This is a genomic window from Sporolactobacillus inulinus, from assembly GCF_006539285.1.
GTDB classification, from domain to species: Bacteria; Bacillota; Bacilli; order Bacillales; family Sporolactobacillaceae; genus Sporolactobacillus; species Sporolactobacillus inulinus.
Window position 1 is genome coordinate 1 of sequence record NZ_BJMS01000021.1, and the last position, 57671, is coordinate 57671.

At 43.7% G+C, this 57671-nt stretch carries 59 protein-coding genes and 1 riboswitch (1 of these 60 running past the window's edge); of the genes, 44 read left to right on the forward strand and 15 right to left on the reverse strand.

From position 1 onward, the window contains the following. Window positions 1–53 precede the first annotated feature (53 nt). Both SIN01_RS04010 and SIN01_RS15515 read left to right on the forward strand, forming a co-directional pair. Complete coding sequence (locus SIN01_RS04010; protein WP_039746306.1) at window positions 54–1064, forward strand: ketoacyl-ACP synthase III; 1011 nt, start codon at window positions 54–56, stop codon at window positions 1062–1064. Window positions 1065–1161: 97 nt separating this feature from the next. After that, window positions 1162–1290: a hypothetical protein gene (locus tag SIN01_RS15515; RefSeq protein WP_272947198.1), complete on the forward strand. Its 129-nt coding sequence runs from the start codon at window positions 1162–1164 to the stop codon at window positions 1288–1290. Here the strand turns inward: SIN01_RS15515 and SIN01_RS04015 are convergent. Then, window positions 1287–2186 (reverse strand): helix-turn-helix domain-containing protein, encoded by a 900-nt coding sequence (locus SIN01_RS04015; protein ID WP_010026599.1) that lies wholly within the window; start codon window positions 2184–2186, stop codon window positions 1287–1289. The two genes, SIN01_RS15515 and SIN01_RS04015, sit on opposite strands and share 4 nt — an antisense overlap. A gap of 988 nt (window positions 2187–3174) precedes the next feature. Here SIN01_RS04015 and SIN01_RS04020 point away from each other — a divergent pair. After that, window positions 3175–3582, forward strand: coding sequence for a DUF4064 domain-containing protein (locus SIN01_RS04020; RefSeq protein ID WP_010026597.1), 408 nt, complete (start codon window positions 3175–3177; stop codon window positions 3580–3582). Window positions 3583–3640: 58 nt separating this feature from the next. Here the strand turns inward: SIN01_RS04020 and SIN01_RS04025 are convergent, their stop codons facing one another. Beyond that, window positions 3641–4000, reverse strand: a complete 360-nt coding sequence (locus tag SIN01_RS04025) for a winged helix-turn-helix transcriptional regulator (protein ID WP_047034769.1) — start codon at window positions 3998–4000, stop codon at window positions 3641–3643. Window positions 4001–4132: 132 nt separating this feature from the next. On the opposite strand from SIN01_RS04025, the gene SIN01_RS04030 reads away from it, so the two are divergent. Next, window positions 4133–5335 (forward strand): MFS transporter, encoded by a 1203-nt coding sequence (locus SIN01_RS04030; protein WP_010027324.1) that lies wholly within the window; start codon window positions 4133–4135, stop codon window positions 5333–5335. 108 nt (window positions 5336–5443) lie between these two features. Here the strand turns inward: SIN01_RS04030 and yidA are convergent, their stop codons facing one another. Next, window positions 5444–6256: a sugar-phosphatase gene (gene yidA / locus SIN01_RS04035; protein ID WP_010027325.1), complete on the reverse strand. Its 813-nt coding sequence runs from the start codon at window positions 6254–6256 to the stop codon at window positions 5444–5446. Window positions 6257–6384: 128 nt separating this feature from the next. Beyond that, window positions 6385–6915: a phosphatase PAP2 family protein gene (locus SIN01_RS04040; RefSeq protein ID WP_029548343.1), complete on the reverse strand. Its 531-nt coding sequence runs from the start codon at window positions 6913–6915 to the stop codon at window positions 6385–6387. A 319-nt stretch (window positions 6916–7234) separates the two neighbouring features. On the opposite strand from SIN01_RS04040, the gene SIN01_RS04045 reads away from it, so the two are divergent. After that, complete coding sequence (locus tag SIN01_RS04045; protein ID WP_047034770.1) at window positions 7235–8707, forward strand: nicotinate phosphoribosyltransferase; 1473 nt, start codon at window positions 7235–7237, stop codon at window positions 8705–8707. Between the two features lie 52 nt (window positions 8708–8759). On the opposite strand, the gene SIN01_RS04050 is transcribed toward SIN01_RS04045, so the two are convergent. Continuing rightward, the gene (locus SIN01_RS04050) at window positions 8760–9320 is read right to left on the reverse strand and encodes a P-loop nucleotide/nucleoside kinase family protein (RefSeq protein ID WP_010026096.1); all 561 of its coding nucleotides are present in this window, start codon (window positions 9318–9320) and stop codon (window positions 8760–8762) included. Between the two features lies 1 nt (window position 9321). Beyond that, window positions 9322–10581 (reverse strand): MDR family MFS transporter, encoded by a 1260-nt coding sequence (locus SIN01_RS04055; protein WP_010026095.1) that lies wholly within the window; start codon window positions 10579–10581, stop codon window positions 9322–9324. Window positions 10582–10727: 146 nt separating this feature from the next. Between SIN01_RS04055 and SIN01_RS04060 the strand changes: the two genes are divergently transcribed. Then, a complete protein-coding gene (locus tag SIN01_RS04060) occupies window positions 10728–12509 on the forward strand; it encodes an ABC transporter substrate-binding protein (protein WP_010026093.1) in 1782 nt (593 codons plus the stop codon). Between the two features lie 9 nt (window positions 12510–12518). Beyond that, window positions 12519–13280, forward strand: a complete 762-nt coding sequence (locus SIN01_RS04065; RefSeq protein WP_010026092.1) for an exodeoxyribonuclease III — start codon at window positions 12519–12521, stop codon at window positions 13278–13280. A 165-nt stretch (window positions 13281–13445) separates the two neighbouring features. On the opposite strand, the gene SIN01_RS04070 is transcribed toward SIN01_RS04065, so the two are convergent. Continuing rightward, the gene (locus SIN01_RS04070) at window positions 13446–14558 is read right to left on the reverse strand and encodes an iron-containing alcohol dehydrogenase family protein (protein WP_010026090.1); all 1113 of its coding nucleotides are present in this window, start codon (window positions 14556–14558) and stop codon (window positions 13446–13448) included. A 268-nt stretch (window positions 14559–14826) separates the two neighbouring features. On the opposite strand from SIN01_RS04070, the gene SIN01_RS04075 reads away from it, so the two are divergent. The 5 genes from SIN01_RS04075 to comGB all read left to right on the forward strand — a co-directional run bounded on the left by SIN01_RS04075 (window position 14827) and on the right by comGB (window position 21184). Further along, a complete protein-coding gene (locus SIN01_RS04075; protein WP_237760108.1) occupies window positions 14827–15795 on the forward strand; it encodes a D-2-hydroxyacid dehydrogenase in 969 nt (322 codons plus the stop codon). Window positions 15796–16200: 405 nt separating this feature from the next. Then, a complete protein-coding gene (locus SIN01_RS04080; protein ID WP_010023211.1) occupies window positions 16201–17613 on the forward strand; it encodes a murein hydrolase activator EnvC family protein in 1413 nt (470 codons plus the stop codon). A gap of 150 nt (window positions 17614–17763) precedes the next feature. After that, window positions 17764–18876, forward strand: a complete 1113-nt coding sequence (glgD, locus tag SIN01_RS04085) for a glucose-1-phosphate adenylyltransferase subunit GlgD (protein WP_272947199.1) — start codon at window positions 17764–17766, stop codon at window positions 18874–18876. 216 nt (window positions 18877–19092) lie between these two features. Then, window positions 19093–20184, forward strand: coding sequence for a competence type IV pilus ATPase ComGA (gene comGA / locus SIN01_RS04090; RefSeq protein WP_010023213.1), 1092 nt, complete (start codon window positions 19093–19095; stop codon window positions 20182–20184). Further along, window positions 20159–21184: a competence type IV pilus assembly protein ComGB gene (gene comGB, locus SIN01_RS04095; protein WP_010023214.1), complete on the forward strand. Its 1026-nt coding sequence runs from the start codon at window positions 20159–20161 to the stop codon at window positions 21182–21184. Before comGA ends, comGB begins: the two co-directional genes overlap by 26 nt. Here the strand turns inward: comGB and SIN01_RS04100 are convergent. Further along, window positions 21171–21977 carry a YqhG family protein gene (locus tag SIN01_RS04100; protein ID WP_010023216.1) on the reverse strand — a complete coding sequence of 269 codons (807 nt, stop codon included), beginning with the start codon at window positions 21975–21977 and terminating at the stop codon, window positions 21171–21173. The two genes, comGB and SIN01_RS04100, sit on opposite strands and share 14 nt — an antisense overlap. Beyond that, complete coding sequence (locus SIN01_RS04105; RefSeq protein ID WP_010023217.1) at window positions 21955–23631, reverse strand: DEAD/DEAH box helicase; 1677 nt, start codon at window positions 23629–23631, stop codon at window positions 21955–21957. The genes SIN01_RS04100 and SIN01_RS04105 overlap by 23 nt, the downstream gene beginning before the upstream one ends. A gap of 132 nt (window positions 23632–23763) precedes the next feature. Next, a riboswitch (glycine riboswitch) is annotated at window positions 23764–23853 on the forward strand. A gap of 204 nt (window positions 23854–24057) precedes the next feature. Between SIN01_RS04105 and gcvT the strand changes: the two genes are divergently transcribed. Genes gcvT through gcvPB form a run of 3 tightly spaced genes read left to right on the forward strand, consistent with a single transcriptional unit; the run spans window position 24058 to window position 27979 of the window. Continuing rightward, complete coding sequence (gene gcvT, locus SIN01_RS04110; protein WP_010023219.1) at window positions 24058–25155, forward strand: glycine cleavage system aminomethyltransferase GcvT; 1098 nt, start codon at window positions 24058–24060, stop codon at window positions 25153–25155. Window positions 25156–25167: 12 nt separating this feature from the next. Further along, a complete protein-coding gene (gene gcvPA, locus SIN01_RS04115) occupies window positions 25168–26523 on the forward strand; it encodes an aminomethyl-transferring glycine dehydrogenase subunit GcvPA (protein ID WP_010023220.1) in 1356 nt (451 codons plus the stop codon). After that, window positions 26516–27979, forward strand: coding sequence for an aminomethyl-transferring glycine dehydrogenase subunit GcvPB (gene gcvPB / locus SIN01_RS04120; protein ID WP_010023222.1), 1464 nt, complete (start codon window positions 26516–26518; stop codon window positions 27977–27979). Before gcvPA ends, gcvPB begins: the two co-directional genes overlap by 8 nt. A gap of 316 nt (window positions 27980–28295) precedes the next feature. Here the strand turns inward: gcvPB and SIN01_RS04125 are convergent, their stop codons facing one another. Continuing rightward, window positions 28296–28673 (reverse strand): rhodanese-like domain-containing protein, encoded by a 378-nt coding sequence (locus tag SIN01_RS04125; protein WP_010027739.1) that lies wholly within the window; start codon window positions 28671–28673, stop codon window positions 28296–28298. A 182-nt stretch (window positions 28674–28855) separates the two neighbouring features. Here SIN01_RS04125 and mntR point away from each other — a divergent pair, with 182 nt between their 5' ends. Together mntR and SIN01_RS04135 are read left to right on the forward strand one after the other, a co-directional pair. Next, complete coding sequence (gene mntR / locus SIN01_RS04130) at window positions 28856–29284, forward strand: transcriptional regulator MntR (RefSeq protein WP_010027738.1); 429 nt, start codon at window positions 28856–28858, stop codon at window positions 29282–29284. Between the two features lie 82 nt (window positions 29285–29366). Then, window positions 29367–30254: a patatin-like phospholipase family protein gene (locus SIN01_RS04135; RefSeq protein WP_010027737.1), complete on the forward strand. Its 888-nt coding sequence runs from the start codon at window positions 29367–29369 to the stop codon at window positions 30252–30254. A gap of 119 nt (window positions 30255–30373) precedes the next feature. On the opposite strand, the gene SIN01_RS04140 is transcribed toward SIN01_RS04135, so the two are convergent. Both SIN01_RS04140 and SIN01_RS04145 read right to left on the reverse strand, forming a co-directional pair. Beyond that, the gene (locus SIN01_RS04140; RefSeq protein WP_047034771.1) at window positions 30374–30784 is read right to left on the reverse strand and encodes a hypothetical protein; all 411 of its coding nucleotides are present in this window, start codon (window positions 30782–30784) and stop codon (window positions 30374–30376) included. 21 nt (window positions 30785–30805) lie between these two features. Continuing rightward, window positions 30806–31750: a DUF1385 domain-containing protein gene (locus SIN01_RS04145; protein ID WP_010023442.1), complete on the reverse strand. Its 945-nt coding sequence runs from the start codon at window positions 31748–31750 to the stop codon at window positions 30806–30808. A 225-nt stretch (window positions 31751–31975) separates the two neighbouring features. Here SIN01_RS04145 and SIN01_RS04150 point away from each other — a divergent pair, with 225 nt between their 5' ends. From SIN01_RS04150 to SIN01_RS04280, 27 genes are all read left to right on the forward strand, one after another. Further along, complete coding sequence (locus SIN01_RS04150; RefSeq protein ID WP_084688879.1) at window positions 31976–32485, forward strand: YqhR family membrane protein; 510 nt, start codon at window positions 31976–31978, stop codon at window positions 32483–32485. 225 nt (window positions 32486–32710) lie between these two features. Further along, window positions 32711–33268, forward strand: a complete 558-nt coding sequence (gene efp, locus SIN01_RS04155; RefSeq protein WP_010023440.1) for an elongation factor P — start codon at window positions 32711–32713, stop codon at window positions 33266–33268. Window positions 33269–33487: 219 nt separating this feature from the next. Further along, a complete protein-coding gene (spoIIIAA, locus tag SIN01_RS04160) occupies window positions 33488–34441 on the forward strand; it encodes a stage III sporulation protein AA (RefSeq protein ID WP_010023439.1) in 954 nt (317 codons plus the stop codon). Next, on the forward strand, window positions 34438–34953 hold the full coding sequence (gene spoIIIAB, locus SIN01_RS04165; protein WP_010023438.1) for a stage III sporulation protein SpoIIIAB: 516 nt from the start codon (window positions 34438–34440) through the stop codon (window positions 34951–34953). The genes spoIIIAA and spoIIIAB overlap by 4 nt, the downstream gene beginning before the upstream one ends. A 49-nt stretch (window positions 34954–35002) precedes the next feature. Further along, entirely contained in the window at window positions 35003–35206 is a 204-nt protein-coding gene (gene spoIIIAC, locus SIN01_RS04170; RefSeq protein ID WP_010023437.1) for a stage III sporulation protein AC, read from the forward strand. Window positions 35207–35221: 15 nt separating this feature from the next. After that, window positions 35222–35623 carry a stage III sporulation protein AD gene (gene spoIIIAD / locus SIN01_RS04175; protein WP_010023435.1) on the forward strand — a complete coding sequence of 134 codons (402 nt, stop codon included), beginning with the start codon at window positions 35222–35224 and terminating at the stop codon, window positions 35621–35623. A 1-nt stretch (window position 35624) separates the two neighbouring features. Next, window positions 35625–36821 (forward strand): stage III sporulation protein AE, encoded by a 1197-nt coding sequence (gene spoIIIAE, locus SIN01_RS04180; RefSeq protein WP_010023434.1) that lies wholly within the window; start codon window positions 35625–35627, stop codon window positions 36819–36821. Window positions 36822–36832: 11 nt separating this feature from the next. Then, window positions 36833–37465, forward strand: a complete 633-nt coding sequence (spoIIIAF, locus tag SIN01_RS04185) for a stage III sporulation protein AF (protein WP_010023432.1) — start codon at window positions 36833–36835, stop codon at window positions 37463–37465. A 4-nt stretch (window positions 37466–37469) separates the two neighbouring features. Continuing rightward, on the forward strand, window positions 37470–38129 hold the full coding sequence (spoIIIAG, locus tag SIN01_RS04190; protein ID WP_010023430.1) for a stage III sporulation protein AG: 660 nt from the start codon (window positions 37470–37472) through the stop codon (window positions 38127–38129). A 14-nt stretch (window positions 38130–38143) separates the two neighbouring features. After that, window positions 38144–38671, forward strand: coding sequence for a SpoIIIAH-like family protein (locus tag SIN01_RS04195; protein ID WP_010023428.1), 528 nt, complete (start codon window positions 38144–38146; stop codon window positions 38669–38671). Between the two features lie 375 nt (window positions 38672–39046). Beyond that, window positions 39047–39541 (forward strand): acetyl-CoA carboxylase biotin carboxyl carrier protein, encoded by a 495-nt coding sequence (accB, locus tag SIN01_RS04200; protein ID WP_010023427.1) that lies wholly within the window; start codon window positions 39047–39049, stop codon window positions 39539–39541. A gap of 14 nt (window positions 39542–39555) precedes the next feature. Continuing rightward, window positions 39556–40908 carry an acetyl-CoA carboxylase biotin carboxylase subunit gene (gene accC / locus SIN01_RS04205; RefSeq protein ID WP_010023426.1) on the forward strand — a complete coding sequence of 451 codons (1353 nt, stop codon included), beginning with the start codon at window positions 39556–39558 and terminating at the stop codon, window positions 40906–40908. A 19-nt stretch (window positions 40909–40927) separates the two neighbouring features. After that, window positions 40928–41335, forward strand: coding sequence for an Asp23/Gls24 family envelope stress response protein (locus SIN01_RS04210; protein ID WP_010023424.1), 408 nt, complete (start codon window positions 40928–40930; stop codon window positions 41333–41335). Between the two features lie 136 nt (window positions 41336–41471). Next, the gene (gene nusB, locus SIN01_RS04215) at window positions 41472–41873 is read left to right on the forward strand and encodes a transcription antitermination factor NusB (RefSeq protein ID WP_010023423.1); all 402 of its coding nucleotides are present in this window, start codon (window positions 41472–41474) and stop codon (window positions 41871–41873) included. 18 nt (window positions 41874–41891) lie between these two features. Beyond that, on the forward strand, window positions 41892–42752 hold the full coding sequence (locus SIN01_RS04220; protein ID WP_010023420.1) for a bifunctional 5,10-methylenetetrahydrofolate dehydrogenase/5,10-methenyltetrahydrofolate cyclohydrolase: 861 nt from the start codon (window positions 41892–41894) through the stop codon (window positions 42750–42752). A 6-nt stretch (window positions 42753–42758) separates the two neighbouring features. Next, on the forward strand, window positions 42759–44114 hold the full coding sequence (gene xseA / locus SIN01_RS04225; protein WP_029548076.1) for an exodeoxyribonuclease VII large subunit: 1356 nt from the start codon (window positions 42759–42761) through the stop codon (window positions 44112–44114). Next, on the forward strand, window positions 44107–44361 hold the full coding sequence (gene xseB / locus SIN01_RS04230; protein ID WP_010023417.1) for an exodeoxyribonuclease VII small subunit: 255 nt from the start codon (window positions 44107–44109) through the stop codon (window positions 44359–44361). Before xseA ends, xseB begins: the two co-directional genes overlap by 8 nt. After that, on the forward strand, window positions 44361–45245 hold the full coding sequence (locus SIN01_RS04235; protein WP_010023416.1) for a polyprenyl synthetase family protein: 885 nt from the start codon (window positions 44361–44363) through the stop codon (window positions 45243–45245). The genes xseB and SIN01_RS04235 overlap by 1 nt, the downstream gene beginning before the upstream one ends. 355 nt (window positions 45246–45600) lie before the next feature. Further along, on the forward strand, window positions 45601–45867 hold the full coding sequence (locus tag SIN01_RS04240; RefSeq protein WP_010023415.1) for a hypothetical protein: 267 nt from the start codon (window positions 45601–45603) through the stop codon (window positions 45865–45867). 117 nt (window positions 45868–45984) lie between these two features. Next, a complete protein-coding gene (locus SIN01_RS04245) occupies window positions 45985–46614 on the forward strand; it encodes a membrane protein (RefSeq protein WP_047034776.1) in 630 nt (209 codons plus the stop codon). A gap of 6 nt (window positions 46615–46620) precedes the next feature. Continuing rightward, window positions 46621–48537, forward strand: coding sequence for a 1-deoxy-D-xylulose-5-phosphate synthase (dxs, locus tag SIN01_RS04250; protein WP_010027504.1), 1917 nt, complete (start codon window positions 46621–46623; stop codon window positions 48535–48537). Further along, window positions 48534–49364: a TlyA family RNA methyltransferase gene (locus SIN01_RS04255; protein ID WP_010027503.1), complete on the forward strand. Its 831-nt coding sequence runs from the start codon at window positions 48534–48536 to the stop codon at window positions 49362–49364. Before dxs ends, SIN01_RS04255 begins: the two co-directional genes overlap by 4 nt. A gap of 100 nt (window positions 49365–49464) precedes the next feature. Then, window positions 49465–51165, forward strand: coding sequence for a DNA repair protein RecN (recN, locus tag SIN01_RS04260; RefSeq protein WP_010027167.1), 1701 nt, complete (start codon window positions 49465–49467; stop codon window positions 51163–51165). Between the two features lie 132 nt (window positions 51166–51297). Further along, window positions 51298–52581, forward strand: a complete 1284-nt coding sequence (gene spoIVB / locus SIN01_RS04265) for a SpoIVB peptidase (protein ID WP_010027168.1) — start codon at window positions 51298–51300, stop codon at window positions 52579–52581. Between the two features lie 210 nt (window positions 52582–52791). After that, window positions 52792–53580 carry a sporulation transcription factor Spo0A gene (gene spo0A, locus SIN01_RS04270; RefSeq protein WP_174842574.1) on the forward strand — a complete coding sequence of 263 codons (789 nt, stop codon included), beginning with the start codon at window positions 52792–52794 and terminating at the stop codon, window positions 53578–53580. Between the two features lie 386 nt (window positions 53581–53966). Next, complete coding sequence (locus SIN01_RS04275) at window positions 53967–54827, forward strand: GRP family sugar transporter (RefSeq protein WP_029548333.1); 861 nt, start codon at window positions 53967–53969, stop codon at window positions 54825–54827. 202 nt (window positions 54828–55029) lie between these two features. Continuing rightward, the gene (locus SIN01_RS04280; RefSeq protein WP_010027174.1) at window positions 55030–55299 is read left to right on the forward strand and encodes a phosphocarrier protein HPr; all 270 of its coding nucleotides are present in this window, start codon (window positions 55030–55032) and stop codon (window positions 55297–55299) included. An 88-nt stretch (window positions 55300–55387) separates the two neighbouring features. Here the strand turns inward: SIN01_RS04280 and yidC are convergent, their stop codons facing one another. The 3 genes from yidC to SIN01_RS04295 all read right to left on the reverse strand — a co-directional run. Further along, complete coding sequence (gene yidC, locus SIN01_RS04285; protein WP_010027175.1) at window positions 55388–56086, reverse strand: membrane protein insertase YidC; 699 nt, start codon at window positions 56084–56086, stop codon at window positions 55388–55390. Between the two features lie 783 nt (window positions 56087–56869). Beyond that, window positions 56870–57550: an LrgB family protein gene (locus SIN01_RS04290; protein WP_141306004.1), complete on the reverse strand. Its 681-nt coding sequence runs from the start codon at window positions 57548–57550 to the stop codon at window positions 56870–56872. Next, window positions 57547–57671 carry the end of a CidA/LrgA family protein gene (locus SIN01_RS04295; protein WP_010023097.1) on the reverse strand. The gene runs 259 nt beyond the window's last position, so the window shows 125 of its 384 coding nt (coding positions 260–384); the start codon falls outside the window, past its right edge; its stop codon occupies window positions 57547–57549. Before SIN01_RS04295 ends, SIN01_RS04290 begins: the two co-directional genes overlap by 4 nt.

A 57671-nucleotide genomic window follows, 5' to 3' on the forward strand; every position in this document is an offset into this window, starting at 1 on the left:
GTTATAAAATAAGGATATAGGATGTGGTATTAATATCTGGTATAATAGGAACAATGACATCAGTGAAGGGACGGTTCTATCCATTGAAATCCACAGCGAAATTGTCGGCGATTGGTGCCTATGTGCCGGAGCGTCGTCTGACGAACCAAGATTTAGAAAAGCTCGTTGACACTTCAGATGAATGGATTGTTCGCAGAACGGGAATGAAGGAACGGCGCATCGCCGGTCCGGAACAGTTTTCCAGCGACTTGGCTTGTGCGGCAGTGCGGGATCTTGTCGTACGCTATCAGAGTGATCTAAACGATACGGATCTCGTGATCGTCTCAACCACAACTCCTGATTATGGTTTCCCAAGTGTTTCTGCACGTGTCCAAGCAGCTTTTCAGTTGAAACAAGCCGGTGCCATTGATCTGAGCGCCGCTTGCTCCGGATTTGAATATGCGCTTCATGTAGCTAATGGTTTGGTAACGAGCGGATTGCATAAAAAAATTCTTGTGATTGCAGCTGAAACGATGTCGAAAGTAACGGATTACAGCGACCGCACAACTTGCATTTTGCTCGGTGACGGAGCCAGCGCAGCTCTCGTCGAACGAAGCGAAGAAAATGGGGCGTTTCTTGGCGCTTATATGGGTGCTGACGGCAGCCTGGGAAAAGCACTGTACCGTACCGGTTTGTCAACCATCATGGATGGTGAAAAATTGGTGGATAGCGGAAAGATGATTCAAAATGGACGTGAAGTCTACAAGTGGGCGGTAAAAACCGTCACAACGGGCATTCCCGAGCTGCTCAAAAACAGCGGCCTGTCCATCGAGGACATTGATTGGTTCATTCCACACAGTGCAAATTTACGTTTGATTGAAGCTGTGTTTGATCGATTGAACGTACCGATGGACAAAGTATTGTACAGCTTGGAGTATTATGGAAACACGTCATCAGCCTCAATTGGTCTTGCATTGTCTGATGCCGTTAAAGAAGGAAAGATTAAGAAAAACGATCGCCTTTTATTGTACGGATTTGGCGGCGGACTCTGCCACTGTGGACAGGTCATTGAGTGGAATGCTTGATCAGTATTTCCGTTTTGCGGAACGAAGAAAACGGTATTTATTCCGTACATGATGCTTGGATAATGAAACCAAAGGGAACAAGGCGGGTGTTCGAGTCGTGGGTATGTGGCAAACGAAAGAGGCATTGATTGATCTTCTTTGCGAGATGATGCGAGTTGATGCCGACTTTGCATTTTGCCCTCAAGAACTATTAATCGACGGCATTCATGAACTTTTTAAGGATTAATCAGTGTCGCCAGCTATAAAATGATCGATATCCAATGATGTAAGTTCATGGAGTTCTTGAATGACGGCTTCGTACATTGAGTCGAGATCAAGCACTTTACATATAGACAAGCCCTTTTTAATGAGTATGCGTCCTTGTTCTGACTTTTCCATTTTATCTAGGATCACGCCTTTTCTTATGTAGGCAACAGCCAAGCCTTCGAATCTTTTGACGCGTGTACATTCCTCAATGGATTTATTCGCGTAAATATAAGCTTTGTTATATTTATGGTTTTTAAAGAGAAGTATTGTTAGATTCAGCAGGTAAGAGGATTTTAAATCATCATTTCTTATAATGTATGAAAAACGATCAATTTCGCCTAGCGCACGTTCAGCTATTGCGATTCCGGTTTCAAGCGGAAAACAAAAAAAGATATTATTTATAAGTTTCAATTCAATAGAATACCAATTGTCTAATTTTGAAAGACGTTCCCAAACTTTATTTGCGTATGGGAATGCCTTTTCAAATGACCTTTCAATATGAATTGCATACATTGCCTTGCATACATAGAGGATATCCTGAACAACGTTGTCGAAATTATTTTTTAAATATTCTGTGCACATTTCGTAAACGGCATTCACTTTTTGAAATTCAGCGCTCGTTCTTAATTTAATAAAATCATGTACAATTTTATCTTTGCCATTTAAGCTATAGGAATTTTGAATATACATCAATTCTTCATATGAAATATCTAACTTCTCTAATATATGCATGAATTTACCTACAGTCGGTTGCATATTACATGCTTCAATCTTTGCGTAGGTAGCGCGAGACATCTGATCCCCAGCAATATACTTTTGTGTGTAACGTTTTGATTGACGAACCCTTTTTAATACTTCACCTAATTGATACCTCATAGCAAGGCCTCCTAAAAAAGAGTGTGAGTATATTATACATTTTAATATAGCTATGTCGAATCATGCTAGGATAAATATATCAAAGGAGGTGTAGGCCATGTTTAGTCCTGATATTATATGGTTTATGTCCGTTGAACCGTGAACTGTTAGGGATGAAACAACAGCTATTGTTAACGCTCCCCTTAACAATAGTTTGCTTTTCTAGACTGCTATTCAGTCAACCATTGGTTTTGCTTCTTTGTCCTTGGATGGTAGGCAAACCATGGAAGCAGTTGAGAATCAGAAGTCAGGCGACATGCGCCGTTTCGATTCTCAACTTATTTTTTTGCAATGTAAATCCATAAAATGGAAAATATATAATTATATGTAATTTTTAGGATAGATGAGTCTTACACCGTTTTTTTTATTGACAATTTTTCCCATGATCAATGATGAAAAATAGTGTATAGTTTTTATAAGATACATTTTCCATGGAGTTTCACAATCAGCTGACTAAAGTAGAGTGTAGGCGTTTAATCTGAATGCCTTTGAACATTAAACCACTTATTCACTCTTGCATGCGTTCCTGCTCATCGTTTTTCCACTGCTTTTTCATATCGTTTTCCATTTATCAAGAAGTTGTTTTTTCATCCGGTTACATACCGTATTTCGTTGCGTCATGGTTTTTTTCACGAAGCGTGCAGCGTAATCATTCAAAGATGATTGATGAAAATGGAACGCAACTTCCCTTGAATCAACAGTTGAGATTTACGAATACGGATTGATTAATCGCGGCAGGGTGCTAACAGTGAGTGTAGGTGTGTGTTACGCTCCGTTACAAGTCTGTCGGTTACGAATGCTTCTTACTATATTCTATTAATCCGATGTCGGCAATCATTTTGCTAATGAAGAGCGTTGAAGAACGGAACATGAGTCAGCAGCTGAAAAAGATAATTTCTGGATCTGTACAACGTGTTGAGGAATTCAACAGATTGAAGGAGGAATTTCGTTGAAAAGAACTGGAGAAATTGCATTAACGATTATTGGTGGCTGTATTAATCTGCTCGTATTGCTCATCGGTATTCGATTGGTCACTGCGGATTACTCTGCAATACGCAGCCAATTGCAAGCTGCAGGAGAGCAGCAGGACCTAACTCCGCAGCAAATTAATGATTTTATTCATATTGCACAGGCTGCAGGCAATTTTATTTTAGTGTACAGCATTATTATCTTTTTGCTTACAGCAATTAGCCTGTTCCTTCTTTTGAAATTAAAGATGACGAAAACGTCTGGGATATTATTGCTGATTGCAGGGATCTTGAGTCTACCGGAGCTGCTGGTTCCCGGCATTCTGTTGGTGATCGCTGGAATTATGGCTTTGGTAAGAAAACCGCAGCAGCCCAGAGATGCTTATTAATCGAATCGTCCAAAGTAAAACGACCGTCGGCCACCTATAGGCCAACGGTCGTTTTGCGCTATTGATTAAGAATGCTGTCCTCAAGATAATCCTTCGTATCACCATAGGTACGTTCGATATGATGCTCGCCCCAGATGCAGAGCGAATGGAGAATTTCTCGTAAAGAATTTCCGTACGCACTCAACTCGTATTCGACTTTCGGCGGTACCTGATTGTATACAATGCGATTGATAATACCGTCGTGTTCAAGCTCACGCAGCTGCTGGGTGAGCATTTTTTGTGTGATCTTCGGGATCAATCGTTTGAGCTCGCCGGTTCTTTTCTTGCCGTTCATTAAATGACAGAGAATGACGGGTTTCCATTTGCCGCCGATAACCTCGAGTGTCGCCTCAACTGAAATGTTATATTTCTTAGTCAATGTTGTAACCCCCGTAATTGTTACGTAAAAGTGCCTACCCTACAAAAAAGTACGTACTTGTCTGAAAGTTATGCACCTACCATAATAGCATGTGCAAGTTGTTTTGAACACCATTCTGGAAGGGGTCGTTTCATGTCGTCTAAACGTAGTGTTTTTTCATTAATCGCTCTAGCAACGAGTGCATTCGCTATTGGTACAACTGAATTCATCAGTGTTGGTTTGCTCCCGTTAATGATGCAGGAATTTCATGTTTCTTATTCAATGGCGGGGCTAACTGTCACGCTCTATGCATTGGGTGTCACCATCGGCGCTCCAGTATTAACCTCGTTAACGGTAAAAATACCAAAGAAACGGCTGCTGATTTTAATTATGATTGTTTTTCTCGTCGCCAATACACTGGCTGCTGGTGCGCCAACGATCGAACTGTTGCTGGCAGCACGAATACTGTCTTCTTTTTCTCACGGTGTGTTCATGTCGATCGGCGCGACAATCGCCGCTGATCTTGTTGCACCGCATAAACGTGCGAGTGCGATAGCGATCATGTTTACCGGAGTTACGCTCGCAACAGTGACGGGTGTGCCAATCGGTACGTTTATTGGTCAAATAATGGGATGGAGAGCCGCCTTTGTCGTTATTGTAATCATTGGATTCATTGCATTAGTTGCCAACGGTTTTTTAATTCCTTCTCAGTTGAAAAAAGCACCAAAAATGAGGTTTGCTGATCAGTTTAAACTCATCAAGACTGGACCGCTGCTTCTTGTTTTCGTAATCACTGCACTCGGCTATGGTGGGACGTTTGTTGTCTTCACCTATCTGTCTCCATTATTGGAAAAAATCACTGGATTCTCGCCAAATGCTGTTGCTCTGATCTTGTTTGTGTATGGCGTTGCTATTGCTGTCGGAAATACATTCGGCGGGAAGGTTGCGAATAATAATCCGATGCACGCATTGATCTATATGTTTGTTTTCCAGGCTGCTGCACTCTTTCTCTTGTCCTTCACCGCATCGAACAAATTACTCGGTGTAACCACTGTTGTTTTCATGGGTTTATTTGCGTTTATGAATGTTCCTGGTTTGCAGCTTTACGCTGTGATGCTCGCGGAACGCTTTGTCCCGGAAGCTGTGGCTGTTGCCTCTGCTGTAAATATCGCAGCATTTAATGGGGGAGTAGCTTTAGGATCATTTATCGGCGGTCAAGTTGTTCTTCATCTCAACTTAATTGATACAACATGGATCGGCGCGCTTATGGTTCTTGCTGCGGCCGTTTTAAGCATCTGGAGCGATGCTCTGGAACGGCGGTCACTGAGCAGAAGGGTTTCCTGTTGCAGACAGTGACTGAGAGTTCATTGAAAGAACGGACCGCGGTGATGCCGCGATCCGTTTTTCTTTTGGGTTATTCTATTTCTTCAGTCTGTGCCCAGGAAGAACATCCTGCAGGTTCAATCATCGCTTCAAAACACATTTTTCAATGGCGTAGGCGACGCCTTCCTGCTCATTTGTCTTGGTGACGAATTGAGCCTCGGCTTTTAATGCATCAATGGCATTGCCCATTGCAATGCCTAAGCCGGCAAACCGAATCATTGCTAAGTCGTTTTCTTCGTCACCGATTGCCATCACCTCAGATGAAGCCAATCCAAGAAAATGAGTGAGCGTTTGCAATGCCTTGCCTTTATCTGCATCTTTATTTAAGATTTCGAGCAGGTAAGGATGAGATTTGACCATGGTATAGTTTTTCCTGTACGATTGCGGGATTTCGGCAATTGCCGGTGTTAGAATTTTCTCACTGATGCAGAAGACGGCTTTATTGATTCGGATGTCGGCAGGAAGGTGTTCCATATCTGCTTTTACAAAGGGCATTGTTTTCATGACTGTTCCGTATAAAGAAGGTTTTTGCTTAGGATAAGGGGGGCAGTAGACTTTTTCGCGATCAATAAAATTCATTGGAAGGTCACGTTCTTGACTCAATGCGTAAAGGGAAAGCAGCTGATCGCGAGTTAAGATCTTTTCAGAGATGACTTCACCGGAATCGCTTTTTTGCACAAGTCCTCCGTTGTACGTGACTGCAAAATCACCAGGATTGGTGAGGCCAAGTACACGCAGATACCTGTCGATTCCACGAAGCGGACGTCCGGAACAGAGAACGATTCGAACGCCGCTTGCTCTTGCTGCTTTGAGCACGGCTTGTGTCTGTTTTGTGATCTGTTTCCGATCATTCAGTAAAGTGCCGTCAAGATCGATCGCAATTAATTGAATCACTTTGATTCCTCCAAACTCCTTTAACTCTCTTAAGTATACAGCGATGTGCATGAACAAGGAATGAAAACGCTTATAAAAATGTACAAAATCAAGGCAGTCGATCACGAACCAACTGCCTAGGAGGCCCTTTAAAAGGGAACAACAATTTTTATAAAACAAAGATATCCGGTCACGGAGCCTAACAAGATGCCGGAGAGTACGTCAGATGGGTAATGCAAGCCAAGAAAAATCCGAGATACAGCGACGCTCAATCCAATAGGAAGCAGTATAAGGCTTAACGACGGGTGTAATAATATTAATGGAGTAATAACAGAAAAAATAGCAGTACTATGACCCGAAGGGAATGAGTTGTCTTGTATGGGATTTACTGGATGATTTGTTCCGTCAAGGATGAGATAAGGACGTTTTCTCGGAAAGCATCTTTTGAAAATCTGAACAATAATATGACTCGTTATTAGTGATACAGCACAAGCAATAGCGGTTAAATGCAATGGACCGTGTGCAAAAATCAACAGAAAGAGAACGAGTGCAATTTCAAGTACGGCTCCGCCAATATTAGTGATCATGCGAAAATAAGCATTTAACATTCTGCGTTCAAAATGCTGATTGATTCGTCGGAATAAGCGGCATTCCATTTCATACAGTGCATGAATGGACAGCAATCGTCTAACCTCCCTATAAACAGATTCGAAGCATCGAAAGGTGATAAATGATTCGCAGTGAAACGGTCTTTTTGATCTGTACGATGCTTTTATTATAGTGTACGTGATCATTGTTAAGCAAAACATTGATTTATTGTGCATGTATGTTTATTATTTATCGGCGTCTAATGGCTCATTCATAAATTTAATTCCATTTTAACAAAAAAGCGCATCACAATGGAATTGAGGCATAGTTTACAAGATTGAGCGTCAATAGTATACTCGACTCAAACTCATTTAGAAATACATATAGGAAAACATTGGAGGAAACTAGATCATGAAATCCAGGTTTGACGTGAGAAACGATCGAGATCTCACGATGCTGGTTGACTTTTACGAGCTGACCATGGGCAACAGCTATCTCTCGGAAGGAGTAGGCGATCAAATCGTCTATTTTGATATGTATTTCCGCAGAGTTCCTGACGGGGGCGGCTACTGCATTATGGCCGGAGTGGACCAGCTGATTGAATACCTTGAGAATCTCCGCTTTACAGAGGAAGATATTAATTATCTTCGCTCCACGAAGTCCTTTTCAGAAAAATTCCTCGATTATCTTTCCACATTTAGCTTTTCTTGTGACGTTTGGGCAATTCCTGAAGGCTACCCTGTCTTTCCGAACGAGCCGCTCGTCACTGTGCGTGGTCCTGCGATTCAGGCACAACTGCTTGAAACAATGATTCTCGTAACGATTAATCACCAAACGTTGATTGCAACAAAAGCAAACCGCATTTGCCGCGTTGCCGGGAATCGGCCGGTGATGGAATTCGGATCGCGGCGGGCGCAAGGGTATGATGGCGCCATCTACGGCGCGCGCGCTGCTGTCATCGGCGGCTGTTCTGCAACGGCCAATACCTTAGCGGGCATGATGTTCGATATTCCTGTTTCAGGTACGATGGCCCACAGTTGGGTCCAATTGTTTGACAGTGAACTTGAAGCGTTTCGCGCATGGGCAAGAGCGTATCCGGATCAATGTCTGGTCTTGATTGATACGTATAATGTCTTGAAATCAGGGCTTCCCAATGCGATTCAAGTGTTTAAAGAACTTCGCGAACAAGGTCATGAGCCGATGGGTATTCGGATTGATTCAGGGGATATCACCTATTTGACACGCAAGGTAAGGAAAGCGTTGGATGAGGCGGGTTTCCCGAATGCCATAATTGTCATCTCCAACTCGCTGGACGAACATATCATTAAAGATGTCTTGGTTGAAGGCGCAAAAATCAATTCGTTTGGTGTCGGTGAGCGATTGATCACCGCACGTTCCGAACCGGTTTTTGGTGGCGTGTACAAACTCGTTGCTGTAGAGAAAGACGGAAAGATTGTTCCACGAATCAAGATTAGTGAAAATGAAGAGAAAATCACTAATCCAGGATTCAAAAAGATTTACCGAATCTACGACAAGGATGCGGATAAGGCGATTGCCGATCTGATTTGTGATGAATCGGAAACGATTGATGAAAGCAAGACGCTCACTTTATTTGATCCTGTATTTACTTGGAAAAAGAAAAAATTAAAGCGGTATAAAGCGGAACTTTTACGAAAACAGATTTTCAAAGATGGCAAGTTATGCTATAAGAGCCCCTCCGTCATGGCCATTCGCCAATTTGCCCAGGAGCAGGTGCAGCGCCAGTGGGCAGAAGTGCTCCGCTTTGAAAATCCGCATAACTACTTCGTTGACTTGTCTTGGAAGGTTTGGAATGAGAAACATAACCTTTTGAACCGCTACTCAGACGAGTTCAGTGGAAAATAATGATCCAACAGAAAAACCCGAAGCATACAATCCACGCAGCTTCGGGTTTTTCTTATGCCAGATGAAAGGTGGTTTTGATGAGCTCGGCTGCTTGATCCGCACTAAGATCCGTTGTATTGATGCGCAAATAATTGGCTTCTGTAATTTCCCCTGGAAACGAATTCAAACGATCGTGCTGCATCGACTCAATCAAATTTTGTTCCGATTGTTTGATGTCGCGTTTTGTTGGTTTTTCAGCGAGCCGGTCCGGCATTAAGTTGCGTTTCAGGCGGACGTTGAGGTCAGCTTCCAGTTCAATAAAGAACATATCAGCTCCTGCAGAACGAAAACAGCGGCATACCTCGTCAATACGCTGCCACTCTTCAGCTTGATTAAATGCCCATACCGTTGTGAAAATCAATCCATCGAGATTACTTTTTGCTGCGGCGGCGAAAATTTCATTTCGAATCGTGTGGCAAAGCGTCCACATTTGTTCGGTAAAGCCGAAAAGAGGAACGAGCAGATCGATCGTCATATGATTGTGAAATAATTTTAAATGTGTTTTTGTCGCGAGCGCTTTTCCAATGGTCATTTTTCCAACTGCCTGCGGACCAAATAAGAGAACGAATTGCATCTTATTCCTCCCTCGAAATAGGTGTGCCTTGAACGGTTTGGTTCCTGTGTAGTGACTGATAAAAGCAGCCCATGCCTGTAACTGCCACGATCGAATAGAGTACCGCCATTCCATAAGAAGGCAGGAACGCTCCAATCATCACTCCAAGTGACCCCATCACTTTTGCACCTTGAAAAACAAGACCATAGACAGCCATATAAGAACCGCGTACTTTTTCTTGAGTCATTGAGGCGAGCAGGGTTTGACAGACCGGAACATACATGAGCTCGCCAAGTGATAGGATACCGATCATTAAGAAGAGCAGGTGCCACTGATTGCTGAAGGCGAGGGTGATATAGCCTGAGCTGTACAGGCAAAGGCCAATAAATAAGACATGATTTGATGGATAACGTTTCATCCATAGATTGACCGCCAAAGTAAATACAACAATGAGAATCGTATTTTCAACCCTCAGCCAGCTGAGCAAGGTTAAACCATCAACAGAAAAAGGCCCGATAAATTGATGGAACTCATGGGACAACCGGATTGCAATATAGTTGTTCATTTGGAATTCTAGTGAAAGAATCAGCAGCTGAGCAAGACAGAAAATGAGAAATCGCCGGTCCTTCATGACGCTTTGATAATTTTTTCCCATATCGAAAATTAGTCGACCCATTGTCGCCGAATTGTTTTGTTTGTTGTTTTGGCGATGGCTTTCCTTCATGAAGAAAGCAAGCAGCGCAAACACAAACATGGATGTCAGCGTCAGTACGAGAAACAACAGGAATCGATGCCGGTTAAATGCCAGTCCACCGATTACGCTACCGGCTGCGATGGAAAGATTAACTGACCAGTAGTTGACGCTATACATGAATTGACGATTTTCTTTTGTGCTGACGTCAATCAGCATTGCTTCGGCAGCTGGGTTCATGAAACCGTTGCTGACGCTTTGAACCAGCATCATCAAGAAGGTAAGAACGGGTGATTGAAGCCAGGGTGAATTTGCCGCAGTCATTAATGAAAAAGCAATAATTTGGATTAATTGTGCCAGAACCATGACACGCTTTCTCCCAAGCCGATCTGAAAAAAAACCGCCCCAAAAACTTGTCACAATCGATGCAAACACATTGATGAGCAGAAGCAGACCTGTCCGCGCGGTACCGAATTCTGATGCGAAATAAATAGCCATGAATGGAAAGACCATATTTCCGACAAAACGCGACAGAAAAGAGGTCAGTAAACGGATTTTAATATTTGGATGCAGAGTCTTGAATGGATTCATGAACGTCGCTCCTAACGATAAAACATTCTGTACAGCTATTTTTCTATAAACGAAACGGTGAAAAAAGTGTAAAATAAAATAAATGCTTTCCCCTTTTATGTAATTCTATTTGTTCAGCATTTTTGAGTACGAAGGGAGGCGATCTTATGAATGCCTATGATTATTACACAGAATTGTATCTTGCTAAGGTTGGAGGCGAGGAACGGCAGTTCGCAATCAGCATCGCCGAATGTGCAGAAATCTTTTATTGTTCGGCTCGGAATGCCAAGTTGATCATTCACAAACTTGAGAATTTATCGTGGATTCAGTGGAGAAGCGGCAGAGGACGCGGAAATAAGTCGCAAATTCATTTTTTGAAGGAATTAGACACCTTCGTTAAAGAACGAATTAACGCGCTCGTGAGCAGGCAGCAATTAGATCAAGCACTTGCCTTTCTGCAAGCGCATACGCTACCTCAAATGCTTGCGAACCAGTGCTGGGCACGAGTGAAGAAAGAATTTGGCTATCAAACAAATCAAAACAAACAGAAGGAACAGGATATTCTGCGCATCCCGATAAACCGTCAATTAACCACTTTAGATCCGGCGCGTGCAGCGATAACGACGGAGTCGCATCTCTCTCGTCAAATTTTTGACTGTCTCGTGAATTACAAGGTCGATTCGGATACCTTTGTTCCCCACCTGGCTCATTATTGGGAGCACGCTCTTGATCGGACAGAATGGAGGTTCTATTTAAGAAAAGGAGTCTATTTCCATAGTGGACACGAACTGACCGCCCGCGATGTTGTCTTTACCGTGCAGCGCATTGCTGACCCGGTGAATCACTTGCCGTGCCACTGGTATTTCGATACACTTTTGAAGGTGAGGCAGCTGCATCGCTATGTGGTTGCATTGACATTCTCCAAGCCGACGCCCGCCTTACTCTACTTCAGTTCGCTGAATCTGGCGATTTTGGCTTCTGATACCGGGTATCACCCAAAACAGATGATTGGTACCGGACCGTTTAAAATTGTACACTCTAGCAATCAGCTGCTCCTATTGGCACGTTTTGCCGATTATTTCCGTGAACGCGCGCTGCTTGATCGGATTGAATTGTACGTTGCACCCAAACTTGTCGGAGCGAAAAAAATGTATGACGTACCGCAAATTCAGGCGGATCACGCAACACATGCAAAGCGCTTTGAAGAAAAGGGCAGCAGCTACATGATTTATAATCTTAATAAATCGGGTCCTCTTCAGGATAAATGGTTGCGGCTAGCGATGAACACGGCGATTGACCGCAACAAAATGCTTCGCGAACTCGGCGGCGACAGATACTGCCCGTCAAACAGTTTTATTCCAAACAATTCGGAACGCGGGTTGAAAGCGGTTGGAGATGCAAAACGAATAGAGGAATGTCTTGGGCGGAGTGTTTATCAAGGCGAACGATTAAAACTTTATTATTTTAATCATCAGCCTGTTGCTGTTGATGCCGCGTGGATCAAAAATGCTCTAGCACGATTTGGGGTGTGTCTGGAACCTATCCCTTGGCCGATGGATCAATTTTATAATGACCAGTTTGTTGAAAATGCCGATATCATTCTTGGCGGAGAAGTGCTTGAGGAAAATGTAGATCTGGGATTGATTCATCTGTTTAAGGATCAAAGCAGCTTAATTCGCAGAATGCTTGATCCAAAGCGATTAGCCCGTGTTGATCAATTCATGGATTTGTTTATCCAGGCAGGCACGGCAAAAATGAGAAAAGAAGCTTTTAAACAATTGGAAATGTATCTCAATAGCGAACAGCTGTTGATTTATTTATACCACAGCCGCAAAGAAATCACCTTCAATGCAGCATTATCAGGAATCCGATTGAATGCGTTCGGTTGGGCAGAATTTAGTAAACTATGGATTAAACCCAGTTCATCGGCAGAAAAATTAATCAATTAGGAGAAACGAATGAAGTTCATTTCATGGAATGTCAACGGTTTTCGCGCGCTTCAGCGCAAAATGGATGTTTTTTCATGGCTTAAAGAAACAGGAGCTGATGCACTGTGTATTCAAGAAACGAAGCTTCACCAGGATCAAGTACAGATCGATACACCAGGATATCATCAATTTTGGAATGATGCCGTTCGCAAAGGCTATTCGGGTACTGCTATTTTTACAAAAAATAAACCCCTTCGTGTCACCTATGGAATGGGGATTGAGGTACATGATCAAGAGGGACGATTGATTACTTTGGAGTATGAAGATTATTATTTGGTCACGGTCTATACACCGAATGCCAAAAGAGACTTGACGCGGCTTGCCTATCGCTTGGAATGGGGCGCAGCCTTTACCGACTATATGAAGCGGCTGGATGAGAAAAAGCCGGTTATTTTTTGTGGTGATCTGAATGTCGCCCACCAAGCGATTGATTTGACCTATCCCAAGAACAACAAAGGGAATTCAGGATTTACAATCGAGGAACGTGAGGACTTCACCGCTTTACTTAATAATGGTTTTGTTGATAGTTTTCGCCATTTGTATCCGGAGCGTACGGATGCCTATTCGTGGTGGTCATTTCTATTTAATGCGAGGGAACGGAATATCGGATGGCGCATTGATTATTTTGTTTTGTCCAAATGCTTGAGCAGCAGTATTCGCGACGCAAAACTTTTAACAGAAATATACGGTTCGGATCATTGTCCTGTTGAACTGGATTTGGATTTGAACTGATGAATTTAGGAAAAATGTGTGATCGATTGTGACAGAAAGCTGTGCATCGATCAGTCTTTTGCTGGCTGGACATTGAGCGCGATTTCAAAGAGTCACATTCTGATGAGGGCAATAATAAAGCACCGGGGGATGTTTTGCCTCCGGTGCTGCTTCATCATGCGCTGGTTATTTCACTTTATTTTGTTCCGCCCATTTTTCCAATTCAATCATCGCTTGATAGACCGTTTCAACTGAAGGACTCAGCGGATGCATATCCATAAGGGAAAAAGGTTTGTGAACCGATGAATCAGCGATGTCATGAATTTCTTGGTCGGTTAATGCACCAAGCGATAGATCTTCTAGGCAAAACGGAAGCTTAAGTGCCCGATAAAATGGGAGAAGACGAGTCATTTCATCGTATTTCTTTTCAATGACGAGTTCAACCATAATTCCATAAGCAACTTTTATACCATGTAGCAAATGGTGTGTTTCTTTGCGAATGGTCAGCGCATCATGAACGGCATGAGCTGCTGTCGCGCGGGCATATTCGTCGCCAAATCCGCCGACTAACCCACTTGCCACGATATTAGTCTCCATAACTTCAATCCATTCATCGGAGAGCTTTCCCTGTTTCATATCCTCAATGGCTTGTTCCGCATGATTTAGCGGGATTTCTAAGCATTGACGAGCTGCTTCACGAGAAAAGCGAAGTGCAAGACTCTTACGGTCGGCATTTTTTAATAGAAGGTCTGCTTCATACCACTTGGCAATGGTATCTGCGACTCCGGCGATAAAATAATCGATCGGTGAATCAAAGATAACACGAGGCTCGATCAAAAGAAGAAAAGTTTGATTTTGATAAATTTCATGGCCGATACATTCACCGTTATCTTTATACAGTACGGAAAGACAAGACCATGCGGCACAGTTGCTTGCCATCGTTGGCAGCAGAATAACGGGTACTGCGCCGGCTTTATATGCTGCGGCCTTTGCGGTATCCATAACTTTACCGCCGCCTAGGCCAATAATTGCATCGGCCTGTTTGCTGTGAATCAGGTCGATCATGCGTTGAATTTCATTTTTCGAGCATTCACCGTTAAAGGAGACATCAATGACCTCGATCCCTTGCTGGGATAGATCGGGAAGATATGGCGCTGCTTTCTGCATTGATTTGGTTCCGTGAAGCAAGATCACACGGCGAATAAAACGAGATTTAAGTTCAGGTGCAAGCCGATCATAAGCACCTTTTTCTAATACATATTCTTGAGGGGCAATTCGTGAAATAAGCTGCAAGGCCATTTTCTTTCTCTCCTTAATAAACATAACGATCTGATTTTTTCTATTTGTGTTGGAAACATCAGGTGTTTGGAACTATATAGTAGCCGTTTTCAGATCGACTTGTCAATTGGTAGATAGCGCTCACGTTCTTGATTTAGCGATGTTTTCAATGCAATTTTAGCATTAACCGAATACACCTGTTTTCAAGCATTACGATAGCTGGATCGATTATTTTTCTCTATACTATTAAGTAATCTCGGAAAATTGACAATAAATGAAAGACAGGTGAATGATAGTGAATAAAATTGTGTTTGGCTTTGATCAAGAATTCTCATTACCGTCAGCAGAGTATGAGCAGCTTGCACAACGGTTTAAAGATCACTATGAATTTGTCCAACTCGATGCGAATACGGTTCCCAATTCTGTTTCTTTGGAAAATGCGGTTGCGTTCATCGGTGCGCCATCAGCAGAATTGCTAAAGAAAATGCCGAACTTACGTTGGTTGCAGCTGCCAAGTGCTGGAGCCAATCATTTTGCGCATCATCCCAATCTCGCAAAAGAAGTTACCCTCACCAATTCAAGCGGTGTGTTCGGTGTGATCGGTGCTGAGCATACGCTTGCCTTGATTTTAGCCTTAATTCGAGAAATCCCCTTGTACGTCAAGCAAACGGAGCGTCATCTTTGGCACGAAGGGGATCGATGCTTGCAAATTGACGGTTCGACCTTTGGCATCATCGGCTATGGAGACATTGGTTCGGAAATCGCACATCGCTTGAAGGCATTTGGCGCGCGCGTACTTGCGGTAAAGCGCAACCTGAGCAGGCTTCCTGAGGATGCAGATGCTGTCTATACGTTGGCTGATTTGGATACAGTCCTCAATGAATCGGATTTTGTGGTCAATGTGCTGCCTTTAACTCCGGAAACTAAGAATTTGTTTGATGCGAAACGATTTGCTGCGATGAAAGACGGCGTACAATTTATCAACGTTGGAAGAGGCGGGACCGTTGATGAGCGCGCATTGATTGACGCAGTCCATTCCGGAAAAGTTGGCGGGACAGCCCTCGATGTAACGGCTGAGGAGCCGCTGCCCGAAAATCATCCTTTGTGGGATTTGCCGAACGTACTTATTACTTCCCATTCCTTAGGTGTCGGACCAGGAAAATATAAAAGAAGAAATGATTTAGTCGCGAAGAATGTAACAAATTTCATTATGGGTAAACCATTGAAAAATCAAGTGAATCGGGAACTTGGCTATTAACTCATGCCGCATAAAAACGAGCACCGTTTTTTTATAAGGGAAGAATGCTTATCATTTTGTCATGCAGTAAGAAGTCACCGCATCCTGCGGAAGTAAGGACCGGGCGCTTTTTGCCCGGTTTTTCTTAGTACATGTGTCTCACAGTCAATCGTGGCTGTGCGATTTTTTTTGCAAAAGCAAAAGGTTGTGAACAAGAAAAATTCAATCTTTGATACTCAAAATTAACAATTCTTACTAAATATTCGTCAAATGAAACAAAGTTGTAATCGAAACGTGTCGGACGATCGGCAAATCTGTTGTTATAATAAGAAGTATGTTGAAAAATGATAGACTCATTGTTTCATTGTTTCACGGTTGGCGAATGAATCAGTCGATAAACTGAGTTTGTGTAAGGGGATTGAATAAATGAATGTACCGAAGTTAAAATTTGTCGCATCAGTATGTCTCTCATGTTCGCTTGTGTTAAGTGTCAGCAGCGGACCGGTTTTCGCGGCAACGACCCAATCTCAATTAAAAGATAAATTGAATACGATTCAAGATCAGAAACAAAAGAATAAGGAAAGTATCTCAAAATCGAAGCGAAAACTCTCGAAAAATCAGGACAAGCAAGACGCGGTGGTTGAAGCGATCAAAACAACCGATAAGAAGATCAGTACCTTAAACGGAAGAATCAGCAGCACACAAACGGTTATCGATCAAAATAAACTGAAAATGGAGCAATTGAAAGAGACGATTAATAAGATTAATCAGCGTATTGACGCAAGGGGCGAGATTCTTCGCGGACGGATTCGAACGATGTATATTAGCGGCGGGGCGGTAAACTATCTCGATGCCCTCATGGGCGCGAAGAGCTTCGGCAATTTCCTTGATCGTCTGCTGGCCCTTAAAATGATTACAGATCAGGATAATCGAATCATTAATGATCAAAAAAAAGATAAACAAATTCAACAAAACAGCAAAGAAAAGCTGCAGAATGTTCTCGCGCAAACAACGCATGCGTTACATAACTTAAACACGATGAAAACCAGTTTAGATCAGGAGAATAATCATAAACAAGGCTTACTTAAAGATCTTCAAAACCAAGCCGATGAAATTGAAAAAACCGTTCTTTCGACAAGCGAACAACATGACATATTGAATGCCCAAGAATCCGTAGTTAAAAAGCAGCTTGATGATTTGGCTGAGGCAGAGGCAAAAGCAAAAGCTGAAGCAAAGGCGAAGGCAGAAGCAGAAGCGAGGGCAAAAACGGAAAGAGAAGCGGCAGAAGCAAAAGCGGAGCGAGCGAATACAGCAATTGCGAAGAATGATACAGATAGCAGTACAGCAGCAGCTGATTCAGATTCGAATCAGAGCAGCGGCACAGTTGAGAATGCGCCGCAAACAGCTGCTGAAACGGTTTCTCCGGCAAATACGAGTACTCAATTAATCAGACCCGCAGCGGGTTACATCTCGTCAGGCTTCGGCTATCGTTCATTTGATCAGGGATTCCATCCGGGAATTGACATTGCGAACAGTACGGGTACGCCAATTCATGCGGCGGCCGATGGTATTGTCTTCAGAGCTTATCAATCGTCCAGTTATGGAAATTGTATCATGATCTCTCATGTGATCAATGGACAACTCATGACAACCGTGTATGCCCATTTATCAGCAATCAATGTTTCAGAGGGACAAAACGTCTCGCAAGGACAGACAATTGGTGCTATGGGGAGCACCGGTGAGTCGTTCGGATCGCATTTGCATTTTGAAGTCTATAATGGACGCTGGACACCGCCGCCGCACAATGGTGCGGTGAATCCGCTCAATTATATGAATTAAAGAAGTTTTCTTGAAGAAGAGCTTGAGCAGCTGTTCTTCTTTTTTTATTCTGATTCCCCATTCCGCGCATAAAGTTATGATATATATTTTTGTTTTGCAGTGTAGCGGGATGAGGAGCTGATCAAACTGAGTATTCAAAAGATCTGTGGCATAATTAATTTATCGGAAATGGAAACGTCAAGGCTTTTAACTGTCAGCAAACCTTTGGCAGCACTTCCGTTTTGCGGCAGCTACCGACTGATTGATTTTCCACTGTCGAATCTTACAGCAGCCGGATCCGAGTCGATCGGTATTTTTATGAATGAATCCTACCGTTCCATCTATAATCATGTACGCAGCGGCAGCGATTGGGGCCTCGATGGAATCAGCGGGGACCTTTTCTTTTTTGCACCGGGAATTGATCAGTCACGGTATGGCCAGAATCATGAAGATCTTGTTAATTATTATGATAACCTTGAGTTTATTGAAAAATCAGATGCGGATTATGTCGTCGTCTTGGGGGCGCAGGTTCTGTGTAATATCGACTTGCGCGCCTTATTGCGAAATCATCTCGAACAAAAAGCAGCCATTACCGTTGTCTATAAAACGTCGCGGCGAAGCGAAAGTGAAAGCCTTCCGATTGCAGAACTGGACATGAGCAAAAGTGGGAGAATCAGGGGGATGGTCTCCAGAGGAACGATTGACAAAAAACGGGTGCCGATAAATATGGAAATTTATTGCATGAAAGCATCGCTTTTTATAAAAGTCGTGCGCTGTTCGGTTGCACGAAATGAAGTGTACTATTTGCGTGAAGCGTTGCACCAAGCGGTTACAGAATTTCCCGCCTATGGATTCGAATATACAGGTTATATGAAAAAAATTCAGTCAATAAAAGCGTATTATGATGCAAATATGGATATGCTCGAGGATGCGAACCGGATCGCTCTATTCGGAGGTAGCCATCAGATAGGGACAAAGATGAAAAACGAAGTACCCGCCTATTATGGACCAAAGGCTGCACCATATGATGCATTGATCGGTGAAGGGTGTCGGATGAATGGCTGTGTCCGTCATTCAATCGTGAATCGAGATGTTTCGGTTTATGAAGGAACGAATCTTGAAGAATCCATCATCATGGAAGATTGCATCATTGGCGAAAATGTGTACTTAAAACATGTGATTGTCGGACAAGGTACGTACGTAAAACCAAATACACGAATAATCGGACGAGCGGATCAGCCCTTTGTTCTTGAAAAGAAGCAGACGCCTCATAGGATACCTTGAACAAGATAATTTGTTGAATCAATAGCTCATTCATTCGAAATGAGCGTTTTTTGCGTGCAATGATCGATTTGAAGGCTACACAATTTCTTTGTTGTTTTTTTAAAAGATCGCATTTCAAAAAAAGGAAATAAAAGCTTACGTGGTGAATTAAATAATAAACCCCTGTATTTCGAGAACAAGTCGGCCTGCACAAAAAAAAGGAAAGCAGGTGAACTTGTGTCGGAAATCGACAGCAGTACCCTTGAGAAAAGCCGTGATCTCTTAAAGCGTGCCCATGAATCGGGTGCTTCTGACCTTCACTTTACGCCACGCGAGAAAGACACACTGGTTGAGTTAAGAATTAATGGCTATCTTTATGAACTCAGCGTCCTTAAGCCCAGTTCTGCAGAACAAATCATCAATCATTTTAAATTTTGTTGCGGGATGGACATTGGCGAACGCCGTCTCCCGCAAAGCGGAGGTATGCGGGTTGTGATTAATCACGATCTTGTATATTTGCGCGCATCGATCCTTCCCACCCCAAATAGAGAAAGCTTAGTGATTCGGCTGCTTCCTCAACAAACTGAACTGCCCATTGATGATTTAACTGTATTTGAAGAAGCCAAGAAAGCTTTATGCTCGCTCCTTTCCTATGATAGCGGGTTGATTCTAATTTCAGGGCCGACAGGATCCGGGAAAACAACCACGCTCTATTCAATCCTTTCAACCTTGCAGCGTCGTTTTCGCGGCCGTGTTATTACAATTGAAGATCCGATTGAAAAAAAGAACGATGCCTTCGTCCAAATGGAAGTTAATGAAAAGGCACATTTTACTTATGCAGAAGGCTTCCGCGCCTTGCTGCGCCATGACCCGGATATTATCATGATTGGTGAAATTCGTGATGAAGAGACAGCAAGGATTGCGATTCGTGCAGCATTAAGCGGCCATCTTGTGCTGTCGACCGTACATGCATCAAATGCCGTAACAACGCTGCAGCGAATGGCCGAATTGGGGATCGCTCGTTTTGACTTGAAAGAGACATTGGTTGCGGTGATTGCAGAACGGCTTGTCACCATTCAATGCCCGAATTGCGGGCAAGTGTGCGGCCCTGAATGTCCACATCGGCATCACCCAAAACGAACCGGTTTATTCGAAATTTTAGCGGGAATGCCACTTCATGATTATTTATCCGGTCGGCAGTCGCGCACGGCTTCGCTGTCCTACAAGACAATTGAAGATTATTTAGAAGAAGGAATCGAGACCGGTTGGATTGCGAGAGACGCGGCGGGGAAGGGTGCTAAGGATGTTCTTTCAGAAAAATTTGACTAGGAAGCAGCAGGCGCAACTGCTCATCAATCTTGGAGAATCGTTAAATTATGGATACTCACTCAATGCGTCACTGCGCGCACCGGTTGGGCATCGCTATGAACGCGCGTTTCGGACGTATTTGCAGAGTCAATTGAGATCCGGGAAAAGGTTGCACGAACTGCTTCGCGCGTGCCGGTTTCCGGAGGAGGTAGCAAGCGCCATCTATTTTGCTGAGCGAAGCGGCCATTTATCTAAGGCACTATTGGAGAATGGAAAGGCAATGCAGCGCAACGAAAAGTATGTGCAGTCGCTGCGACGAGTCATGCGTTATCCACTTTTTCTCGTGTGGATGTTTGGATTAGTATTGTTTGTCATTGGCAAATTTCTTCTCCCGAACTTTATTCAGCTCTATCGATCCATGTCCTTGGAACTTCCGGCAATCACAAAAACGATGTTATACTTGGCTAATCATTTAACGGAACTTCTTGTTGTTGGTACGTTTTTTCTTCTTCTGCTCGTCATCAGCTACGTTTTTGGCCGCCGGATTGACCTCTTGTTGCGGTTACAGTTTGCTGCTCGTCTTCCCATTCTGTCACAATTTATTCAGTTGTATTACACCCATCAGCTTTCTTTTCAACTCAGCAGTCTTTTACGGTCAGGGTTAAGCATGAAAGAAGCCATTTATATACTGTCTGAAAATAGGACTTCAATTTTTTTGAAAAGAGAGTCAAATCGCTTAAAAGAAGCATTAACTCAAGGGCATGCGTTAAGCAGTACCCTTGCCGATGCTTCCTACTATTTGCCTGAATTAGCGATGATGATTGAACAGGCAGCCTTTCAGGAATCGCTTGGTGATGCACTGCATCGCTACAGCATCCGGTTAATGGATCGGATGGAACAGCGCTCTAAATGGCTGCTGTCTCTTTGTCAACCGACACTTTTAGTCGTCATTGGTGGATTAATTCTCCTTCTGTTTCTTTCCATATTGCTGCCGGTATTTCAAATGATTAATGGTCTTTAATTAAGTCTGGCAGGAAGGCGGCCGATTGAAGAAAAAAAAGACCGGCATTGATTAATGTGACTTTTATTTGCGGTTGATATTGTTCTTTTAATGCTTGCTTCTCCTGAACATAACGCTCCGGTTTTTCTTCTTGATGTTCATAAAAAGCGTTAAGCAGCTGCAAGTCCTTGTCCCATCGCGTGGCAGCGTGATCGGCCCACTCGAAGTTTTCTTTTTGCAGTTCGGACTCGATAAAATGTTCGATACGTGCAAGTCCGCTTTTGATGGTGATCAGCGGACGAAGTGTATAACAATAGTCCGGGAGCTTTTGACTCAGATGTAAGGTGTTAAGTACCGACTGAAAGCCCTCAATCATTGTTCCATTTATTAATTGCAGCCCCATAGAACAGATACGGTCTTTCTTTAAATCGCATTGATAGCTTATTTTCATGTTTATGCAAAGCCATGGCTCCAGCGCAGGAGACAACTTATTTGCAAGGACTTGATACATGCGAATATAGCGACCCATTTTTTCTGACGCGTCAAGTATCTGATGTAGACGCGGGGAACCGGAGTGAATAAACTCTCCTTCTTGAATACGATCGCTGAACCGAAAATTGAGCACAGCGGTCTCCGGCTCTGCACCGATCTGTTCAATATAGTGCCAATAAAAAGGGCGGTTCATCAATAATTTGTCCATTGCTTTTGTAAGTTTGACTTTTAATTGATCGTGATCGTCCGCAACAGGGAGCAGTTCACACTCAGAGCTTGAAAAAAAACGGTTAAGAAAGTCATGAATTTCCGCCTGCTGCATGAGAATCACCTTCAGATAAATGATTTTGTTCAAAATTGATGACGCTGCTTAAATTGTCCAGCTTCACTTTAATTTCTCCCTCAGATTCGGATTCTTCGAAAATATGGGCCACTTGTTTGTCGACATCCTTAAGATCAATATGTGTAAGAATTCGATCCAAATCGCCAATGACCTGTTCGAACAGATGTATTTTATTGTAGAGCAGGTTCAATATGTGGCTTTCCACAGTCCCGCGCGTAGCCAGGTTATAAATATGAACATCTTTTTCCTGCCCCAATCGATGAATACGGCCAATTCGCTGTTCAATCCGCATTGGATTCCAAGGTAAATCATAGTTAATCAAGTGGCTGGCAAATTGAAGATTGATTCCTTCGCCGCCCGCCTCAGTTGCAACCAATACTTGTACTTTGTTTTGAAAGAGCATCCTCATCCAATCTTTTTTGCTGCGCTTAAACCCGCCATTAAACGGAACCGATGAAATTCCGTTTTTTTTCAGAAACCATTGCAGGAAAAGCTGCGTGGCTCGGTATTCGGTAAAGATAATAACCTTGTCATTAATTTGTTGGATGAGCTCTAATGTTTTCTTCGCTTTGGCATTTTGCTTAATTGCATTCATCTTTTCAAAAATAGGATGCCAAAGTCGCTCATTCATTGGACATGCTGTTTCTTTATAGATTTTGTTCAAGGTTGTAAAGGCGGCTTCTCTGCTGCTGCACGCCTCGCGTTGCAAAGTGAGCAGCGAGAAGGGCTGAATAAGTCCTCTTTCCTTTAGTTCGAAAAGGCTGTCGTAGAAGGCTTTTTCCGCCATTGAAAAAGGAATATCATACGCCTTAACAATTCGCTTCGGCCAGCGAAGGCCGGTATCTTCGCGGCGGTTTCGCACCATCACCTGATTTACCAGTGCTTTAAGTTTTTCTTCATTTCTCACGGCATGGCTTCCGGATTTATAATTCTTGGCGAAACTCTCAGCATCACCTAAATAGCCGGGCTTGAGAAGCGAAACGAGATAGAAGATTTCGCTGAGCCGATTCTGTATCGGGGTCGCTGTGAGTAAAAGACAGAATTTTTTCTTGAGCGATTGAACGAATTGATAGTTTTTTGTTTTGTGATTTTTTAATTTATGTGCTTCGTCAATAATGATCAAATCATAATCTTGGTCAAGTACGATGTCGCGATGTGGTTCGCGTTTTGCGGTATCAATTGAAGAAACGACGACATCGCACTGACTCCAAACGTATGTCTTCCGCTGCGGTACAGCAGGAATATAAAACTTGGAATTCAGTTCTGAAACCCATTGAAGCACTAAGGATGCAGGAACAAGAATCAACACTTTCTTAACCAGTCCGCGGATCATATATTCCTTGATAATAAGCCCTGCTTCAATGGTCTTTCCCAGACCGACTTCATCAGCGAGGATCGCCTTTCCATGCATCTCCTCAATAACGATTCGAGCGGTTTCAACCTGATGAGGATGAGGCTTTAAAAGCGGAAGTCTGCTTGGCGCGATTAATCCGTGAAATGTGGGGACGGTTCTTTCCTGTTCAGCAAGGTAGGCGAGCGAAAATAGTTCGGATTTCGCCCATGGCCCATCTTCTTCAATATGTTTAAAAAATGATTCATACCAACTTCTGTCAAAGTGAATGATTGGTTTCATCGGCTGCACCTGTACATGTTAAAAATTTGTGAACAAGGTATTGCGAAGTTCACAGAGAAAATGTTAGGATAACACTGTTAGTATGTACCGTAATGACTTGAGTTAAACGATGATGAATTGAATGAATTGCGGATGACGTTATGGGGAGAGACTGCTACGAAGCAGTCGCCGAAGGAGCAAACGTACAGTGAATCTCTCAGGCCCAAGGACCTATAGCGGACGCACCTCTGGAGAGTGCCACGGGGCTACCAAAGGGGATACCGCTTTTACTCAGGTGGAGCGATAAACTTTCAGGTATCAGGGACAGGGGAAGACACAATGTGTCTTCCCCTGTCTTTTTTTGCGCAACTTCAGTGCTTTCCATCATTTAGTCAATGATCATAGGCACACTAACAAAATTGAGAATGGGCGGAGGGAAAAGTCGAGATGCCGGATTTGAAAGTTACGCCGCTTTACAATTATTATAAAAGTCAGAATGCAAAGTTAATTGACTTTGGCGGCTACCTATTACCAGTCCAAATTACTGGAATCAAAAACGAACACCATGCAGTACGAACAGCCGCAGGTATTTTTGATGTGTCGCATATGGGTGAGTTTGGTGTTGAAGGCGAAGGCGCGCAACAATTTCTTCAAGAAATGATGACAAATGATGTTGCGAAAGCGCATCCAGGCGATGCACTTTATACCGCGATGTGTTATGAAGACGGCGGTACTGTCGATGACTTGTTAATTTACTGTTTCGATACGAAACATTACCAACTGGTTGTTAATGCAGCAAATATTGATAAAGATTTTAATTGGCTCTCCGAACATGCTCCTCAATCGATAAACGTAACCAATCGATCAGAACAAATCGCTCTGCTCGCAGTGCAGGGTCCTCAAGCGCTGAGTAGTGTACAGAAGATTACGGACTATGATCTGGCAAGTATAGAACACTTTAAATTTGCAAAACACGTTTCTTTAAATGGTATAGACAGTCTTGTTTCGCGAACGGGATATACTGGTGAAGACGGGCTTGAACTCTATTGCCCATGGGATCAAGCGTGCAGCATCTGGAATGCATTGCTTGAAAAAGGAGCATCCGATGGACTTATCCCATGCGGTTTAGGTGCGCGCGATACGCTTCGTTTCGAAGCACGTCTGCCGCTCTATGGTCAAGAACTTAGTTCCACGATTTCGCCTTTGGAAGCTGGAATTGGTTTTGCGGTGAAAACAAATAAGCCGATTGACTTTATTGGCAAGCAGGCGCTTATTACACAAAAAACAGGAGGATTAAAGCGCAAAATTGTTGGTCTGAAAATGATTGATCGAGCAATTCCGCGATCCCATTATAAAGTTTATGCAGGAGACAAGGAGATCGGCGAGGTTACTACCGGGACGCAGGCACCAACAATTGGCAAGAATCTCGGTCTTGCTTTGCTGAACAGTGAGTGGACGAAACTCGGTACAGAAGTTGACGTTGACGTACGCGGCAAACGAAAAAAAGCTAAAATCATAAAAACCCCTTTTTATAAGAGATCTTAAGGAGGAAATTAAATGTCAGAGTTTCGCTACTTACCGTTAACTGAAAAAGATCGACACGACATGCTTGATGTCATTGGGATTAATTCCGATGAAGCCTTGTTTGCCGATGTTCCTGAAAAAATTCGCTTCAAGGGAGAATTGAATCTAGAATCCAAATTGTCCGAACCGGAATTAATTCGTTTTTTCTCTGCACTTGCGAAAAAGAATGCAAGTACAACCGAATACGCATCTTTTCTTGGCGCGGGTGTCTATGACCATTACATTCCGTCTGTCGTAGACAGTGTGATTTCACGTGGAGAATTCTACACGGCTTATACGCCTTATCAAGCGGAAGTTTCCCAAGGAGAGCTTCAGGCAATTTTCGAGTTTCAGACCTTGATTTGTGAACTGACCGGAATGGAGGCGGCAAACTCATCGATGTATGACGGATCTACGGCCTTAGCTGAAGCTGCGCTGCTTTCAAATGGTGTGACGCGTAATAAGAAAGTGATCGTGTCTGAATCCGTTCATCCGGAATACCGAGAGGTGCTCGCTACCTATGCGCACGGACGCGGCCTTGATGTTGTCACCGTACCGATGAAGGATGGGGCAACAGATCTTGAAGCCCTTGAAGCTGCAACGGATGACGCTACCTCATGTGTGATTGTGCAGTATCCAAATTTCTTCGGACAAATTGAACCGATGAATGAAATCGAACAAATTGTCCACCGCGTGAAGCGCGCACATCTTATCGTCTCAAGTAATCCGCTCTCATTAGGACTACTTACACCGCCAGGCCGTTTCAAGGCCGATATTGTTATCGGCGACTGTCAGCCACTTGGTATTTCCGAATCCTTCGGCGGCCCGCATTGCGGTTATTTTGCAGTAGCGAAAAAATTAATCCGCAAAGTGCCTGGTCGGTTGGTCGGAGAGACCGTTGATGAAAAGGGACAGCGCGGGTATGTGCTGACGCTCCAAGCACGTGAACAGCATATTCGACGCGAGAAAGCAACCTCCAACATTTGTTCGAACCAGGCCTTGAATGCGCTGGCTTCTTCCGTAGCGATGACGGCCTTCGGAAAGAAAGGAATTCGCGAACTGGCAAAGCAAAATATTCAAAAGGCTCACTATGCGGCTGAGCAGTTTCAGAAATCTGGGATTAAGATCGTTACAAATCAGGCGTTTTTCAATGAATTTGTGATCGACTGCGGGCGACCTGTTTCAGAAGTCAACCATGAATTGTTTGCTCAAGGCATCATTGGTGGGTACGATTTAAGTAAGTCCTATGAGGGTTACACGAATAAGATGCTCGTTGCGGTTACCGAAATGCGATCGAAAAACGAGATTGACCAATTTGTTAAAGCGCTTGGAGGGATTTCAGTTGGATAATCAAAATCAGCCGCTCATTTTTGAACGCAGCAGAGAAGGAAGAGTAGCGTTTAGTCTTCCTGAACTTGATGTTCCGGAAAAACCGCTTACCGAATTGGTTGGTGAAGCGTATCTGCGTCAAGACGAACCACATTTTCCAGAAGTTTCAGAGCTTGAGCTCATCCGCCATTATACCGCCTTGTCTCGTAGAAATTTCGGAGTTGACAATGGTTTCTATCCGCTTGGTTCGTGTACGATGAAGTATAATCCAAAGGTGAACGAACAAGTTGCGCGACTTGATGGGCTGACGAAAATCCATCCGTATCAGGATGAACAGACGGTACAAGGCGCACTTGAGCTGTTGTATCGCCTTCAAGAAAATCTACAGGAAATAACAGGAATGGATGCCGTTACCCTGCAGCCCGCTGCAGGTGCGCATGGCGAATGGACCGGATTAATGATCATTCGCGCGTATCACGAATCTCGCGCTGATTTCAAACGTACCAAAGTTATTGTTCCGGATACCGCACATGGTACGAATCCTGCTTCAGCGGCAGTAGCGGGATTTGAAGCGGTGACTGTTAAATCAAATGAGAATGGTTTGGTTGATTTGGATGACCTAAGACGTGTTGCTGATGAAACAACAGCAGCACTGATGCTCACGAATCCGAATACTTTAGGGCTGTTCGAGACGCAGATACAAGACATTGCAGAGATCATTCATGAAGCAGGCGGCAAGGTTTATTACGATGGTGCAAACATGAATGCGATTATGGGTGTCACTCGTCCGGGTGATATGGGCTACGACGTTGTTCATCTTAATCTTCATAAAACATTCACTGGCCCGCACGGCGGTGGAGGTCCGGGATCAGGTCCGGTTGGCGTTAAAGCCGACCTAGCATCGTTTCTTCCAAAACCGTTGATTATGAAACGTGAGAACGGATCCTTTGGATTAGACTTTGATCGACCGCAGTCCATTGGACGTGTTAAGGCTTTCTATGGCAATTTTGGAATCAATGTCCGTGCTTATGCCTATATTCGCACGATGGGCGGCAAGGGGCTATTTCAAGTGTCTAAAGATGCCGTTCTGAATGCAAACTACATGTTAAAACGGTTGTCCGGCTACTTTGAAACACCGTTTAAGCAGCTGTGCAAACATGAATTTGTATTGTCCGGAAGCCGGCAAAAGAAGTTAGGTGTCCGCACTTTGGATATGGCGAAACGATTGCTCGATTTCGGTTATTACCCGCCGACTATTTATTTCCCGCTTCTTGTTGATGAGGCACTCATGATCGAACCAACGGAAACGGAATCCAAAGAAACTTTGGATGCATTTATTGATCATTTAATTGAGATTGCAAAGGAAGCGGAATCCGCACCGGAAAAGGTTCAAGAAGCGCCGCATCAAACCGTGATCGGCAGATTGGATGAAACACGTGCGGCGCGTCACCCGGTACTTCGTTATGTAAAGGAATAACGAAGTGCTGATCGATAAAAACAAAGGTGTGGCTTCCTAAAAACAGGGATAATTTACGAAGGCTTTTAGAAGCGAGTGTTTTGTGCCCTAGCATGTGTAATGGACTCGTGTCGTTTCGGTTAATCGCATCAACAGGTGGCGACCGCGGGGCCCGAGTACCTCCGCTTTGATTCTCGGCCAAGACACTGGTCTATTGGTTTGAAGATGGGCAAAATCATAGACTTTCTTATTCTTATCCTGCAAAGAAAACGAAGACCCAACCCGCATGCTGATGCGGGTTGGGTCTTCGTCTTGTGACGGTTAAACGGTTGTTCGATTATCCCTTTTTTACGCGGCCGTTCCATTTCTTAAAGCCGCCTTCAAGTTGGTAGAGATTTGAATAATTCATTTTTTTAAGTACAGCAGCGGCACGTGCACTTCGTGTACCATTGCTGTCATACAAGTAGATCGGCATATCATGACGTACTTCAGTGTGGCGCATCTTCAACTGGGTCAGCGGAATATTACGCGCACCAAGGATATGACCATTTTTGAATTCATTCGGTTCCCGGACATCGATTAACTGAGCTTTACGATAGCCTGCCCGAAAATCGACGTCGGATAATGTGGTAAGATAGCGACGCTGCATAAATCTGGCGATAAAAAAATAACCGAAATATGCGGCGATCATTGCAACTAAAATAATCCAGCCCATGACTCGTCGTCCTCCTAATTCATTTCACATTTTATTATAACGATTTGTCTCAATTTATGAAAGGTATGAAACCGGTCCAAGTGACGTTGATTCCGCTTTCCGGGTGCCGACAAATTCTTGTTTTTTAAGGAGTGTTATAGTAACATGAGTAAGAAAAGATGAAGTGGTTAGGGGGAGACACGATGTCGCCTACTCCGAGTATGGAAGACTACATTGAGAGAATTTACTGGCTGATTCAAGATAAGGGCTATGCAAGGGTTTCCGATATAGCGGAAGCACTTGATGTTCATTCTTCATCAGTAACAAAAATGGTTCAGAAATTGGGTAAGGATCAATACCTTATCTATGAAAAATATCGCGGCTTTATTTTGACGCCTAAGGGCAAGAAAATGGGGAAACGGTTAGTGTATCGGCACGAGCTTCTCGAGGATTTCTTAAAGCTGATTGGCGTACATGAAGAAAATGTTTATAAAGACGTTGAGGGTATTGAACATCACTTAAGCTGGGATTCTATTGACCGAATCGGCGATGTTGTTCAATATTTCGAAGAGGATCCGAAACGTGTCGCACAACTATTGGAAATAAAGGAACGAGCGGACGAAGAAGAATGAGTTTTGCTGAGACCGGGAGATGAAAATCTTCCGGTCTCATTTTGCATGTGCGGTCATCTAATGGTAGTAGGGGGGATCGCGAGTGTACATTGATCTTGTTTTCTCGGGCGGCGGAGTTAAAGGTTTTGCGTTTGCAGGCGCTTTGCGCGTGCTTGAAAACGCGGGTTATCAGTTTAAGCGGACAGCAGGTACGAGTGCAGGTTCGATTGTTGCAGCCCTTGTTGCAGCAGGCTATACAGCTGAGGAATTAAAACAAATCATGGCCAATATGGACACTGATAAACTTATTGAACCAACGGCGCATATTCGCTTCCCAATTGTTAAATGGATGCGTATTTACTTCAAAATGGGCTTATTTCCGGGTAACCATCTTGAAAAATGGATGAACACACTACTTCGCGAAAAAGGGATTGAGACGTTTGCAGATCTCCCTAAAGATCGGCTGAAAATCATTGTCTCAGACGTGACCAAAGGGCGGCTGCTTGTCATTCCTGATGATTTAAAAGACTATGGACTTGATTCGCTCCATTTCTCAGTAGCACGTGCGGTGCGAATGAGTTGCACCTTGCCTTTCTTTTTCGAACCGGTTCCACTTTATGATGCGGATGGAGTGAAATCGCTGATCGTTGATGGAGGCATCCTAAGTAATTTTCCGCTTTGGATCTTCAATCGCGGCGAAGCGCTTCCTGTGCGGCCGTTTGTCGGTTTGCAGATTGTCGATAACGAATCGCAGAATCTAGAGAAGAAGAAAATCAGAAATGCGGTTGAACTCTTTCGCGGTTTATTTAATGCGATGCGGGAAGCTCACGATGAACGCGCAATCGATAAATTTAAAGAATCCAACATTATTGGTTTGCCTGTAGATAAAGTAACAACAAAGAATTTCCAAATATCTGAAAAAGAACGGGAACGCTTGTTTCAAATTGGTGCGGACAGCGCCGAACAGTTTCTCAAGAAGTGGTCCTATTAGGGTTCGTAGAAGCACTGCATGGATCATGCATCATCATGTTTTCTCAGCACATAATAAGAGCGCCTCAAAGTCATAGGACTTATGAGACGCTCTCTTCTTTGGATATGTTTTGAAAAAAGTTAAAATAAGAGTCGTTTTCTTTTCTTATTTTTTCGGCCTTCGATAACTGTTAAGTGACTTTGTTTTTTTGCTTTGTGTGCGTTTCGCGTGTAGGCAGAGTGAGCGTTGTTTTTAATCACCTTAAACTTGGGTGAGGTCGAGCGCAGCATATGCGTTTTATGATGCAATGAAACGATTTGTCTTTTTCTTCGCGATTGACGCGCTGCTTTTTTATAACGCGTCTGATCTCCATTACCGGTCCATTCTGCCAAACGTCGGAAAAAGAACAGACCAATGATCATTATAAGTGCAATGATGAACAATTGGGTTAGAATGACTGTCTTTTGACTTGGCATGAACATAGAAAGCAGGCCGAATAGTCCGAGACCTCCAATGATTACGAAGCCTAATGAATAGAGAAACGTTTTCACGGACACTCACCTCCGTTAAAATTAGAGCACTTGTCGTACAAGTGACTGTTTTTGCTCAATGTCTTTTTCTTTGCGTCGCATTTCTTTAAAGGCATAGATTCCAATTTCAATCTGCTGATCGTCAGGTTCCTTTGTTGTGAGCAACTGAACCCAAAGTCCCGGATAACCGAGCCACTTCAGCACAGGAATATGGCGGACCTTATTCGTTAATCGAAGAATTTCATAGGCAAGACCCAAATCCAGTGGAATCAGTGCGATTCGGGAAAGGAGTCTAAGCGTCAGCGGTTCTGCAGGTACAAAGAAATAAAGGATGATGCTAATGATCGCAGTGAACAGGATATAGCTTGAACCGCAGCGATAATGGAGCCGTGAATGTTTTCTTACATTGGCTACCGTTAAGTCTGCGCCGCTTTCAAAGGTATTAATTACTTTATGCTCTGCACCGTGATACTGAAACAGTCTTTTCATCATCGGCGTCAAAGAGACAAAATAAACATAGCCGACGAGAAGCAGAATCTTGAAAAAGCCTTCGAGCAGAACCTGAGCGACAGTTCCCGAGATCACCGGTTCAAATAAGCTTGCCGCAAAAGCCGGGACAAGTGTGAAAACAAATTTTGCAAACAAAAACGATAGGATGCCTAGTGCAGTCAGTCCAATGATTGCCTCAAGATTAAAGCGCTTCTTTGTTTCTTCTTTCTTAATCACATTCGGATCTTCATCATACACCTCAGCTGCATAATTGAGGTGCTTTGTGCCAAGGGCACTGGATTCAATAATAGCTGCAATGCCGCGAATCACTGGAATTTTTCGAAACGGTGCAAGCACACGCATTTCTTCTTTGGGTACTTCAAAATAGGTGACGGATTGATCATTCCGGCGCACAGCAGTTACTGTTGTGTGCTTGCCGCCCATCATGACACCTTCAATGACCGCCTGACCACCGTATATAGGAAGAATTTTATCCATTACCTAATCAGCCCGCTTCTCATCAATGATTTGTTTTTCCCTGTTACTTATTCTTATTCTACCCGAATTCACTTAAAACCTCTAGATATGTACCCCTTTCTGTTCATTGTTTTCTAGATCAATATTTTTTTCGACCGTGTTCATTTGACTTTTTCAATGAATACATGATTCTCCATAAAGAAGAGCATACTTCATGGTAACTATTCTTATCGTGAGGGGGTTGCAATGATGGCAAAACGCAGGAGAAAGACGAATAAAAAAGCGAAGCATTCATTTGCCATGTCGCTCGGGCGTACAGCGGTAACCGGTTTATTTGGCGGACTGTTTTGGGGTTTGATCGGATTCCTATGCTATTTGCTGAATTTTTCAAAGGTTGGTCCGTCCTTGATCTTCGCAATGTTTCCTTACTGGACAGGGAGGAACTCAGTCTACGGGCAGCTGCTTGCTGTTGCGGCCATGTCTCTACTCTCTGTTTTAATCGCAGAGCTTTATTTATTTACCTTCAGCAGAATTAAATCGATGTGGTTCTCGGTTAGTTTTGGTATTTTATTATGGTTTATTGTCTTTTTCTTGTTTCAGCCGTTTCTACAGGGTCTACCTGAACCTGCCCGGCTTGGCTGGAATACGACAACAACAACACTCTGCCTTTTCGCGTTGTATGGATTGTTTGTTGGGTACTCGATTTCTTTTGATTTTGAGGAACAAACAGGAGGAAGCAACTATTCAAATCAATAATGCTGTGGTAAAATGTCAAGAGTGAATTTGTCTGCGCGCCTCGTTAGATTAGGCTGAAAAAACCTTGATCAACACGTTTTTCTGCATTTATTTCCTTAGTTTAAAGGAAATGATGCTTTTTTCATGAGTGTGGACATGAACGTTTTACAGACATAGTTTTTACTATTTTTTTAAAGACTGGCGCGGATGAGCCTGCGGCAGCGGTGTACTTAAAGGAGGAAGCTTATGATTTCTGTAAACGATTTTAAAACAGGTTTGACCATTGAAGTGGACGGCGATATTCTTTCTGTTATCGAGTTCCAGCATGTTAAACCTGGAAAAGGTGCGGCGTTTGTTCGTTCAAAGCTGAGAAATCTGCGTACGGGGGCCATTCAGGAAAAAACGTTCCGCGGCGGCGAAAAAGTGAACCCGGCACGGATCGACAACCGTAAAATGCAGTATCTCTATTCAAGCGGCGATACGTATACATTTATGGACATGGAAACTTACGAACAGTTGGATCTAGATGCAAGCCAAATTTCTGAACAACTCAACTTCTTGAAAGAAAACATGGAATGCAACGTGCAATCGTATCAAGGAGAAACGCTTGGTGTTGCTTTGCCCAATACTGTTGTTCTCGAAGTTACTGAAACGGAACCTGGCATTAAAGGAGACACGGCTTCCGGCGGTTCGAAGCCGGCAACGCTTGAGACCGGTTATGTCGTTCAAGTACCGTTCTTCGTTAATGAAGGAGACAAGCTTGTGATTGATACGCGCTCAGGTCTTTATGTATCCCGAGCATAATCAAACCTATCAATAACTCATGCATGAACAGCATACTTATGAACAGTCTCTTCTGAGGCTGTTTTTTTTTTGCCCGCACTGACAAACGAGTCGGACAATCTGTGCGTTCAATTTGTTGGCACACAGCCTCACCTCGAATCAAGCATATTGTGTACAAGCGGGCATATATTTTGATAGAAAACAAAAAGCAGTGAAGCATTAAGATCCGAGGTGGCTCATTTGAAACAGATACTCTCCTACCTTCCTGAACCGATGCAGCAAATTATTCTTCGGATGACTGAAACAGAGCGCAATGCGCTTGAAGAGATTCGCTGCCGCACAAAATGCCCGCTTGAACTGATTATTTCCGGCAAGCGGTGGATGCCGCCGGAAGGTGTCACAATGCCGATTTTCCAAAAAGAACAGGCCAGACACATGTTGCAGCAATTAGCCAAGTATTCGCTCTATACCTTGGATGAGGAACTTAGACGCGGCTATGTAACCATCCCCGGCGGCCATCGAATTGGGCTTGCCGGCCATGTCATTACAGAAAACGGACATGTCCTTCGCTTAAGAGATGTTACCTTTTTTAATATTCGATTGGCCAAACAAAAGGTCGGAGCGGCACTTCCGCTCGTTCCTTATCTCTATCAGCGCAATCGCTGGTTCAGTACGTTGCTCATCGGCGCGCCTCAAACAGGAAAAACAACGATGCTGCGCGATTTGGCACGGCTTGTTAGTGAAGGGATACCGGATCGTTATCTGCCGTCGCGAAAGACAGCGATCGTTGATGAACGTTCTGAACTTGCAGGATGTGTTGATGGTGTTCCGCAGAATCGTTTGGGCGTTCGCGCAGATGTGATGGATGCGTGCCCAAAGGCGGAAGGGATGATGATGATGATTCGTTCGATGAGTCCTGAGGTGCTGATTGTCGATGAGATCGGCGGAGCTGAAGACACGAAAGCATTATTAGAAGCATTAAACGCCGGAGTTGCCGTCATGGCCAGTGCACATGGATTCACTTTTGACCAGCTTCTCCACCGCCCGTCGATTCGGCCGTTGATTGAAGCACAGTTGTTTGAACGATATGTCATTCTTTCTCGGCATAACAGTGCGCAAAAAAATGGTTGCCGGTTGACGATTCTTGATCGAATGGGAAGAAAGATGTCTGCCACAGAGGAGATGTGGCAGTGATTCATTTAATCGGGGCGACGCTGATTGTTTTTGCATCGACTGCAACTGGGCTGCTTCTTGCCAAGCGTTACCGGGATCGTCCAAGAGAAATCAGACAATGGCGTTCCGCCCTACAATCAATCGAAGCAGAAATCGTTTACGGTCGAATACCCGTTGATCAAATGGCCGAAGATCTTGCCTTACAGATGCCGCTGCCGCTATCAAAGTTCTTTCATACCCTTCATGATCAGATGAGCGGTGAGCATTTGCCGCTGCAGACCGCGTGGAGCCGTTCAATCGAACGGTATTGGCCTGAAACGGCGCTGAAACGGCCGGAGAAGGAGATCATGGTCCAATTTGGGACAACACTTGGAACTGAGGATGCGGAAAATCAGAGGAAGCACATTCAGCTTGCATTGGCGCATCTTGAACGTGAAGAACAGGAGGCGCGCCAGTCGCAAAAAGCAAATGAGAAAATGATTCGCAGCTTAGGCTTCTTGGCGGGAATTCTTATCGTTCTACTGTTCTTATAATAGGTATTTAAAGCAAGCAATCTGGCGCGGAGTGAGAGGAGGAAGTCCCATGTCACTCGATGTAAATACAATATTTCAAATTGCCGGTATTGGCATTATCGTAGCGATGATCCAAACGGTTTTGAAGCAGATGGGAAAAGATGATTGGGCTCAGTGGGTGACACTGATTGGTTTTATCGTCATTCTCTATATGGCGGCAACGCTGATCGATGATCTATTTGAACGAATAAAACAAGTATTCCTTTACATGTAGTGAGGCGGCTGATCCATGGATATTCTTCAGATCGTTGGATTGGGACTTTCTGTCACGTTTCTCACGCTCATTTTGAAGCAGAGAAACCCAGTGTTTGCTTTAGTTGTCTCGCTCATCGCCGGTGTGTTTATTCTGCTTATGATGATCGACCAAATTCGTTTGGTTATGGAGATGCTGAAAAACATGGCGCAAACCGCGCATCTCAATAATGTTTACGTTGCGACCATTCTTAAAATAATCGGCATCGCTTATATTTCGGAATTTGGTGCACAAATTGCAAAAGATGCGGGACAAGGCTCAATGGCTGGAAAAATTGAGTTAGCCGGAAAATTGATCATTTTGGTTATGGCTATTCCGATATTGACCGCCATAGTTGAAACAGTGATGAACTTAATGCCGCAAGTAGGAGGAGGTTGAGATGAGGGGAACGTTACATTCCAAGCGATTTCAGCTTCTGGCATTCATGCTGTTCTTGATCATACTCTTGTTTGGTGCGGACAAGCCTGCTTATGCAGAAGGCAGCGGCGAGTTGCAGCAATGGTCTGATCAGCAGCTTGATCAACTTGATACCGACAAGATTGATGCATATTGGCAGAAAGTCGTTACGGATTATAACGGATTTCTGCCCGAAACCGAAGCCAATTTCAAAGATTTGCTGCATTCAGATAAAGAAAGTTTCTTTAAAAAAATGATCGACGGATCGGTTCGATTCTTTTTGAATGAACTCGTTGTCAGCAGCAAGCTGCTCGGTACTCTGATTCTGCTTACCGTCTTTTCAACGCTGCTTCAAACCATTCAATCGGCATTTGAGCACAAGGCGGTTTCTAAGGTTGCTTATCTTGTAGTTACTTTAGTGCTTATGATTCTGATGTTGAACAGTTTTCGATTGGCGATTAATTATACGAACGAAACCGTCGGAATGATGAGTCATTTTCTCGTCGCGCTGCTCCCTCTTGTTCTGGGGCTCACCGCTGCTACCGGAGGATTTGCCTCTGTTGCCTTTTTTCATCCGCTTGTTATCTTTCTTGTTAATGCAGCGGGATGGCTGATTTCTTCCTTTGTTTTGCCGTTGCTGTTAATGTCTGCCTTGCTCGCCATTGTCAGTACTCTGTCCGACCACTATAAACTCACCAGACTCAGTGATCTAATGAAAAATGTTGCGCTATTTACTTTGGCCGGCTTTTTTGCCGTTTTTCTCGGAGTCATCTCAGTTCAAGGAGCGGCAACCTCAATTTCCGATGGTTTGATGGTAAAATCCGCAAAGTTTTTTACCGGGAACTTTATACCGGTGGTCGGAAGGATGTTTACTGAGGCTGCTGATACGGTCATGGGTGCTTCGGTACTATTAAAGAATACGATCGGAATTGTCGGTCTGCTTATTTTGATTTGTATCACCGTTTTTCCATTGCTCAAAATCGTATCGCTCGCGTTTATTTACAATTTAGCAGCCGCTGTACTGCAGCCGCTGGGAGGCGGTCCCGTCATCGATTGCCTGGTCATCATGGCGAAAAGCATTTTCTATTTGTTCGCAGCACTCGCCGTCGTCTCGCTTATGTTCTTTCTTGCCATCACGATCATTATTGCATCTGGAAATCTGTCGCTTATGGTGCGCTAGGAGGTGCATTGATGAGTTATCTTGTTCATTGGATTTCACAAATCGTTCTCATCGTTCTTTTCGCGGTCATACTTGAATTGCTCATGCCTTCCGGCGTTTTCCAAAAATATATTAAATTTGTTATTGGTCTTGTACTCATCATTGCATTGATGGATCCGGTTATTCGTTTGTTTCATGTTGATCCGAGTAGTCTGCTTCAAGGGATCAACACGCAGAAATACGACGAACCGGTGAAAAAAGAAACCGCGCGCCAAAAAAGTGAAATAGAAAAGGCACAAGCCGCATATATTCAAGAACAAGTGGTTGTCCATATGAAAAATCAGGTGAAGGAGGAGTTGAATGAACAATACGGATTACAAATTGCCCATTTGGAACTCTCCGCGGCGCATGAGGACGGACAAGATCTGTCGGTGCGAAACGTTAAAGTTACGGTTGAAAAAGCGGAAGCAAGCCATCGTCGTCAAGAATCCGGAATTCGGAGCATTCAACCCGTTCAAAGTGTATCGGTCGACCTAGATAAGCAATCGGCAACTGAGAAGTCGGTACATGAATCCAATGAGATGAAAGATGTCCGAGCCTTCCTTGCGAAACGATGGGAACTCAATGAGCGCCTCATCTCAGTAAACATGGAAGGGGGAGAGTGAAGGTATGATGCGATGGATTGAAAAGCTGAGCCGGATGCTTGGGGGCAAGGATAAGGACGGGAAACCGGCGAAAAGTACAAAAAGCGCATTGGTTAAATTGGTTGCGCTAGCGCTGGTTGGTATGGCGCTTTTGGCCGCCAGTCATCTTTTTTCAGAAAAAGGATCTTCAGCGCCATCAACTGCAGAACCCGCCTTCAGCACCAAGGATTCTAAGAACCTTTCAGAGATTAAAGCGGGAAACAAGACTGGCTCAATGACTTCGATTGAGAAATATGAGTCTTATGTGAATCAGAATTTAAAAAATATATTGGAACAAATACGAGGCGTATCCGATGTCTCGGTCATGGTGACTTTTGCTTCTACAGAAAAGAAGATTTATCAAAACAATACAAAGGTACAGGATAATCAAACGAGTGAGACAGATCCAAAGGGCGGTAAACGCCAGGTTACTGAGCGTAACGAAGATAGTGAAGTAGTCATGATTGATCAGGATGGCAACAAAGTGCCCGTTGTGATCGGCAATGAGCAGCCAACGGTACGCGGCGTTATCGTTGTCGCTAGAGGTGCAGATCAATCATCGACAAAAGTAGCAATCATGGATGCGGTTTCTACGGTTTTAGATCTACCGTCTTACAAAGTAACGGTTCTTGAGAAGAATGACTGAGGAGGAGAAAAAAGATGATCAAAAAACAAACGGTTTGGTTACTCACCATGCTCAGCTTAATTGTTGTTCTCTCCGTGTACGCACTCTCTGCTCCAGGAAACCATGGGCAATCAGCGCAATCCGGTGAGAAAGCGGCTCAGACAAGTGCAGGCTCAAAAACGGCAAAAACAGTTGCAGCCAATGCAACTGAAGAAAAGCTCGCGAATATTGAGTTGACTAAAGATGACGAACGCAAGAGCTTGGAAAATAAGTACGAGAGCGTTGTTGCTTCGAAAAATAGTACGGCTAAAGAGATCAGCGCTGCCTACGACTCTATGTCAGATCTTAAAACAACCGCGAATAATGAAACAATGCTTGAAGACGTCATTGAATCGAAAGGCTATGATAAAAGTGTTGTCAAAACAAGCGGCAACCAAGTTCAAGTCTATGTCAGCGCTGATAAATTGACGAATAAACAAGCCAATGAAATTATTCAATTAACGAATGAGTATTTAGGAACCGGTCGCGTTGTCAGTGTTACCTACGCGTTAAATAAAAAGTAATTCAATAAATCAATGCCGCTTAAAGATTTTTTAGACAAAATAAGGTAGAATAAAAACTGTTGCGATTTTTTCGCAGCAGTTTTTTTGGTAAGGGAAGAACGTATCAGACTTTGTTATGTATTCAAACCGAAAAAACAATCTCTTGGTTGCGCGTCCCGCGAAAGTAAGGAACGGGACTTGCCGAGTGTTTTTTATTAAGGCGAAACATTTTTGTCCATTGATTCGTAATCCTAAAGGGTTATCGTTTTTCGGACGAGCAGACAAACAAAATAAATGCCCAAAGAACAACGCTTGAAGGAATTATGAGTATCAAACAAGTAAATCATGATATGTTATAATTGAGTTTAAAGCGGACGGGATAAAGGAGTGCTGGATTTGCTAACTATTGAAGACATTAAAACTTTAATTAAAGAACTGGATTCATCTTCATTAAGTGAGCTGAAACTTGAGGCAGAAGATGGAAAAATCACTTTAAGAAAAGCGGATGCATTTGCTGGAAAAGTAAAAACGATTGTTGGGGTTACACCGCAGACAACGACTGTTCAGACGCCTTCTGTTCAGCCTGAACCACAATCAAATGCAAGTGCTGAACAGAAGACTGCGGAAGCAAATACAGCTGCTGACCCATCCCTCCACAAAATCACGGCACCGATGGTTGGAACTTTTTATTCTTCCTCCTCACCTGACGCGGATGCGTTTGTTTCTAAAGGATCAAAAGTAGACAAGAAATCGGTCGTTTGTATTGTTGAAGCAATGAAACTATTCAATGAAATAGAAGCAGATTGCAAAGGGACGATTGTTGAGGTCCTTGTGGAAGATGGTCAGCTTGTTGAGTATGGTCAGCCGTTATTCTTGGTTAAGGAAGATTAAGGAGTTTAGTTTACATGATAAAAAAAGTATTAATAGCCAATCGAGGAGAAATTGCGGTTAGAATTATTCGCGCTTGTAAAGAATTGAACATAGCAACGGTAGCGGTTTATTCTCAAGCCGATAAGGATGCGCTTCATGTGCAGCTTGCTGATGAAGCCTACTGTATCGGACCCAATGCCCCTAAGGACAGTTATCTCAGCTATACGAACATGATTAGTGTCGCTACACTGACCGGCTGTGATGCGATTCATCCGGGGTATGGATTCCTTTCTGAGAATGCAGATTTTGCTGAGATGTGTGAAGAGTGCAACATCAAATTCATCGGTCCGACATCAGAAGCCATTAGTAAAATGGGGATCAAGGACGTAGCAAAGCAAACAATGAGAGACGCTGATGTACCTGTTGTCCCAGGTTCAAACGGTATCATTGACACTGTTGAGGACGGAGTGAAGGTTGCAAAAGATATCGGCTATCCGGTTCTTATTAAAGCAACCGCAGGCGGCGGAGGTAAGGGGATTCGCGTTGCCAAAAATGAAGAAGAACTGCGTCATGGGATTGCGATTACCCAGCAAGAGGCAGATACTTCCTTTGGAAATTCCGGGGTCTATATCGAGAAGTATATCGAAAATTTCAGACATGTTGAGATTCAAGTGCTGGCGGACGAGCACGGACAGGTCATTCACCTTGGCGAGCGTGACTGTACGATTCAGAGGCGCCTTCAGAAGTTATTAGAAGAGTCTCCCTCACCGGCACTCAATGAAGCGAAACGCCGGGAAATGGGAGCAGCCGCGGTCCGTGCCGCACGCGCCGTCAGTTACCGCGGTGCAGGAACGATTGAATTCATTTATGAACCGGACGGATCGTTCTACTTCATGGAAATGAACACGCGTATCCAGGTGGAACATGGGGTCACTGAGGAAGTTACCGGAGTGGACTTGGTCAAGGAACAGATTCGTATCGCAGCCGGTGAACCCCTTTCGATCAGCCAAGAGGATGTTCAGTTGACCGGACATGCGATTGAATGCCGGATCAATGCTGAAGACTCAGAGAAGAATTTCATGCCTTCTTGCGGACGTGTTGAGACTTATCTTGCCCCTGGAGGCCCTGGGGTTCGAATTGATTCAGCCGTCTATCAAGGCTATTTCATTCCCCCATACTATGACTCCATGGTATCAAAGGTCATTGCCTATGGGAAAACAAGAGAGGATGCAATTGCGACAATGAAACGAGCACTTGACGAATATGTTATAGAAGGGATCAAGACAACGATTCCTTTTCATACACGTCTGCTCAAGCATCCGGTATTTCAAAGTGGACAATTCAATACGAAATTCTTGCAAAAATACCCGTTGAACGAGCAAAGCTAATCGTGGAGGTGTGATGCTCATGCCTGAAAATGAAAAACAAACCATTGAGGTTGAAGAACATCAAGAGGATCTAGGCAGAATTGAAATATCACCAGAAGTGATTGAAGTGATCGCCAGCCTTGCCGCTATCGAAGTTGTCGGGGTCGGTGAAATGTATGGAGGATTTGCTGCCGGAATGGTAGAGAAACTAGGCGGCCACAGCAATCGAAAAGGTGTTAAAGTTGATCTGACTGATGAAGGGATTACGATTGATGTTCAATTGATCATGAACTATGGTGTCTCGATTCCGGAAGTTGCCGAGAAAGTGCAGGACAATATTGTTCAAAAGCTTAAGCGGATGACTGCACTTGATGTTAGTGAAATCAATATTCATGTTGTCGGTGTGCGTTTCGAGCATAAAGAAAATGACAATGATGCTGTCGATTAAGAAGCAAAGAGGCGGGAGTTTGTCCTCTTTGCTTCTTTCCGTGTATTCCTTAGCAGTCATGATGTGAAACCATTGACAACTTATGAATGTTCAAGGCAATGAATTATGAGAAAAGTAAGATGAAAGGGAGTACGTAATGAATCGAAGAGAAGCACGTCAGCTGGCATTGCAAGCCTTATTTCAAATGACACTCAGCGATATTGACAGAAAATCGGCCGTCGATGCCGTAAAAGATGAAGGAGAACCCGTTAACCCTTTTGTCATCCGGCTGCTTGATCAAACCTTAGATCATGAAGAAGCGATTGATCGACTGATCTGCAAACATTTAAAAAACTGGTCTCTTGATCGTGTTGGAAATATTGATAAAACCATTCTGCGTCTGGCTGTTTGTGAAATCATGTATTTTGATGACATTCCATTGACTGTCTCTGTCAATGAAGCGGTTGAACTGTGCAAAATTTATAGTGATGAACAAACAAGAAAATTTGTTAATGGTGTTCTTTCCGGCATTTCTAAAGATATAGAAACAAATTGCTGATGTAAAGGATGATAGAGTATGAGTGCACAACTCATAAACGGCAAGGCAATAGCTGCAGAAAAAAGAAAAGCAATGATCGCTCAGGTTGAATTAATGAAACGAAAAGGAACGACACCTGGGCTGGCTGTCCTTCTTATTGGCGATCATCCTGCATCAGTCTCTTATGTGAAGGGGAAAGTAAGCGATTGTCGGGAAGTGGGCATTCATTCACAATTAATTCGTTTATCAGGAGATATTACTGAAGCTGAACTTCTTAATCAAATTCACCAGCTTAATGTTGATCGCAGCATCCACGCCATTCTTGTTCAATTGCCGTTGCCAAGTCATATTTCAGAACAAAGAGTGGTTCAAGCGATCAGTCCTGAAAAAGATGTTGATGGCTTTCACCCAATAAATATTGGGCGAATCGTGACAGGACAGCCGGGGTTCGTTTCATGTACAGCTGCAGGAATTTTAGAGATGCTGAAAACAATTCATTTACCAATCGCAGGCAAGCATGTTGTCATCGTTGGTCGAAGTAATAGTGTCGGTAAACCGGTTTCACTGCTTTTTCTAAGCCGCGACGCAACCGTCACAGTCTGTCATTCTAAGTCAAAACCGTTATCATTGTATACGAAGCAAGCAGATCTATTGATTGTTGCAGCGGGCAAAGCATCACTGATTCATGCTGATGATATTAAACCGGGGGCTGTTGTGATCGATGTTGGCATGAATCGAAATGCAAGAGGAAAATTGGTTGGTGATGTGGCATTTGATGAGGTGAAGGAAAAGGCAGGTTATCTTACCCCGGTGCCTGGCGGAGTGGGCCCGATGACCCGAGTCATGCTATTGGAAAATACATTGACCGCTGCAATGCGACAAATGGAAAAGGGAATCTGATTGCTTATGGAAAATGAACGCTATGTTAGTGTTACCAAATTGACGCGCTATATCAAACAGCTTCTTGAAACCAACGGACAGCTTCAACATGTTTGGTTGCGAGGGGAAATTTCTAATTATAAACGGCATTCACGCGGTCATTTGTATCTGACAATAAAAGATAAAAATGCACGGATTCGCGCAGTAATGTTTGCCGGAAATGCACGCCGATTGACCTTTGAACCTGAAGACGGAATGAAAGTGCTCATCCAAGGATCTGTCGCTTTATACGAACCTTATGGTGAATATCAGATCTATATCCGAGAAATGGAGCAGGATGGGCTAGGCAGACTTTATCTCGCTTATGAAGCGCTGAAGAAGAAACTTCAGGCGGAGGGCATGTTTGATGAGACGCTCAAAAAGCCGCTTCCAAAAGCAGCACATGAAATTGCTATAATAACCTCACCCACAGGTGCAGCCATACGAGACTTGTTTACAACGATTAAGCGCAGATTTCCAGCGGCACGCTTGACCGTTTTTCCAGTACTTGTCCAAGGAGCGGGAGCCGCAGCTTCAATCGCTGCAGCAATTGATCAGGCCAATCGGTACACTCGTTTCGATGTTTTAATTGTTGGGCGCGGTGGCGGATCCATTGAAGATCTGTGGGCCTTCAATGAAGAAATTGTTGCTCATGCCATTTTTCAGTCACAGATACCTGTAATTTCTGCTGTGGGACATGAGACCGACTTTACAATTGCCGATTTCGTTGCTGATAAAAGGGCCCCTACGCCAACGGCAGCCGGTGAATTTGCGGTTCCAAGTCGTATTGAGCTTCAACGAAGACTCGCACAGACAGAATCTCAACTCGGACAAGCCGTTCGCGGCAAAATTCGTGAGGCGAAGAATCGATTGGAGCACCTGCAACAATCCTATGCTTTTCGCTATCCTGCTCAGCTTGTGCTTCAGAAAGAACAAGAATGTGACCGGCTTATTGAACGGTTGCGCGGTGCGTTTCAAATGACTGTTCAACGGAAGCGTGATCGGCTGGGCATGGTGGAACGTCTGCTCAGTCAAAGCAAGCCAAATCAGCTTGTTGCGCGTGCCAAAGAACGGTTCAATGATCGGGAACGCCAACTTGCCCGTTCTTTTTCTGCTCATTTCAAACAGAAGCAGGCACTTTTTGAGCACAGGATTGATCAGTTAAACCATTTGAGCCCGCTTAAAATTATGGGACGCGGCTACGGGCTCGCGTTTGATAAAGAAGAGCATCTGATTAAATCGGTGCGTGCGATTGAACCGGGTGATATGATTAATTTGAGGATGCATGATGGATCCATAGACTGCCAAGTATGGGGAATTGAGGAGGCGAAGACGAATGAGTGAATCTTTTGAACAAGATCAAACGAAAGCGCCAGCTTTTGAGGATGCGATGGATCAGCTTGATCAGATTGTCAAACAATTGGAAGAAAACGATGTACCTTTGGAGAAAGCTATTGGACTGTTTCAAGAAGGTATGGCTTTATCCAAGATTTGTCACGATAAGCTGGAGTCTGTCGAAAAGAAAATGGATCAACTGCTAACTCCGGATGGGGAAACACGCCCTTTTTCTGTCCAGGGAGATGACGAATAATGAACGAAGCACTGAATGCTTACCTAGCTGAGAAGAAGGAATGGTTTGACGATCAGCTCGCGAAGCTGTTTGATCACGCATCCATAACGCCAAAGTTAAAGAATTCAATGCTTTATTCGATAAAAGCGGGCGGAAAACGAATTCGACCGATCTTGCTTTTTGCAACGCTTCATTCCTTTGGTAGGGATGAAAAATTGGGGTTAAAGACTGCACTGGGACTTGAAATGATACATACGTACTCACTCATCCATGATGATCTTCCTGCAATGGATAATGATACATTGAGGCGCGGACAACCAACAAACCATGTGGTGTATGGCGATGGTACCGCCGTACTCGCCGGCGACGGATTACTGACCGCGGCTTTTCAAATGGTCGCTGATGATCAAAGACTGGATGCAGCAGTTAGAGTAGCGCTTATCGGCATGTTGGCAAAAGCAGCAGGTCCGGAGGGTATGGTAGGCGGCCAGGAAGATGATCTTGAAGCTGAGGGTAAATTGCTGCATTTAGAAGAACTGATGTCGATTCACAAAAGAAAGACTGGAGCATTGATCCGATTTCCTGTCGAGGCGGCAGCCATCATTGCGGAGGCAACTGAGCTGCAAACGGAAGCACTGATTCGCTATTCGGAGCACTTGGGACTAGCGTTTCAGATTGGTGACGATATTCTCGACGTGGTTGGCGACGAAGAAGCATTAGGTAAAACGATTGGAAGCGATCTTGCCAACAAGAAAAACACGTATGTAAGTCTGCTGCGTGTTGACGGTGCAAAAGAAAAACTTGCACAGGAAGTTAAGCAGGCACTTGCCAATTTAAAGGAATTAGGTTTTGAAGACGGATTGCTCGGAGATCTTGCACGCTATTTGGAAAAACGAACGCATTAAATGGTCAAAAGGATTTGAGCGTTTGTATCTTTTGTGATAAACTTAATTGCACTATCAATGAAGGTGCAGTATTCTAGTCACTCTACTTTGCTTGAAGACGGGGCTAAAAATCCGTCAAAGGGCACATCGATGAAGTTCCTGGTGTCGGCTTAAGGCGCCCAGCTTTGGGTTGGTGCTGGGAGTAAAGGGCGTAGGGCGATCCGCAACGGCATGTGGGCGAAGACCCTGCGCCCGTGGAGACACGTACGTTGTTTGCTTTGTGCAATAACTATGTGGAAAACCTGTTTCGTCAGTACTTGAACAATTTAGGAAAAGCGAACAGCGTAGCCTGCCTTGAGTGGGAAAGAGGGGATGGATGGCGAATAACTTTGACCTGCTTGGCCAGTGGGAAAAGGGACGTCTTCCTGAAATCAATTCTGCAAAAGAGGCTAGAGCAAAGCTTCAAGAGTGCTTGAGGAAATCTCCTAGACTGTCTGCATCACTGCAGCGTTCGAAAAGGATTATGGTGCGGTCTAAGTGGCGTTCCAGTTCGATGTATGGCGACAACATCGGTCAAATTTTAATAGGAAACTACCTGCTTGGCGACAACAGGCAATTTGACGGGAAAACCTACTGGACCTAAGCCGCAATGTTTACTTTTCGAACGACCTCACATACATAATTTTCTTTAATGATTATCTTATAATTTATTTAAGGATGTGAGAATTTCGGTCTAGATAAAAAGATGATCGGAATACGCATGAAAAACGATTTAAAAAAAGCTTTAAGATGGGCATTGCCATTAGCTGTTATCACATTTGTGCTAGCGGCTATTTTTTCAATTGCATCTACAGCTGTGCTCAGTAATGCAAATGTTTTCAGCGGTACGATTGTTGTCCTGGTCATTATTCTGATCGCCCTTTTCTTTGATATTATCGGTGTTGCCGCGACAGCTTCAAGTGAAGCTCCTTTTCATGCCATCGCTTCTAAAGGAATGAAGGGTGCGAAATTCTCGGTTTGGCTTACGAAAAATGCGGACCGCGTGAATACATTTTGTACCGATGTAATTGGTGACGCAGCAGCAATTATCAGTGGTACGGCAGCTTCAGTCGTTGTAGTAGAATTGATGGCGCTCCTCGTTTACAATAAGAGTGGTGTTGCCGAGTATATCATTTCTGTGATTGTGACGAGCTGTGTTGCAGCATTTACTGTTTTTGTCAAAGCATTGGGAAAAGGCTTCGCCATCAAAAATGCAACGAAAATTATTTATCGAGTGGGCTACGTCATGTACTTCACAGAAGATCATCTTCATATCCCTATCTTAAAGCTTCTTGATAAGAAGAAAAAAAAGAAGGGAAAGAAGAAAAAATCGGCAAAGAGGGACGTGTGATAAATCATGGATGTATCGACAATAAAGAATCCTAAGTTTCTTAAGAAACTGTCCGTTGATCAAATGACTGAGCTTGCCGATGATATTCGCTCATTTTTAATTCAGAAGCTTTCCAAAACCGGCGGACACCTTGCACCCAACCTGGGTGTTGTTGAATTGACGCTTGCACTTCATAAAGTTTTTCATAGTCCCGTGGATAAACTGATCTGGGATGTCGGTCACCAGTCCTATGTGCATAAAATCCTGACCGGGCGCGGCGATCAATTTGATACGCTGAGACAACACAAGGGGCTGTGTGGATTTCCCAAGAGAAGCGAGAGCAAGCACGACGTATGGGAGACCGGGCACAGTTCGACGTCACTGTCGGCAGCGCTCGGAATGGCTGTTGCTCGTGATCTTAAGCACGAACATTTTGATGTGGTCGCGGTTATTGGCGATGGAGCGCTGACAGGCGGAATGGCACTTGAAGCATTGAACGATATCGGACACCAAAACAGGAATATGATTATTGTTTTGAATGATAATGAGATGTCGATTGCGCCGAATGTTGGTGCTCTTCATAATATGCTGAATCGAATTCGTTCGGCAAATAAATATAATCGCGCAAAAGAAGATCTAGAATACTTGATGAAGAAAATCCCTGCATTTGGCGGAAAACTGGCCTCCGTTGCAGAAGGATTAAAAGATCGATTAAAATACTTGCTCGTCTCCGGTGTGTTTTTTGAAGAACTGGGAATTACTTATCTTGGTCCAGTCGATGGGCATAACATAAACGCACTGATTGATAATTTAAACTACGCACAGAAGCGGAAAGGACCGGTTCTGATTCATGTGCTGACCCAAAAAGGAAAAGGGTATCGGCCGGCTGAAATGGATGAGATCGGTACATGGCATGGCACCGGTCCCTATAAAATAGAATCCGGTGCCTTTATAAAGCCCGCTGCACTTGCACCGGCGTACAGTCAAGTGGTCAACGATGAGTTGCAGGAACTTGCGCGCCATGATGAACGCATCGTCGTTGTTTCGCCGGCAATGGTAGTCGGTTCAAAGCTCGAAGGTTTTGCCCAGGAGTTCCCTGATCGTTTGTTTGATGTCGGCATTGCAGAGCAGCATGCCGCCACCTTTGCTGCAGGACTTGCAACCCAGAATATGAAACCGGTATTGTCGATCTACTCAACATTTATGCAGCGCGCTTATGATCAATTGGTCCATGATCTGTGCAGACAGAATCTTAATGTGGTGCTTGCAGTCGACCGTGCGGGCCTTGTTGGTGCCGATGGAGAAACACATCAAGGTGTTTTCGATATTGGCTTCTTGCGTGCCTTGCCTAACCTTGTCGTGATGATGGGCAAAGATGAAAGCGAATTAAGAAATATGGTCTATACAGCCATTCACTATAATAAAGGACCGATTGCCGTTCGCTACCCGCGCGGAAATGGTATTGGTGTCCCAATGAAAGGAAAACCTGAAGCGTTGACTATCGGTTCGTGGGAAGTGCTTCGTGACGGAACAGATGCAACGGTGCTTGCCTTTGGACCAATGCTGCAGGTTGCAGTCGCTGCCGCAAAACAGCTTGAATCTGAAGGATTTCACCTGAGCATTGTCAATGCACGCTTTATTAAACCGATGGATGGCCGGATGCTCGACCAAATTGCGAAACAGCAGACGCCGATTTTAACGGTTGAAGAGGGAATGCTTGCCGGTGGTTTTGGCTCAGGAGTGCTCGAATATTATCATGATCATGGTGTTCATGATTTGGTAATCGAACGTATGGGGATTGAAGACCGCTTCGTGGAACACGGCTCTGTAAAGGAACTGTTAAACGAGCTTGGCTTAACTGCTGAACAAATCGCTCATCGAGTGAAAAAGATGATCCATGAGCAAACACATCGAAATCAGCTCAGAAAGGTTTTTACATCATGAGAGATAAAGAAAGGGTCGACGTTCTCCTCGTGAGACAAGGGTTATTTGACTCGCGCGAGAAAGCGCAGCGAGCAGTCATGGCGGGGATGGTTTATCATGATGAGCAGCGTGTTGATAAACCGGGGAGCAAGGTTGACCGTGCACTTCAATTTACGGTTAAAGGAAATCCACTGCCTTATGTTGGCAGAGGAGGCTTGAAGCTTGAGAAAGCATTAGAGGTCTTTCATCTTAACTTAAATGGATTGTTAATGCTTGATATTGGTGCGTCAACAGGCGGTTTTACCGATTGTGCGTTGCAAAATGGAGCCGCAAAAGTTTATGCCCTTGATGTTGGATTCAATCAACTTGCCTGGAAGTTGCGCAGTGATCCGAGGGTCATTGTCATGGAGAAAACGAATTTTCGCTACTGCAAGCTCGATAATTTTCAGGTGGGGCCTCCTGATTTTGCGTCCATTGATGTTTCGTTTATATCTTTGAAAAAAATTCTACCGACATTGATTGACATTTTAAAGGATAAAGGCGAGGTTGTCTGCTTAATTAAGCCTCAATTTGAAGCCGGCCGTGATGAAGTCGGAAAGAAAGGAATTGTTCACGATCCGAAAACTCATTTGGCAGTGATCAATGATATTCTGGAGTTTGCGCTGAGCTGCGGGTATACTTTGCTGGATCTTGACTTCTCACCAATTACTGGCGGAGATGGAAATATAGAATTTCTTGCTCATCTACGTTCGGAAAAAGGTCGGGCTAAGCATTTACTTCAAATCAGGCCTGAAGAGGTTGTTCGCTTGGCACATACTAATTTTAAACAGAAAAAAAATAAGGCATAAACCGAAAAAAGGTTTGTTCCTTATTTTTTTTATTGACGAATTTAGGAAAACAGTGGAAAATAGAAGAGAACGAATGTTCGAATCAAAGAGGTGTTTCCATGTGCTAACAGAACTTCAAATCATAAATTTCGCAATTATAGACAAACTGAATGTGTCTTTTGAAGACGGACTGACTGTATTCACTGGTGAAACCGGTGCGGGAAAGTCAATCATTATTGATGCAATTGCCTTGCTTGGCGGAGCACGCGGCTCAGCTGAATATGTCCGGCATGGTGCAAAAAAGGCGGAGCTTGAAGCGTTATTTGATATCGAAAATAATGATCGGGTCATTAAATTGCTTGATCAGTTAGGCTTTGATCAAACCGATGACCAGTTAATCCTTAGACGCGATATCGCACATACAGGAAAAAGTGTCTGCCGTGTAAACGGCAAGCTCGTGACTCAGTCCGTTCTGCAACAGTTCGGTGCGCTTCTGATTGACATTCATGGACAGCACGAACATCAGCGCCTTCTCGATCCTTCGAAACATCTTGACTTTGTTGATCGATTTGGAGGATCGGCTATTGAAAAGCTAAAACAAGCTTATACGGAAGAATATCAAAAGGCGACCAAGCTTGCCGCGCAATGCAGCCGCTATAATCAGGACGAAAAAGAAGTGGCGCAGCGTGTCGATTTGCTTCACTATCAGATAAAGGATATTGAAGCCGGTCATCTGCAGAAGGATGAAGAGGAGCAACTGCTCGAGGAAAAAAGAAAGCTGTTGAATTATGAAAAGGTATTTCAAGCGCTTAATTCCAGCTATGGCGCACTTGATGGTGATCATGCGGCTTTGGATCTGCTTCGCCAAACCGCTTCCAGCCTTGACTCGATTCGCGATCTCGATCCTGAACTGAATCATTTTTCTGAGTCTGTCTCGAATTGCTTCTATTTGCTGGAAGAGCAAGCCTCATCGATCCGAAATTATTTGGAGCAGATGGAGTACAATCCGGAACGGCTGAATGAAATTGAAGCGCGCTTAAATGAAATTCAGCTTTTGAAAAGAAAATATGGAAATAATGTGGACGAAATTTTAACTTATTATGTGCAAATAAAAAAAGAACTCGATGACTTGAATTCACGCGACCAAAATTTCGATGTCCTGCATGAAGCATTGAAAGCTGAAATTGGTGTATTAAGAGACCGCGCCGTACAATTATCCAGAGCACGAAAACAAACAAGCGGGAAACTGGCGCGTGCCATCAATCATGAGTTTAAGGATCTGTGTATGGAGCATGCATTGATTGACCTTCACGTGAATATGAATGGAAATCTTGAGTCGTTTTCCGGATTTGGTTCAGAAGGAATTGATCATGTTTCCTTTTATATAACCACAAATCCCGGTGAACCGTTCAAGCCGCTGGCAAAGGTTGCCTCAGGTGGCGAGCTTTCACGCGTGATGCTTGCAATGAAGACGGTGTTCAGAAAAGTGATTGGTCCGGTAACCATTGTTTTTGATGAAGTGGACACTGGGGTCAGCGGCCAAGCAGCACAAGCCATGGCGGAGAAAATCAGTTCACTTTCTCAAAATGCTCAAGTATTTTGTATCACCCATCTGCCTCAAGTTGCAGCCATGGCTGATCAGCATATCTCTATTGAAAAGTACGTGACTAAAGATGAACGTACGCATACGCATGTCAAAACATTGGATGATGCTGAAAAAGTACAAGAAATTAGCAGAATGATTTCGGGTCCGCTGATGACTGATCTTGCTCGGGAACATGCAAAGGAATTAATTCAAATGGCGGATAAAATCAAACAGTAATCAATATTGGTATCGTCATCCTATACTGGAATTAATCCCTGAGTCGCATCACTCATAATTCTCCTCTGCTCAGGCAATTTTAATAAATGCACTGCAAGACAAGGTGCGGTTTTGGAGCGAGGAGAGTGAGTTATGAACAAAAGAAATAAGCTGGGATTCGTGTTTGGTTGGGTTTTACTCGGTTTCCTAATGATCGGATTCGTCTCAGGAATAAAGGCAAACCCGTTTGTTTCGCAACTGAGCAAACATACAGAGGTGATACATGCAGAGCGTTTTCAATTACGAGCAGAATTAACAAGCGGTTCGCCGATCGCTATGTTAACTAAGAAAAAGAAGCTCGAAACGGTCCATAAATGGAGAGAAACGGAACAAAATGACACAGTCGCTGGTTCTGTTTCGCTGCCTGTACTGTTGCCAAAAAAAGATATTCGACTGATTCCGGGCGGCCAGTCCATTGGCGTTCAGCTTAATACAAAAGGTGTACTGGTTGTCGGCTATCATCTGGTTACCACTTCAAAAGGCGAATCATCGCCGGGTGAGTCCGCAGGTATTCGAGTCGGTGATGTGATTACAAAAATTAATGGACGACAAATTGGTTCAATTAATGATGTGCGCAAATTGATGACCCATATGAATCAAGAAAAGCCAGTTCACGTAACCTTGATTCGGCAAAGATCAACGATGGAGAAAAAATTAACGCCGATTATGGATGCAGCAAATCAGCGTTGCCAACTGGGGTTGTTTATTCGAGACTCTGCTTCCGGAATTGGAACGATGACTTTTTACGACCCGATTTCCGGTTCCTACGGAGCACTGGGGCATGTCATTGCTGATCGTGACACCGGCCAGCCGATCATGGTTAAAAACGGGCGCATTGTACGATCAATTGTGCAGGCAATTGATCGCGGCCAGGAGGGGAAGCCTGGAGAAAAAATAGCCTTTTTTCCAGAAAATGCCCTAAGTATTGGCTCGGTATCAAAAAATACCCCTTTTGGCATTTATGGAAAGATGCAAAAAAATTATTTGACTCGTTCGGATATGCTTCAAAAAGCCATGCCGATTGCTACAGCAAGCCAAGTGCAGGAAGGTCCGGCGCAAATCTTAACGGTTCTCAACGGCAATAAAGTTGAAGCATTTGATATTCGCATATTGAATTCAATCCCGCAAAAACATGCAGCAACGAAAGGTTTGGTTCTTAAAATTACAGATCCAAAGCTGCTGAAAGCAACCGGAGGAATTGTACAAGGAATGAGCGGAAGTCCGATCATCCAAAACGGCAAGCTGATTGGAGCGGTCACTCATGTATTTGTCAATGATCCGACCAGTGGATATGGCGTGCATATTGAATGGATGATCCATGAAGCAGGATTACAGGACACGCAACACTCAGCTTTGCAAAAACAAATAGCAAGCTGATCACAAGTGAAAAATAATTCGACAAGTTCATGCTGATTCTTGTCGAATAAATAATAATTGAAACGGATTACCTGTTAAAAAGAAGAATTAGGAAGAAAAAAATGGATTGAAGTGAATAAGAATAAAAAGGATACCTTACCCTCTTGTCGAAATCATTAATGTAGAATTATCGACAAGGGGGATTTTGTGTTGCAAACAATAAAGGTCTGCATGACCGACGATAACAAGGAACTGATCATGCTAATTAACGAGTATTTAAAATCTCAAGACGATATTGAAGTTATTGGTACAGCGAGTAACGGTCAAGATTGCTTAGAAATGCTGAAAAACATGACGCCCGATGTACTTTTATTGGATATTATTATGCCACATCTTGACGGGCTCGGGGTGCTGGAACAAATTCATTCGAACCCAGAACTACCAAAACCCGGAATTATTATGCTGACTGCCTTCGGGCAAGAAGATGTGACGAAAAAAGCTGTAGAACTTGGTGCTTCTTATTTTATTCTAAAGCCTTTTGATATGCCTAACTTAGCGAATCATATTCGTCAGGTGGCTGGAAAAAAAGCAGCAAATCCTGTTTTTACATCGCGTTCGCTACAGAGACAGACGACAGTGGAGAAAAACCATGATCTGAACGCAAGTATCACTGATATTATTCATGAGATTGGCGTGCCTGCACATATCAAAGGGTATATGTATCTGCGGGAGGCCATCTCGATGGTCTATCATGATATTGAATTGCTCGGTTCGATTACCAAAGTCCTGTATCCGGATATCGCAAAAAAATACAAAACGACGCCCAGCCGTGTCGAACGTGCGATCCGTCATGCGATCGAAGTTGCTTGGAGCAGAGGAAACGTTGAGTCAATCGCGCAGCTGTTCGGCTACACGGTATCAATGTCTAAAGCAAAACCCACAAATTCGGAATTCATCGCCATGGTCGCCGACAAACTTCGGATTGAAAACCGCGCGGAAGAATCGATGAAGATTTTGTGAAGCGATGGGATTATCTGGTTGAATATAGAGCAGCACTTTGGAAAGAGCGTCTCAAGGTCTTTGGTGACCTTGAGACGCTCTTTCGAGTGCATGTTTTTTTTACATGCAGAACAACAAAACACGGCTGTACTCTAAGGGAGAAATCTATTTTTAAAAGGCAAAAGTGAATGAAATACATTTTTTCTTTCAATACTATTTTTGAAAAACCATTTCGAAAAAATTGCCACGAAAAAGCAATTATATGATATAGTTTATCTTGTCTAAAAAACTGCTAACCGTTTTCATTTTTATGGCATACATAAGGTCAAGTGGTGCAAACATAAAAGTAAAAAGTTTGTGTTTCATGCTTCGTTACTGATGATGGTGTAGCTTTGGAAGGTGAAGATTTGACTGGTTTGTTGATTGCACTTATCCCGGCGCTCCTATGGGGAACACTTCCGTTAGTTAGCGCGAAGGTGGGCGGAACACCGCATCACCAGGTATTTGGGATGACAATCGGTGCGTTTTGTTTTTCAATGATGGTGTTTCTGTTTTTCAGCCCAGAGATCAATGCTACAATCATTGTGATTAGTTTGATCTCCGGGTTGTGCTGGGCAGTTGGGCAGTTCCATCAATTCGCTGCAATGAAGCTGCTTGGCGTCTCGAAGACAATGCCGCTTTCTACCGGGATGCAGCTCGCAGGTGCTGCGTTGTTTGGTATTTTTCTGTTTCATGAATGGAATACGACACTGCGAATGGTTCTGGGCATCAGCGCTGTTGTATGCATTATTATTGGCGTATTGTTTACATCAAAAGAGCAGAATGCGAAAGAGTCGAACGATAATTCACTGATCCGGGGAATTTTTCTGCTTATTGTGTCGACACTAGGTTATATATCATATTTGGTCATCTTGAGAATTTTCGATATTAATGGCTGGTCGGCAGTTCTTCCTCAATCCATTGGTATGCTCATTGGTGCTCTTTTATTGTCTGGGAAACAGGTTAAATCCTTGTATGACCGGCACACATTCTTTAACACCATTTCCGGGTTGATGTGGGCAGGCGGAAATCTTGCGTTATTAATTGCAACGAAAATGGAAGGTGTCGCGATTAGTTTCTCTATGTCACAAATCGGAACGGTGCTGTCGACGCTTGGTGGCATTTTTATTCTAGGAGAGAAGAAGTCGAAACATCAAATGGTGATGCTTCTCATAGGCTGCTTTTTGATCATTGTTGGCGGAATATTGTTGGGAATGACGAAAAAATAATCAATGTGGATCAAAGACTTTTTATTTTTTTAATGTTAGGTCATGACATCCGCGGAAATGAATGCTAAAATATAATTAAGCTATTTGAAGGATCTTGTCGTCTATTAAGATGAAAACGGTTCTTTGAAAGATAGAGCAGGGTTTACTTCTGTGAATTCTGCAGAAACTTAAATTTTATGCAAATGAATGGAGCGAGTAGAAAATGGAAAAAACGTTTGTTGTCACTGATGAAACAGGTATCCATGCACGTCCGGCTACTGTGCTTGTAAGCGAAGCAAGCAAGTTCGAATCGAACATTAATATTGAATATAATGGCAAGAAAGCAAACCTGAAGAGTATCATGGGTGTCATGGCTCTTGGCATTATGCAAGGCGCTGAATTTAAGGTTGTAACTGAAGGTTCAGACGCTGATGAAGCTGCAGCTGCAATTAGCAATGTCATCTCAGCTCAAGGTATCGGCAAAGAAAAATAATTACTTAGCATCATAAAAAGCGGTGGGTTTGAGAAATCTCAAATCCACCGCTTTTTCGTTATGTGATTGACGAAAGGACAAGGCGCCTTTATGATTGTTGCACTACTGATACATTTTTCATTCGCTGATGCAGCAATGCTGAAGTAATGCATGTTTGCACGATCAGAAACAACCCGCCTACAACCCAATATAAAGGTAGAGCAGCAGATGTGGATAGTGACGCAAATACAATCATAATCGGCGAAATTAATCCGATCCACTGCATTGAATGGTTCGGCGCTTCGGAACCGGACGATGGAATAAGCAGTTTTTGACTAACCTTAAATTGAACAAAATAGACAATACCGGCAATGATCGTCAGTGTGAGATCTGTATGTCCTAAGCTAAACCACAGGAAGTGATGTGCGGCAATCTCCTTCGAACTGCGGATTGCGTAGTAAAAGCCCATCAAGAGTGGCATTTGAATGAGTATGGGCAAGCACCCTACTGCAGACAGAGGGTTGATGCCATGCTTTTTGTAGAGCGCCATCATTTCCATCTGAATTTTTTGTTTTTCTTCAGGATTTGCAGTATCAGCCATTCTTTTCTGAATTTGACTCAACTCAGGCTTTAGTTTGTCCATCTTTTGTTTCGTATCGAATTGCCGAATGGTTTGCCGAACCATGAGCGGTGCAAGCAGAAAGCGAATCAACAGTGTCAAAATAATAATCGCCATTCCGTAATTATGATTAAAAAGAGATGCCGTACTTTGAATCATGATTGTGAAAGGTTCAATGAGCATTTTCATTTCGCGTTTCCTCCTAGCTGTTGGTGTAACGGTTAAGGAGCTAGGAGCAGGCAATCACTCTCTGAATCGGTTGCTGCGGCATCGCGTCGCATTATTGATCGAACTAAGCAGCGGATCAATTGATGCTGCCACTGAGCGCGATTGAGGCGTTCCGGTCCCGCATGGATATGTGACCGAACAGTCTGATCGCAATAATCATTTTTGAACGAAGCATACTGCCGGGCAAATGCCTGTCTGCTAAGGCAAAGGGACAGCTCAAAAATGAGTAGCAGGGTAGGGAACGTGGGGTCGTTTAATAAATAAGTACACAGATCAAGGATTGCGCTCACCTGCCTTTCCGAAGCTGCTACGCAAATCATAGCACACTAAGAGGATAAGGAGTACTCACCCTGAAAATCAGTTCGATTAGTCGGTGCGTTATCGGATCTCTGCATGACTTGCTTGTTCTGTTGATTGGTTAAAGAAGTATTGATTGAGAAAAACCAGGCGAAAAGCGCCCGGTCCTTACTTCCGCAGGATGCGGTGGCTTCCGCGTTGTGCACGAACGTCGCTTCGGTTACTCGCTTGCCGCGGGCGCACCGCGAGCCTCCTCAGACAAACAGAAAACTGCGGGGTCTCGCTGGCACGCTGTCCCCGCAGGCGCCAGAGCACCTCAGCTTTGATTCTTAGCCAAGACACTGGTCTATTGGTTTGAAGAAGGGGCAAAATCATAAACTTTCTTTACCTGTGAGAAAAAAGATCCCCGATGATTTATCGGAGACCTTGCTTTCGTTTATAGAGAATTTATAAGAGAATGAGCGGGGTTAATATTGGTGCAAACACCAGAGTGATAATAGCCGCCAATACCATGGCAAGACTTGCTGCTGCACCTTCTTCGCTGCCAAATTCAAGCGCTTTTGATGTGCCTGCTCCATGCGCACCCATGCCCAATAAAAGTCCTTTAGCTAATTTTTCTTGAATATGCATCGATCGGATAATCGCTGGTCCGAGAATCAAGCCGGTAATACCTGTTACAATAACGAAAATTGCTGTCATTGTCGGCATGCCGCCAATATCGACAGATACAGCCATTGCGATCGGCGTGGTAATCGATCTTGGCAACAAACTCAACAAGTAGTTATCATTCAAATGAACGATGTGGCTGAACACACCTGAGATGATGATTGCTACAAATACACCGGTAGACATGCTGACTGCAATGATTTTTGCGTATTTCTTCATCACCTTGCGAAATTTATACAGGGGGACGGCAAACCCAACTACCGCAGGCTGTAAAAGGTTGCTCAGCCAGCGACCGCCTTTGTCATAATCCGAATAATCGATATGAACTCCGACCAACATCAGTGAGAGAATGCATGGCGCGATGAGAAGCGGTGACAATAGAGCGAACCTCATTTTTCTGTACACCAATTTCGAAACAGCATAAACAGCAATAGTAAGCAGGATGCAAATAAAGGCAATCATTGGCCAATCTCTCCTTTTTTATTTGCCAGCCTGCGTATCGCAAATTGGGCGACAAGACCAGTAACGGCCATAACCGTAACGGTACTCAATAAAATAACAATTAAAAATTGGGAACCGTGCT

Coding starts and splice junctions, on each gene's coding strand:
- SIN01_RS04010 (WP_039746306.1), top strand. CDS start 54: ATGACATCAGTGAAGGGACGGTTCTATCCATTGAAATCCACAGCGAAA.
- SIN01_RS04015 (WP_010026599.1), bottom strand. CDS start 2,186: ATGAGGTATCAATTAGGTGAAGTATTAAAAAGGGTTCGTCAATCAAAA.
- SIN01_RS04030 (WP_010027324.1), top strand. CDS start 4,133: ATGTCGTCTAAACGTAGTGTTTTTTCATTAATCGCTCTAGCAACGAGT.
- SIN01_RS04045 (WP_047034770.1), top strand. CDS start 7,235: ATGAAATCCAGGTTTGACGTGAGAAACGATCGAGATCTCACGATGCTG.
- SIN01_RS04050 (WP_010026096.1), bottom strand. CDS start 9,320: ATGCAATTCGTTCTCTTATTTGGTCCGCAGGCAGTTGGAAAAATGACC.
- SIN01_RS04055 (WP_010026095.1), bottom strand. CDS start 10,581: ATGAATCCATTCAAGACTCTGCATCCAAATATTAAAATCCGTTTACTG.
- SIN01_RS04060 (WP_010026093.1), top strand. CDS start 10,728: ATGAATGCCTATGATTATTACACAGAATTGTATCTTGCTAAGGTTGGA.
- SIN01_RS04065 (WP_010026092.1), top strand. CDS start 12,519: ATGAAGTTCATTTCATGGAATGTCAACGGTTTTCGCGCGCTTCAGCGC.
- SIN01_RS04070 (WP_010026090.1), bottom strand. CDS start 14,558: ATGGCCTTGCAGCTTATTTCACGAATTGCCCCTCAAGAATATGTATTA.
- SIN01_RS04075 (WP_237760108.1), top strand. CDS start 14,827: ATGATAGTGAATAAAATTGTGTTTGGCTTTGATCAAGAATTCTCATTA.
- SIN01_RS04080 (WP_010023211.1), top strand. CDS start 16,201: ATGAATGTACCGAAGTTAAAATTTGTCGCATCAGTATGTCTCTCATGT.
- comGB (WP_010023214.1), top strand. CDS start 20,159: ATGTTCTTTCAGAAAAATTTGACTAGGAAGCAGCAGGCGCAACTGCTC.
- SIN01_RS04100 (WP_010023216.1), bottom strand. CDS start 21,977: ATGCAGCAGGCGGAAATTCATGACTTTCTTAACCGTTTTTTTTCAAGC.
- SIN01_RS04105 (WP_010023217.1), bottom strand. CDS start 23,631: ATGAAACCAATCATTCACTTTGACAGAAGTTGGTATGAATCATTTTTT.
- gcvT (WP_010023219.1), top strand. CDS start 24,058: ATGCCGGATTTGAAAGTTACGCCGCTTTACAATTATTATAAAAGTCAG.
- gcvPA (WP_010023220.1), top strand. CDS start 25,168: ATGTCAGAGTTTCGCTACTTACCGTTAACTGAAAAAGATCGACACGAC.
- SIN01_RS04125 (WP_010027739.1), bottom strand. CDS start 28,673: ATGGGCTGGATTATTTTAGTTGCAATGATCGCCGCATATTTCGGTTAT.
- mntR (WP_010027738.1), top strand. CDS start 28,856: ATGTCGCCTACTCCGAGTATGGAAGACTACATTGAGAGAATTTACTGG.
- SIN01_RS04145 (WP_010023442.1), bottom strand. CDS start 31,750: ATGGATAAAATTCTTCCTATATACGGTGGTCAGGCGGTCATTGAAGGT.
- SIN01_RS04150 (WP_084688879.1), top strand. CDS start 31,976: ATGATGGCAAAACGCAGGAGAAAGACGAATAAAAAAGCGAAGCATTCA.
- efp (WP_010023440.1), top strand. CDS start 32,711: ATGATTTCTGTAAACGATTTTAAAACAGGTTTGACCATTGAAGTGGAC.
- spoIIIAC (WP_010023437.1), top strand. CDS start 35,003: ATGTCACTCGATGTAAATACAATATTTCAAATTGCCGGTATTGGCATT.
- spoIIIAD (WP_010023435.1), top strand. CDS start 35,222: ATGGATATTCTTCAGATCGTTGGATTGGGACTTTCTGTCACGTTTCTC.
- spoIIIAE (WP_010023434.1), top strand. CDS start 35,625: ATGAGGGGAACGTTACATTCCAAGCGATTTCAGCTTCTGGCATTCATG.
- spoIIIAF (WP_010023432.1), top strand. CDS start 36,833: ATGAGTTATCTTGTTCATTGGATTTCACAAATCGTTCTCATCGTTCTT.
- spoIIIAG (WP_010023430.1), top strand. CDS start 37,470: ATGATGCGATGGATTGAAAAGCTGAGCCGGATGCTTGGGGGCAAGGAT.
- SIN01_RS04195 (WP_010023428.1), top strand. CDS start 38,144: ATGATCAAAAAACAAACGGTTTGGTTACTCACCATGCTCAGCTTAATT.
- accC (WP_010023426.1), top strand. CDS start 39,556: ATGATAAAAAAAGTATTAATAGCCAATCGAGGAGAAATTGCGGTTAGA.
- SIN01_RS04210 (WP_010023424.1), top strand. CDS start 40,928: ATGCCTGAAAATGAAAAACAAACCATTGAGGTTGAAGAACATCAAGAG.
- nusB (WP_010023423.1), top strand. CDS start 41,472: ATGAATCGAAGAGAAGCACGTCAGCTGGCATTGCAAGCCTTATTTCAA.
- SIN01_RS04220 (WP_010023420.1), top strand. CDS start 41,892: ATGAGTGCACAACTCATAAACGGCAAGGCAATAGCTGCAGAAAAAAGA.
- xseA (WP_029548076.1), top strand. CDS start 42,759: ATGGAAAATGAACGCTATGTTAGTGTTACCAAATTGACGCGCTATATC.
- xseB (WP_010023417.1), top strand. CDS start 44,107: ATGAGTGAATCTTTTGAACAAGATCAAACGAAAGCGCCAGCTTTTGAG.
- SIN01_RS04235 (WP_010023416.1), top strand. CDS start 44,361: ATGAACGAAGCACTGAATGCTTACCTAGCTGAGAAGAAGGAATGGTTT.
- SIN01_RS04240 (WP_010023415.1), top strand. CDS start 45,601: ATGGCGAATAACTTTGACCTGCTTGGCCAGTGGGAAAAGGGACGTCTT.
- SIN01_RS04245 (WP_047034776.1), top strand. CDS start 45,985: ATGAAAAACGATTTAAAAAAAGCTTTAAGATGGGCATTGCCATTAGCT.
- dxs (WP_010027504.1), top strand. CDS start 46,621: ATGGATGTATCGACAATAAAGAATCCTAAGTTTCTTAAGAAACTGTCC.
- SIN01_RS04255 (WP_010027503.1), top strand. CDS start 48,534: ATGAGAGATAAAGAAAGGGTCGACGTTCTCCTCGTGAGACAAGGGTTA.
- spoIVB (WP_010027168.1), top strand. CDS start 51,298: ATGAACAAAAGAAATAAGCTGGGATTCGTGTTTGGTTGGGTTTTACTC.
- spo0A (WP_174842574.1), top strand. CDS start 52,792: ATGACCGACGATAACAAGGAACTGATCATGCTAATTAACGAGTATTTA.
- SIN01_RS04280 (WP_010027174.1), top strand. CDS start 55,030: ATGGAAAAAACGTTTGTTGTCACTGATGAAACAGGTATCCATGCACGT.
- yidC (WP_010027175.1), bottom strand. CDS start 56,086: ATGAAAATGCTCATTGAACCTTTCACAATCATGATTCAAAGTACGGCA.
- SIN01_RS04290 (WP_141306004.1), bottom strand. CDS start 57,550: ATGATTGCCTTTATTTGCATCCTGCTTACTATTGCTGTTTATGCTGTT.